We start from the raw sequence: 56,847 nt of genomic DNA, 5'->3' as shown, positions 1-56,847 counted from the left end.
GTCGTCTTCGTAGTCGCGCATGTCCAAGGGGGTCTGCGAGAACAGCGGCGTACGGTAAACCTGCTTTTGATTGCTGCGGTCAATGAAACGCAGGTAAGCCAGGTCATCGAAAGGCACCAGCCAACCACCAACCGGCACGTTTTCCATGAGATAACGGCCCGATTCGCTGACCACCCTGACTTCGCCTGGCCGGTCGATCAGTACCTGGATGTTGTGTCCCACCCAAAGTACCAATGCCCCAACCAGCGCCAGTGCAAAATAGTACCTACGTTTCAAGACTGTTCCTTATTGAACACTTTCAGCCGGCCCAACCCGTGGGCAATCATTATCGCCAGGAACGTCAGGCCACCGGCCAGGGGGCTGAAGAACATCGTGCGCACCGGGTGATCCGGCATCAGCCAGTAGATGATCAACGCCACCAGCGCGGTATTGAGCATGAGTTTGTGCTTGAGCCGCGGCACAAAGGCGATCACCAGGCTGAAGATCACCATCACGTCGAAGACCAGCCAGACAATGGCGCCAGACGCCACGCCGCGGGCGGTGAAACCGCCATAGTTCTGCTTGTAGTAATGAACCCCGATGTCGTTGAGCACCAGGAACAGGAAGCAGGCCAGCGCGTGCACAGCCAGAGCGATAAGCCAGCGTTTGATCATCGGGCGTTTCCTTGCAAGGCCTGGCACCAGCTGCGTACATCGTTCCTGTCGAACCCCGGGCAGTTGTTGTCGCGGGCGATATAGCGATAAGGGTGCGCGGCTTCGTAGGTGAAGTGGTAGTAGTTGTGCGTGTCCTGGCCGTACAGCCAATACGACGAGGAGCCCTGGGAAATCTGGTAGGGCTCGAAGGTCAGTATCGAGGACTCGGGGGGGATGAAGTTGTCAGGTTCCATCCATAGCAGCAGCGCGTTCCAGTACAACTGCGTAGTGACGCCCGGCAGCAGCAGAAGTACCAGCAACGCCAGGGTGAGCCACTTGCCTTTGCTCATGCTGGCGGCAAGTTCGCGTAGTAGGCGCCCACCAGCTCCATGACCACCACGGTGGTCAGGCAAATGAACGTCAGCAGGCGATGCCAGAGCAGGTCACGCCAGCGCCTGTGCAGACTGGTGAGGATCAATATCAGGCAGACAAAGGCCAGGCTGCCGAACAGGTCGCTGTCGGCGACACCCGCCAGGTAGTTGGGCAAGGTCAGGCCGTCATACATGGCGTTGCCCTGCGCTAGCGGTTACTGCGAATCCTTCGATCTTCATCACGGCCTTCCCTGGACACCTCCCCATCCTTGCGACGGGGGCCGCGTATGCTAGCCAGATGCCAGAGCGGCGGCAATAAAAAACGGGCACCTTGTGCGGTGCCCGTTTTTCACTGCAATCGATCTGTGCGAGGCATCACGGATTGACGCTGTCCTTCAGGGATTTACCTGGTTTGAATGCAACAGTGTTGCTGGCCTTGATCTTGACCGGTTCGCCGGTTTGCGGGTTTTTACCAGTGCGGGCACCACGGTGGCGCTGCAGGAAGGTACCGAAGCCGACCAGCGTCACGCTGTCCTTGCGATGCAGGGCGCCGGTGATTTCTTCGAGCACGGCGTTGAGCACGCGGTTAGCTTGCTCTTTGGTGAGATCAGCCTTTTCCGCAATGGCGGCGGCGAGTTCTGGTTTACGCATAGTGAAGCCTCTTTGACGGTTTTTTTGTTGTTATGCCGTGCTGCTCTTCAAGAACAGCGCCCAAGGCACCGCAGGCTCTAAACTGCGGCAGACGGGAGTGAGAATGGCATGCCCTCAGGGGCCGCGCCAGTCTCTGGGCGGCCATTGTTGGGGCAAAGGCAGGGGAAATCCGACAGAACGCCGGTTATTTACGCCATCAGCGCCGGAAGTTGCCGATTTAGAGCCAGCTTCTCCATGACTGCAGTGCCGGTCAGGGCATAGCCCAGCAGCTGGCCGTCAGCATCGTGGCAGAGCACCTTGAGGTCGGCGCCCTGCCCTTCGACACTCCAATGGCCTTCACGGCCATGGGGTACAGGCGAAACCACCAGCGGGCAGGCCGGGGTTTTCACCGTGACCGGCATCGGCCCATAGGCGACCGCTGTCGGATTTGCGGCCAGGGTTTGCGCCAGCGCACGGGCGCAGCTCATCAAGGGCATCACGTACAGCAGGTTGAGGCCGTCGACTTCGGCGCAGTCGCCCAGGGCGAAGATATTGGCGTGAGAGGTGCGCAGCTGGCGGTCGACCACCACACCGCGGTTGACCTGCAAACCGGCTGCCGAGGCCAGATCGATACGTGGCCGCAGGCCGACGGCCGAAACCACCAGGTCACAAGCGATCACGCTGCCATCGGACAAGTGCGCTTCCAGGCCCTGCTCCACCCGCTGCAGGCGGGTCAGCACCGGCCCCAGGTGGAAACGCACGCCCAGCCCTTGCAGGCCGGCCTGAACAGCGGCTGCCGCCATCGGGTGCAGCAAGGTCGGCATGACCTGTTCGCACGGTGCTACCAGCTCGACCTGATAGCCACCCAGGCTCATGTCATTGGCGAATTCACAGCCGATCAGGCCGGCGCCGAGGATCAGCACCCGCTGCTTGCCAGCGGCTGCGGCACGGAAACGGGCGTAGTCTTCGAGGTCGTTGATCGGGAAGATCAGGTCAGCAGCGTCGCCTTCGACCGGCACCCGCACGGTCTCGGCACCCCAGGCCAGGATCAGGTCGCGATAAGCCACCTGCTCTTCGCCGATCCACAGGCGCTTGTGGCCCGGGTCGATGCCGCTGATGCGGGTGTGGGTGCGCACTTCGGCCTTGAGTTGCTCGGCCATCGCGCCCGGCTCGGCCATGCTCAGACCGTCGGCATCCTTGTTCTTGGCAAACCCGGTGGAAAGCATCGGCTTGGAGTAGGAACGGCCGTCGTCGGCGGTGATCAGCAACAACGGCGTTTCGCCGTCGAGCTTGCGAAATTCGCGGGCCAGGTTGTAACCCGCCAGACCCGTACCGACAATCACCACTGGAGCCGTCATGCGCTGCTTTCCTTGAATCTGATTGAATGAGATCAGTTGATTTCGATCATCTCGAAATCCATTTTGCCAACACCGCAGTCCGGGCACAGCCAGTCTTCGGGTACGTCTTCCCACTTGGTGCCTGGAGCGATACCGTCATCCGGCCAACCGTCAGCTTCGTTGTAGATCAGGCCACAAACGATGCACTGCCACTTTTTCATAACGTATTTCCTCAAAAGACTCAGACTTTGGAGTGGCCGCTCTCGTGAACATTACAGTGGCGACCATCAAAGAAAGGCTTTGTACTGGAGCCAGGTGCCAGCATGCAAGCCGGATCGGGCAATCATGCTAAGCTCGGCGTCTCTCTGGCCTGTTATTCGATACCGCCGTGCCGTACGAAACATTGCAAGCGCCCGCTGCACACTGGCTGCAGCACCCTGACGTGGCAGACAGCACATCGCCCGCGACCCTCGACTGGTTGTACGACCAGGGCTCCCTGACCCGCCGCCTGATTCAATTATCTGCCGACCAGTTTTCCGTGACACCCCTTTACGAGGGCTGGCAGCGCCTGCGCGACGACGAATGCCAGGCCCTTGACCTGCCGCTGGGCAGCGAAGGCTGGGTGCGCGAAGTGTACTTGCGCGGCCATGGCCAGCCTTGGGTATTCGCTCGCAGCGTGGCCGCGCGCAGCTCGCTGGAAAGTGGCGGCCTGGACCTGGAAGCCCTGGGCAGCCGCTCATTGGGCGAGCTGTTGTTCTGCGAAAAGGGTTTTGTCCGCCGCCCCATCGAGGTCTGCCGCTATCCGCAAGCCTGGCTGCCGCTGGAGCAGGGCCATGAAGGGTTGTGGGGACGCCGCTCACGCTTTGATCGCGGCGCCTTGAGCGTGCTGGTGGCCGAGGTGTTCTTGCCTACACTGTGGACTGCCGCCGAAACACCTTCGGAGACCCGCTGATGTATCTGCAGTTGCTCAAGTCGTTCAATCGCCTGCACCCGAGGGCCTGGGACTTCATCCAGCTCAGCCGGATGGACCGCCCGATCGGCATCTACCTGTTGCTGTGGCCTACCCTCTCGGCCGTGTGGATTGCCGCCAAGGGCACGCCGACCCTGGCCAACGTGCTGATTTTCACCCTCGGTGTGGTGCTGATGCGCGCCGCTGGCTGCGCCATCAACGACTTCGCCGACCGCAAGGTCGATGGCCACGTCAAACGCACCGCCGACCGCCCGCTGGCCGCCGGGCGGATCAACGCCCGTGAGGCACTGACCCTGTTTGCCGTGCTGGTCGGAGTGAGTTTCCTGCTGGTGCTGTGCACCAACGCCACCACGGTGTGGCTGTCGTTCGGCGCGGTGGCGCTGGCGGCCTGTTACCCGTTCATGAAGCGCTACACCTACTACCCGCAGGTGGTACTGGGGGCGGCCTACTCCTGGGGCATACCCATGGCGTTTACCGCCGCCACCGGCGAGCTGCCGGCCATAGCCTGGCTGCTGTACATCGCCAATGTGCTGTGGACCGTGGGCTACGACACCTATTACGCCATGGTCGACCGCGATGACGACTTGAAGATCGGGGTCAAATCCACTGCCATCCTGTTCGGCGAAGCCGATCGGGTGATCATCCTGACCTTGCAGGTATTGTCACTGGGCTGCCTGCTGCTGGCCGGCAACCGCTTCGAGCTGGGTGGCTGGTTCCACCTGGGGCTGGTGGCCGCGGTGCTGTGCTTTGCCTGGGAGTTCTGGACGACGCGCAAGCTCGACCGCGAGTCGTGCTTCAAGGCCTTTTTGCACAACCACTGGGCGGGCTTGCTGGTGTTTGTGGGAATTGTGCTGGATTACAGCTTCTGATTCATCGCGGGGCAAGCCCGCTCCTACATGCAGGAGCGGGCTTGCCCCGCGATTGAAGGCACTATTACTTGATCACGTGCCAGACATCTTTCATGCCATCACCGGTCATGTCACCGGCTTTCTTGTCCTTGATGAAGGTGTACACCGGCTTGCCTTTGTAGGCCCACTGCATAGAACCGTCATTGCGCTTGATTTGTGTCCAGCCCTCTTCAGCCATGTCGCCAGCTTTGACCATCAGCGGCGGCCAGTTCTTGGCACACTCATCGTTGCACATGGACTTGCCGCCCGAATCCTTGTCAAAGGTGTAGAGCGTCATGCCAGCAGGATCGACCATCATGCCGCCTTTCATCATGGCATGATGGGCCGACGCTATCCCTGGCAACGCCAGTGCCACTGCAGCGAACAGACTCATCCAGTTCAGCGTATGTCGTGTCATTGGATTCACCGTTATTCTCGGGAGAGGGGTTTTTAAGCCTAGCCCAGTAACAGAATGTTGCTGCAACGGCCCACGAGCTGTCACACGACTGCAATAATTCCGTTATCTAATGCGGGCCAAGACACCTTTAATGGAAGAGGTTTAAGCATGGTTGGCAGAAACATTCTGATCGTTGACGACGAAGCGCCAATTCGCGAGATGATCGCCGTTGCATTGGAAATGGCCGGCTATGACTGCCTGGAAGCCGAAAACTCCCAGCAGGCCCACGCCATCATCGTCGACCGCAAGCCGGACCTGATCCTGCTCGACTGGATGCTTCCGGGCACCTCGGGCATCGAGCTGGCCCGGCGCCTCAAGCGCGACGAGCTGACCGGCGACATCCCGATCATCATGCTCACCGCCAAGGGTGAGGAAGACAACAAGATCCAGGGCCTGGAAGTCGGCGCCGACGACTACATCACCAAACCCTTCTCGCCGCGCGAGCTGGTGGCCCGGCTCAAGGCCGTGCTGCGCCGCGCAGGCCCGAGCGACGGCGAAGCACCGATCGAAGTCGGCGGCCTGCTGCTCGACCCGATCAGCCATCGGGTGACCATCGACGGCAAACCCGCCGAAATGGGCCCGACCGAATACCGCCTGCTGCAATTCTTCATGACCCACCAGGAGCGCGCCTACACCCGCGGCCAACTGCTGGATCAGGTCTGGGGCGGCAACGTCTATGTCGAGGAACGCACCGTCGACGTGCACATCCGCCGCCTGCGCAAGGCGCTGGGTGATGCCTACGAAAATCTGGTACAAACCGTCCGCGGCACCGGTTACCGCTTCTCTACCAAGAGCTGAACCGCTGCATATCGCCAAGGCAATGGAAAGGACGCGTCGTTAATTGAACCAGAACTGGCATGGCACCCTGATTCGCCACATGCTGTTGCTGATCACCGTCTGCCTGCTGGCAGGGCTGATCAGCGGCTACTATGGCTGGAGCCTGGCCCTGGGCCTGGCGATCTACCTGGGCTGGACCCTCAAGCAACTGCTGCGCCTGCACGAATGGCTGCGCCTGCACAAACCCGATGAAGCACCGCCCGATGGTTATGGCCTGTGGGGCGAGGTGTTCGACAGCATCTATCACCTGCAACGCCGCGACCAACGCGTGCGCGGGCGCCTGCAGGCGGTGATCGACCGGGTGCAGGAGTCCACCGCCGCGCTCAAGGACGCGGTGATCATGCTCGACAGCGATGGCAACCTGGAGTGGTGGAACCGTGCCGCGGAAACCCTGCTGGGCCTCAAGACCCCGCAGGACAGCGGCCAGCCGGTGACCAACCTGGTGCGTCATCCGCGCTTCAAGGAGTATTTCGAGCAGGAGAACTACCTCGAACCGCTGGAAATCCCCTCGCCGATCAACGATCGCATGCGTGTGCAGTTGCACATCACTCGCTACGGCAATAATGAACACCTGATGCTGGTGCGCGATGTCACTCGTATTCATCAGCTGGAGCAGATGCGCAAGGACTTCGTCGCCAACGTCTCCCACGAGTTGCGCACACCGCTGACAGTAATTGCCGGCTACCTGGAAACCCTGCTCGACAACGTCGAAGAGGTGAACCCGCGCTGGGTTCGCGCCCTGCAGCAGATGCAGCAGCAAGGCGGACGCATGCAGACCCTGCTCAACGACCTGCTGTTGCTGGCCAAACTGGAAGCCACCGATTACCCCTCGGACAACCAGCCGGTGGCCGTCGATACCCTGCTGCAATCGATCAAGGGCGACGCCCAGGCGCTGTCCGGGCAGCGCAACCAGCGTATCAGCCTGGAGGCCCAACCCGGCATCCGCCTCAAAGGCAGCGAGGCGGAACTGCGCAGCGCCTTCTCCAACCTGGTGTTCAACGCAGTCAAATACACCCAGGACGAAGGCCAGATTCGCATCCGCTGGTGGGCCGACGAGCAAGGCGCACACCTGAGCGTGCAGGACTCGGGCATCGGCATCGACCCCAAGCACCTGCCACGCCTGACCGAACGCTTCTACCGGGTCGACTCCAGCCGTGCGTCGAATACCGGCGGCACCGGCCTGGGCCTGGCGATCGTCAAGCACGTGCTGTTGCGCCACCGCGCCCGCCTGGAAATCAGCAGCGTACCGGGCCATGGCAGCACCTTTACCTGCCATTTCGCCCCGGTCCAGATAGCGGCGCGCCAAGCCTCCTGAGCCACCGCCCTTTAAATTTGCGCAGTCAGCCGCTACATTGGCTGACTCGCGCCAGTATGTGCTGGCATTGCTGTACTCCCTTTCTTAGATGACGGACCCCGTAAAACTCCATCATGGACCCTTCCCCTGGTTTCAACCTCGCTGCACTTTTCGCCGACTTCGGCATGATTCTTTTTGCTCTGCTGCTGGTTCTGCTCAACGGCTTTTTCGTTGCCGCCGAGTTCGCCATGGTCAAATTGCGCTCGACCCGGGTCGAGTCGATCGCCGAGCAGCATGGCTGGCGCGGGCAGATCCTGCGCACCGTACACAGCCAGCTGGACGCCTACCTGTCCGCCTGCCAACTGGGTATCACCCTCGCCTCGCTGGGCCTGGGCTGGGTGGGTGAGCCGGCTTTCGCCCATTTGCTCGAACCACTGCTGGGCGCGGTCGGCGTCGAATCGCCGGAAGTCATCAAGGGCATCTCGTTCTTCAGCGCCTTCTTCGTGATTTCCTACCTGCACATCGTCGTCGGTGAGCTGGCGCCCAAGTCCTGGGCGATCCGCAAGCCCGAGCTGCTGTCGCTGTGGACGGCGGTGCCGCTGTACCTGTTCTACTGGCTGATGTACCCGGCCATCTACCTGCTCAACGCCAGCGCCAACGCCATCCTGCGTATCGCCGGCCAAGGCGAGCCCGGGCCGCATCACGAACACCACTACAGCCGCGAAGAGCTCAAGCTGATCCTGCACTCCAGCCGTGGCCAGGACCCTAGCGACCAGGGCATGCGCGTACTGGCCTCGGCCGTGGAAATGGGCGAGCTGGAAGTGGTCGACTGGGCCAACTCCCGCGAAGACATGGTCTGCCTCGATGCCAACGCGCCGCTCAAGGAAATCCTCGCGATGTTCCGCCGGCACAAGTTCAGCCGCTACCCGGTGCTTGATGCCGAGCGCGGCGAGTTCATCGGCCTGCTGCACATCAAGGACCTGCTGCTGGAGCTGGCCGACCTCGACCATATCCCCGAGTCGTTCAACCTGGCAGAGCTGACCCGCCCACTGGAGCGCGTGTCGCGGCACATGCCGCTGGCGCACCTGCTGGAACAGTTCCGCAAAGGCGGCGCGCACTTTGCGTTGGTCGAGGAAGCCGACGGCAAGGTCATCGGTTACCTGACCATGGAAGACGTGCTGGAAGTGCTGGTTGGTGACATCCAGGACGAACACCGCAAGGCTGAACGCGGCATCCTCGCCTACCAGCCGGGCAAGCTGCTGGTACGCGGCGACACGCCATTGTTCAAGGTCGAACGCCTGCTTGGCGTGGACCTGGACCACATCGAGGCGGAAACCCTCGCCGGCCTGGTCTACGAGACCCTCAAGCGGGTTCCGGAAGAGGAAGAGTTGCTGGAAGTCGAAGGCCTGCGCATCATCATCAAGAAGATGAAAGGGCCGAAGATCGTCCTGGCCAAAGTGCTCAAGCTCGATTGAGCCGCCTCAGGGGTTGCCGGCGGTAAAGTTCGGCAAGCCACCGACGGGCTGGTTGAACTGGTAGGGTATCGACTCCAGCGCCAGCCCGACGTTGCGCTGCACCACAAAGTGCAGGTGCGGGCCGCTGCTGTTGCCGGTATTGCCGGATTTGGCCAGCGGCGTGCCGTACGCCACCCGCTGCCCCTCCCTGACCACCACCGAGCCGCGCATCAGGTGCAGATACACACCCATGGTGCCGTCTTCGTGGAGGATCCGCACAAAGTTGCCCGAAGGATGGCTACCGCGGCCGCTCTGGCTGTTTTCGGTCTTGATCACCACTCCCGCCCTTGCAGCAATGATCGGCGTGCCTTCGGGCATGGCAATGTCCATGGCATAGCGGCCCTTGGGCCCGAAGTGGCTATAGCGGCCATTGGGCCCCTGGCTCAGGCGAAAGGGCCCGCCACGCCAGGGCAAGGGGTAGCGGAAGGCCAGTTGGCGCTGGCCTGGGTTGCCCAGGGCGTAAGAGAATTTCTCCTTATAGCTCACCGGTCTTCCGGGCTGCCGCGCACTTAGCAGGGTCAACGGCATCGTCGTACGCGCCGGTATTACCCCCCGTACCAGCCGTGATGCCCCACCCTGCACATTGCCCATGCGCTCCAGGCGCAGCTCCACCTCGACCGGCGCATAGGTGTCGTTGCGTGCGCTGAAACGCACGCCACCGGCAAACCTGTTGACCTGCAACTGCACCTGGGTTTCCAGCTGTTCAACCATCCTGTCGCCAAAGACAAACGCCCGGCTGCCGGGGATCGGCCGATCGGAATAGGACACCACGCCATTGGCGTCGGTACTTTTGTAGAGGGTCATGGCCAGCACAGGGCCGCAAGCCATGAGCAAGGCGCAGAACAGCAGCGTGCGTGCGGGCATGAGTAGTGGCTTTTTGACAGTTAGTGGTCTGTCGAAGCCTAGCAGCGGATTTTGGCGGGGGTATGGCGAGAGTGTTTGCGGGATGTGCCAGGAGACGAACGGTGCATTCATCGCGGGGCAAGTCGGAGCGGCGGTGCGGCGATCCGACTTGCCCCGCGATGGGCTAATCAGGCCCCCGGCACGAAGTGCTTCTGCGCCGAGCCGCGAGCGATCAAGCGCGACAGGTAGTCGAGCTTCTGGGCATCCTGATCAACGAACTTGAAGGTCAGTTGCAACCAGTCGCTATCCGGCTTGGGCTCCAGTGCAGCAATCGCATGCAGGTAGCCATTGAGACGGGCGATCTCGGCGTTCTCGCCCTGCTCCAGGTCGAGCACCGCGCCTTCCAGTACCTGCGGCAGGGTTTCGCCACGGCGCACCACCAGCAGCGCTTCCTTGAGGCTCAACGCCTTGATCACGCATGGCTGAACGCCGCTGGGCAGGCGCAGTTGGCCCTGGCCACGCCCTGCCGGCGCCGCTGCTGCAGGCTTGGGAGCGCTCACCAGTGGTTTGGCCGCCGCCGGGGCCGCTGGCGCTGACGGCTTGACCGTTTCGGCACGGCCGCCGGTCAGGGCACTCAGCGAATCGTTGGCAAACGCCGACGTAGCGCGGGTTGGGGCGCTGGCCAGCAAGGTATCGAGCTTGCCGACCTTGGTCAGGGCCTTCTTCACCTTGGTCAGCAGTTGCTCGTTGGTGAACGGCTTGCCGACAAAATCCGAAACCCCGGCCTGAATCGCCTGGACCACGTTTTCCTTGTCGCCACGGCTGGTCACCATGATGAACGGCAGGGTCTTCATCGACTCTTGCTGACGGCACCAGGTCAGCAGCTCAAGGCCGGACATTTCCGGCATTTCCCAGTCGCACAGGACCAGATCGAAAGTCTCGCGGCTCAACATGGTCTGGGCCTTGCGGCCATTGACCGCATCTTCGATGACGATACCGGGGAAGTAGTTACGCAGGCATTTCTTGACCAGGTCGCGAATGAACGGCGCATCATCCACAACCAACACACTGACTTTACTCATCGCCACTCCTATTGAATCCCGACTAGCATAACGCTGACTGATGGCCATTTGCCAAACATTGGGTCACGCCGGGACTCGTTGTTTCGTTCGCGGCTGCCTCACCCGCAAACGAAAACGCCCGGCCAGGGCCGGGCGTTCATTCTCGGGGCAGTCTTAGTTATCGTCAGATTTGCCCGGAACATTAGCCTTTTCGCCACTGCGCTGAACCTCTTCCTGCATGCGCTTGAGGCCCAGGTGACGCACGTCGGTGCCGCGCACCAGATAGATCACCAGCTCGGAGATGTTGCGTGCGTGGTCGCCGATACGCTCCAGCGAACGCAAAGCCCAGATCACGCTGAGAACGCGCGAGATCGAGCGTGGATCTTCCATCATGTAGGTGACCAGCTCACGCAGGGCGGTCTTGTACTCGCGGTCGATGGTCTTGTCGTACTGGGCAACCGACAGCGCCAGGTCGGCGTCGAAACGGGCAAAGGCATCCAGCGCATCGCGGACCATGTTGCGCACCTGGTCGCCGATGTGGCGCACTTCGACGTAACCGCGCGGCGACTCGCCCTCCTCGCACAGCTGGATGGCACGGCGGGCGATCTTGGTCGACTCGTCGCCGATGCGCTCCAGGTCAATCACCGACTTGGAAATGCTGATGATCAGACGCAGGTCGGATGCCGCCGGCTGACGCCGGGCCAGGATGCGCACGCACTCTTCGTCGATGTTGCGCTCCATCTGGTTGATCTGCTCGTCGACTTCGCGCACCTGCTGGGCCAGGCCCGAATCGGCCTCGATCAGCGCGGTAACCGCGTCGTTGACCTGCTTCTCGACCAGGCCGCCCATCGCCAGGAGGTGGCTGCGAACCTCTTCGAGTTCGGCGTTGAACTGCTGGGAGATATGGTGGGTAAGGCTGTCTTTATCGATCATGAGAAATCCTTGGAGCGTCCGGTAGGTGCGATCAGGCGGCGTTCAATCATTGAAACCTAGCCATACCGGCCGGTGATGTAGTCTTCGGTCTGCTTCTTCGCCGGGTTGGTGAACAGCGTGTCGGTATCACCGAACTCCACCAGTTTGCCCATGTACATGAATGCGGTGTAGTCGGAAACCCGCGCCGCCTGCTGCATGTTATGGGTAACGATGACGATGGTGTACTTGGACTTGAGCTCGTAGATCAGCTCTTCGACCTTCAGCGTCGAAATCGGGTCGAGTGCCGAGCAAGGTTCGTCGAGCAGCAGTACTTCCGGCTCCACGGCAATGGTGCGGGCAATCACCAGACGCTGCTGCTGACCACCGGACAGGCCCAGCGCCGACTCGTGCAGGCGGTCCTTGACCTCATCCCACAGCGCCGCGCCCTTGAGCGCCCACTCCACGGCTTCGTCGAGCACGCGCTTCTTGTTGATGCCCTGGATGCGCAGGCCGTAGACCACGTTCTCATAGATGGTCTTGGGGAACGGGTTGGGCTTCTGGAACACCATGCCGACCCGGCGGCGCAGCTCGGCAACGTCTTCGCCCTTGCGGTAGATGTTGTTGCCATAGAGGTTGATCGCGCCTTCCACGCGGCAGCCGTCAACCAGGTCGTTCATGCGGTTGAAGGTACGCAGCAAGGTCGATTTACCGCAGCCGGACGGGCCGATGAAGGCAGTCACGCGCTGCTTGGGAATGTTCATGCTGACATCGAACAGGGCTTGCTTGTCGCCGTAGTACAGGCTCAGGCCAGGCACTTCGATGGCTACGGTTTCTTCAGCCAGGCGCAGGCTCTGTTTGTCGCGACCCAGGGCCGACATGTCTATACCGTGAGAATGGGTTTCATGTTGCATGATTTCACTCCGTTTGTAGCTGCTAGCTTCTCGCTGCAAGCTGCAAGTTTGAGCAAAAGCGGCTTGTAGCTTGCCGCTTATGGCTAATAGCTTTCAGTCAGCTGTCCAGCGCCTTGTACTTCTCGCGCAGGTGGTTACGAATCCATACCGCCGAGAGGTTCAGGGTGGCGATTACCAGCACCAGCAGCAGCGCGGTGGCGTACACCAGCGGCCGTGCGGCCTCGACGTTCGGGCTCTGGAAGCCGACGTCGTAGATGTGGAAGCCCAGGTGCATGATCTTCTGGTCCAGGTGCAGGTACGGGTAGTTGCCGTCCACCGGCAGCGAAGGCGCAAGCTTGACCACACCCACCAACATCAGCGGCGCTACTTCACCCGCAGCGCGGGCCACGGCGAGGATCATGCCGGTCATCATTGCCGGGCTTGCCATTGGCAGGACGATCTTCCACAGGGTCTCGGCCTTGGTCGCACCGAGCGCCAGCGATCCTTCGCGGACCGTACGCGGAATCCGTGCCAGGCCTTCTTCAGTGGCCACGATCACCACCGGCACCGCCAGCAACGCCAGGGTCAGCGAAGCCCAGAGCAGGCCCGGGGTACCCAGGGTCGGCGCCGGCAGCGCTTCGGGGAAGAACAGGCGGTCGAGCGAGCCACCCAGCACATAGACGAAGAAACCCAGGCCGAACACGCCGTAAACAATCGCCGGAACACCCGCCAGGTTGTTCACCGCAATACGAATCAGGCGGGTCACCGGCCCCTGACGCGCATATTCACGCAGGTACACCGCCGCCAGCACGCCAAACGGGGTGACGATCACGGCCATGATCAGGGTCATCATCACAGTACCGAAGATCGCCGGGAAGATCCCGCCTTCGGTGTTGGCTTCACGCGGGTCGTCGCTGAGGAATTCCCAGACCTTGGCGAAGTAAACGCCCAGCTTGGTGAAGATGCCCATGCCGTTCGGCTGGTAGGCATGCACCACCTTGCTCAGGTTGATTTCCACCTCACGACCATTACCGTCCTTGGCCACCAGGCTGTCGCGGCCGAAGTCCTGGTGCAGACCGCCCAGACGCTCTTCAATGGCCTTGTAGCGGTTGTTCAGCTCGGCACGCTCGGCTTCGATATCGGCCTGGGCAGCGGCGTCCAGCTTGCCGTCCAGCTCCAGCTTGCGGGTCTGCAGGCGCAGACGCTCAAGGCCGTAGTTGATCGCACCGATGTCTTTCTTCTCAAGCTTCTGCAGCTCGCCGGCCAGCTTGTCGGCACGCTTGAGACGGCTTTGCAGCTCGGTCCAGGCGGCCTGGCCTTCGGCGATCACCTTGCCGTTTTCCTTGACGCTGACCAGGTAGCCGTAGAAGTTGCCCCACTCGCGGCGTTCCAGGGCAATCAGGTCAACCGGCTTCTGCTGGTCGGTCAGCCATTCGCCGACCACCCAGGTGAAGTCGCTGCCATTGAGGTCGCGGTTACCGACCTTGATCAGCTCGCGGGTCATGAACTCCGGGCCTTCGTCAGGTACCGGCAAGCCGGCACCCTTCAGACGGGCACGAGGTACTTCTTCCTTCTGCACCACTTCGCCAACGACGATATGGTTGGCCTGGCCAGGCACGTTGTAGCTGGCTTGCAGCAGGTCGGCCGGCCAGAAGTGGCCAAGGCCGCGCACCGCGATCACGGCGAGCAGACCGATGGTCATGATCACCGCGATGGCGACCGCGCCACCGCTCATCCAGACGCCGGGGGCGCCGCTCTTGAACCAGCTTTTGAGGGAATCCTTTTTCACGGATCGCTACCTTTCTATCAAAGCGACGAGTATTTCTTGCGCAGACGCTGGCGAATCAGCTCGGCCAAGGTGTTCATCACGAAGGTGAACATCAGCAGCACCAGCGCGGCGAGGAACAGCACGCGATAATGACTGCCACCGACTTCCGACTCGGGCATCTCCACCGCAACGTTGGCCGCCAGGGTGCGCATACCTTCGAACAGGTTCATTTCCATGACCGGGGTGTTGCCGGTAGCCATCAGCACGATCATGGTTTCACCCACGGCGCGGCCCATGCCGATCATCAGCGCCGAGAAGATCCCCGGGCTGGCGGTCAGGATGACCACGCGGGTCAGGGTCTGCCACGGCGTGGCACCGAGCGCCAGCGAACCCAGGGTCAGGCTGCGCGGCACGCTGAACACGGCGTCTTCGGCGATCGAGTAGATGTTCGGGATCACCGCGAAGCCCATGGCGATACCGACCACCAGGGCGTTGCGCTGGTCGTAGGTAATCCCCAGGTCATTGGTGATCCACAGGCGCATGTCGCCATCGAAGAACCAGGTCTCGACGAACGGGCTCATGTACAGGGCGAACCAGCCGGTGAAGAGGATCACCGGAATCAGGATCGCCGCTTCCCAGCCATCCGGAACCCGCAGGCGCAGCGACTCGGGCAGGCGGCTCCAGGCAAAGCCGGCAACCAGGATGCCCAGTGGCATCAACAGGAACAGGCTGAACACACCCGGCAGGTGACCTTCAAGGAACGGCGCCAGGAACAGGCCGGCGAAGAAGCCGAGAATCACCGTCGGCATCGCCTCCATCAGCTCGATCACCGGCTTGACCTTGCGGCGCATGCCCGGGGCCATGAAGTAGGCGGTGTAGATGGCGGCGGCAATGGCCAGTGGTGCAGCGAGGATCATCGCGTAGAACGCAGCCTTCAGGGTACCGAAGGTCAGCGGCGACAGGCTCAGCTTGGGTTCGAAGTCGGTGTTCGAAGCAGTCGACTGCCAAACGTACTTGGGCTCGTCGTAGTTCTCGTACCAGACCTTGCTCCACAGCGCGCTCCAGGACACTTCCGGGTGCGGGTTCTTCAAGGTCAGCGGCAGCAGCTTGCCGCCTTCTTCGATGATGATGCGGTTGGCCCGTGGCGACAGCGCCAGGACGCCCGCGCCCCCAGCGGCCGGCTCGACCAACAGGGTACGGTGCGCGGTGCTGTGGAACACGCCGAGCTTGCCGTCGGCGTCGAGGGCGATAAAGCCCTTGCGGCGCTCTTCGGCATCGATCTGCACGATCGGCGCCTTGCCCATCTGGAACTCGCGAATACGCTTGAAGCGCTGCTCGCCATCCGGGTCGCGGGCCATGAACCACTGGGCCAGGCCGCCTTTGGAATCACCGATGATCAGCGAAATACCGCCCACCAGTTGGGTGCTGGCGGTGACTTCGGCATTGCCGTCGTCGAGCAGCTTGTAGCGGCCGTTGAGGCTCTTCTCGCGCAGGCTGAAGACGTCAGCCTGGGCACGCCCGTTGATTACATACAGCCATTGCTGGCGCGGGTCGATGAAGATCGCCTTCACCGCCTCGGTCATCTGCGGCAGCTCGATACGGCTCTGCTCGCTGGTGACTTCGCCAGTCATCATGTTCTCTTCGCGGCTCAGCGACACCACCTGCAGGTGCGCACCGGTAGAACCGGCCACCACCAGGGTTTCGCCATTGACGTTGAGGCTGACGTGCTCCAGCGCCCGGCCCTGGTCATCCAGGGCGAACGGCTCCTGGCCGTAAGGGAAGTCGATGCCCGGGGTGATGGTTTTCTGGTTGTCCGGGTAGGTGATCTTGTAGCTGTGGCTGAACACCAGCGCCTGGCCATTGGACAGGCCCAGCACCACCAGCGGGTTACCCGGCTGATCGGCACCGATCGAAGTCACCTGGGTACCGGCAGGTACTGGCAACTCGACACGCTTGAGCTCGGCACCGGACTTGGTGTCGAAGAACAGCGCCTGGCCCTTGTCGGAAACGCGCATACCGACCAGGTTCTGCTCTTCCAGGGCGATCATCAGCGGCTTGCCGGCGTCCTGTTGCAGCCAGGTCGGCTCCAGGGCCTTCTTGCTGGTCAGGGTAGCGCCCTGAAACAGCGGCACAACCACGTAGGCCAGGTAGAAGAAGATCAGGGTAATTGCTGCCAGCACGGCGAGCCCGCCCACCAGTACATACCAGCGGGTCAGGCGGTCCTTGAGCGCACGAATGCGCCGCTTGCGTTGCAGCTCGGGCGTATTGAAGTCAATCCGCACGGGGGGAGAATTTTGGGTCATGGTGGAGTTGGCCAGATCATTCATGCGCACACCCTAGCGGTCCCGTATGACAAAAACATGACAATGCAGTGACGCAAAAAAGCCCGCCGCGCAGATATCCCTGGCAGCGGACTCACAATGAGTGGCGAGACCGGGTCAAAACCCGCCCCCGCCGGTCCTTCAATTACTTCTTCGCAACGTTGCCGTTGTGATTCAGACCCAGGTCAGCCAGGGCTTTATCAACCACTTTGGCTGGCAGCGGGATGTAACCGTCTTTCACCACCACTTGCTGGCCGGCTTGCGACAGCACCAGCTTGACGAACTCAGCTTCCAGCGGAGCCAGAGGCTTGTTCGGCGCCTTGTTGACGTAGACGTAGAGGAAGCGCGACAGCGGGTAGGTGCCGTTCAGGGCGTTGGCTTCGTTGTCTTCAACGAAAGCACCGCCTTCTTTCTTGGCCAGAGGCACGGTTTTGACGCTGGCGGTCTTGTAGCCGATGCCCGAGTAACCGATGCCGTTCAGCGAGCTGCTGATCGACTGCACGACCGAAGCCGAGCCAGGTTGTTCGTTGACGTTAGGCTTGAAGTCGCCTTTGCACAGGGCCTCTTCCTTGAAGTAGCCGTAGGTGCCAGACACCGAGTTACGGCCGAACAGCTGCACTGGCTTGTTAGCCAGGTCGCCGGTCACGCCCAGGTCGCCCCAGGTTTTCACGTCGGCCTTGGCGCCGCACAGACGGGTCGAGGAGAAGATCGCATCGACCTGAGCCATGGTCAGGCCTTTGATCGGGTTGTCCTTGTGTACGAATACGGCCAGGGCGTCGACGGCAACCGGGATGGCGGTTGGCTTGTAGCCGTACTTCTGCTCGAAGGCCTGCAGCTCGACGTCCTTCATCTTGCGGCTCATCGGGCCGAGGTTGGCGGTACCTTCGGTCAGCGCGGGTGGCGCGGTGGAGGAGCCGGCAGCCTGAATCTGGATATTGACGTTCGGATATTCCTTTTTGTAAGCCTCAGCCCACAAGGTCATCAGGTTCGCCAGGGTATCGGAACCGACGCTGGAGAGGTTGCCCGACACACCGGTGGTCTTGGTGTAGGTCGGAATAGCAGGGTCAACAGCGGCAACCGCATTGGCGGTGGCAACGCCAGCGGCGACGAAAGTCAGGGCCGCCATCAAACGCTTCAGTTTCATGCCTTGCTCCTAGCAGGAATTGGGGTGAGATGGATCGGGCCCAAGTATCTGCAGGCCGTATGACTACTCTATGAAACGAATGTGACAATTAGATGAATGGCCAGCATCCCACCCCAAGTCATTAAACACCTATGCAGATGTTATCCAGATTGTAGCCTTCGCCCCCTTCTGCAAGAGCCTTCCTGTGCCGCAGCACCAGCCCTGCTTCACCGGTGATCGCAGAAACAACAGGCCCCAAGCCACTCTCCATTCGCTCGATATTTGTCGCATCGAATAGGCGAGCCAATTGCGGATCGGCTGCCACCGATTTCCAGACCGCTGACGCGAGTAAACCGAATCTCTTGAACACCTGCCCATGTAACTGCCTGGCGATCTGCTCGGGAACTGGTGCTCCTCCCGCCTGCAGGGTCTGTTCAAGCCACGCAGCCGATACCGCCCGCCCCTCGCCGCTCACCACCCCCGCAAACTCACGACGATCCTTTAGCATGAGGTAGAGCGGGTCCAGTCCGGTCCCTTCAGGGAACACCACCACATAGTCATCGAAACGGACATCCGCCAGTTGGCCAAAGGGCTCCAGCGGCGGCACGCGCGGCACATGGAACAACCCGACAGGCAAGGTTACGCCCCGCCCAGGGTTCTCGACGCGAGGACGTGGCGACCAGAACAGCGTGATAGGCGCCACTCCCTCACTGGTGAAGCGAAAGACTTTGGCTTGTTCGTCCCATTCAGCAGCCCTGACTCTCACCTCGGTTGGCAACTTGCCACCGTTCGTCGAAGTCAGCCGCACCTGAGCGAACTCGGTTACTTCCTGCAATCCCTTGAAGCGCTTATCCGCTGTTGCCGCAGCGGTACCCGAGCACAACCGCATCGGCAATTCGACGCTTGCCTGTGCTTGCGCGAGCTCGTGCCAGGGTTGGCCTTCGATGGGTAACAGCTCGACAAGCGGAAGGGTCAGAGCAAAGCGGTGGTCCACCGCAATACGGTTGAAAACAAACTGCAGCACATCGGCGTAGGTGCCTGGATGCACTTCCTGTGTCGAAGTCACCTGCCAGGTGAACTCTCCCACTGCAGAGCGAACAGCGCTTTGCAGGCTGATCATTTGCTCTTCGCTCGCTACAGTCCCACCTTCGCCAGCCAGCAAACAAGGTCGCAGTTGCGCCCCATGCACAGGCGCGTTGAAGGCACGGGCTACATTGCCTGGGCCAGTGCCAGTGGCAGCTACAAGGCGTACATGTTGCTCCTCCAGCCTGTCGAGCAACGACATAGCACGCGCGTGCAAAATAGTGTGGCGTTCACTTGCCTGTGACAACTGAACACCATAGTCATCGCTGATGCGGGTCATCTGCGCCAGCACGATTTCTTGCATTGCACGGTCATAGAACCCGTTACTCACATCGCGTACCGCTCTCTCTTTGGCAAAGCGCACACTCGACCGGTAGTACTGCAGACCGACCACAGCGCTGTCGGCTTCTTCTTGCGCCTGTTCCAGCCCAGCGATGTCATTCACGCAGGTGGAAAGCCGCTGCTCCACCGGCTCTTCAGCCGGCGCAACCTGAAGTGCCTGCAATTGCGTCAGCAAACGGTCGAGCTGATCCAGTGCACGCACGGCTGCCGGGGCGGTTTTGCTGATGCCTGCGTCGAGCTTGCGAACCTCTTCCTGCTGTCTCGATGAATTCGCCAGGGCCCGCTCTGTTGCATTCAAACTCCAAAACGATGGCTTCGGTGGCGGCGTGGGTTGTGCACCAGGTAGCGGGTCGCCCTTGAACGCCGCAGTACCTTGCTGTCGGTGCAAGCGCCTGAGAAAGCCAATGAACGATTGCGGGAGCGTGACGTTGCCGGTGATTACATCCTCGGTGTACAGAATCAAATCCGCCCCACCGGTGTGGTCGACAATGGTGTCGAAATGCTCAATGAGTCTGTCGTGATCCTCTTTGGAAACATCGACAGCCCAGATTTTTTTCACCAGGTTCAGAAACTCTGACTCGGTGTAGTCTTGTAAAGAAGATTTGAGATCCATCTCGAATACCTCAAGATTAAGCCACTGCTATGTGATAACTAAAGAATATAAACCCAAACACTCATCGAGCAAGGATCAATCTCGACCTTTGTCAAGCAAAGAAAACACCAAGCTACAAACTTCCAAGTTCACGTTGTACTTGAATATCACTCTAATATTTTCGTGCCCTTTAGAGCTAAGATGATACAAGTCCCACCCCCCTGTCTTACCTACTGGCAGGGGGAGCGTCATTGGTCCTTTTTGCTCGAAAGGAACACCAAAAAATTCATGCACGGCATCCCGCGTTTTAAGCGAACCGTAGGGCGCTGACAGTTCTCCTGCATAGTCAATTTGTGAAGGCGCTATTTTCTGCAGTGTGATACAAATCGCTTCGAGTTTTTTTGTTTCAGCAAAAAAACCAAAGTCGACACCTCGCTCAGGTTCGATGTGCAAATAATCTGTGCCAGGATACAGCTCTATAAAAGGAGTATCCGAGATAATTTTTTTCCTCACCAAATCTTGGTAGGTCTGCCCAACACTGCTCAGCCAAGTATCAATGTTACTTAAGTTCATTTGTACCACCCTTTTGCTTGATGCAATTCATGCAACTGGTGACGGGTCCTTTCGACTTCTTGATCGGTAAAGCCATATTCAAGAAGTCCTGATTTCAAGGCATCCATATTACTATCAACTGCCGCCCGCAGATCGGCGGCATCTTTCTTTTGCTTAGCCTTTGTGTTTCTACCGCCATAAGTTTCACTGAATCTCCTATGCACACTTGAAGGGATAACGATGCTGGGGGCTTGTTCAAGAAAGCTTTTCTTCAGACGCACATCAATTTCAAGGTAGTTATTATCTATAAAAAGCTCCAACGCCTTCCGAGAAACGATATGATCTGCATCCATATCATCATTGATACTCCGCCGCCGTATATCAATATAATCTCCCGTTTCCAGCGGCTTCGCCGGCTCAAGAGCAAAAACCAGTCCCGGAGACGGCAGTTCCGTTCCCGCACCGAAACCAGGAATATTGGCATTGATGTCCTCAATGTTCTCGCCCGGAAGTATTTCGATTTGCGGCCGGGCGGGTGCCAGGGGAGTACCAGGCAACACCGCTGGTATCGAAGGTCCAGGCGGCAACGCCGTCGGGCCGAGGGCTTCACGTCCGGGCGGCACCAGTGGCGTCCAGGTTCGATTGCCCGAAACTGAATGTGCTTGTGTTGTAACAAGGTCTAGCGATCCCTGGAGCTCAAGGCTCAGCCAAGGTGCGAACGGCTGGGTAACAGGTCGCAAGCCCTGGGCAGCAGTAGGCTTGTGGATGCTTATACGGTCGAGGTTGTAGGAGTCCGTGCCGTACACCGCAGCCCGGGCGTAGCGGATTTCGAACTCATGCCGCTCACCCAGCCAGTCGCTTTTGCGCGCATAGGGAGCATAACCATTAGCCAACCGTTTCCTGTTGATCTCATCGAGCTGTGAAATCAACAAGCCTTCTTCGGTGACAGCACGCCAGAGGGCGCACTCGAAGCTTGCGAAAGAAGTAAATTCACGACCACGAAAGCGCTCGCCTACCGCCATGGGCACCGGCGCCCCTGCATCCTTTTCAACCGCTTCCCACCAGTCATGGGTAACGGCTTGCCCTGTGCCATTGACCACACCGCTACCAACGGGGCGCACAGCAAAAGTGAAGTACAACGGCGACTGCCCGGGGATACAGACAATGCAGTCGTCTATGCGCAGGTCGGCTCCCAGGGGAATGCTGTCCGCTGGCGCACCTAGCGCCAGCAGACCGGGAAGATCACCAGCAGTACCTTGTGCGGTGGCGCCATGGGCGGCTGGATCAGGGTCTGCAACAAAACGCAGGCTTTTATCGCCAGGCGTCTCGCCGTCGAGGACGTAGGTGTTGCTCAGCGGGTCCAGAACGGCATTGCGCACCGGCACTTCAGCGGCAATCGTGCCCCCCGTGGCAGCTACATGGATGGCTGTGCCACCCGCCACCTGCTCGGTCTTGAGCCGATGGTCGATGATCGCCATACCACCAGCGTCTGCAAGCGCCTGCAGGTTTTGCCCCGGACGTAAGCCCAGAACTTCAGCTCGCACCCCAAGCCCCTGAAGTCTGCGATTGCGTTGTTCCGGGGTGAGCTCACCGTTGATAGAACAACGCAGTCGCTGTCAGGCTGACCGTCTGCCCGGTGCGGATCAGCAGGATACGACCGATTTCCTTGATGGTGTCCAGGATCGCCAGTTCGATCGTCGCGGCTGCCGTTTGGGCTACCAGAGCACCGCCACGGGTCAGCAACATGCCACCGGCAGCTGTCGCCGACATGGGTGCTTTCAGGGTGTTGGCTTGCCTGAGACGCTCATGACGCAGGTCGGCATCAGCGTGCCGTTTGAAGCGGATGCGCGCCTCGCGCTGCAACGCGTAAAGACGCTGGCGCTCCCACTCTTGCTCGCGCTCACGCCAGACGGCTTGCAGTTGTACGTACCGCTGGGTCAGGGCATTCGACTTTTCACCCAGTTGCCTGATGGCCTCAGAAAGCAGCTTTGCTTCCTGGCCCGCGGCATAGGAAGCTTCCCATGCTTGATGAGCTTGGGCAGCCGCTTGGGCAGAACCCAGGGCAGCCAGGTGTGAGACGTAGTCTTGGGTCGTGCGCTGTAAAGGATCCTGGCCGTCAAAGGCCAGGGCTTGACCTTGTTTACCGGACAGTTCAACGGTCTTTGCAGCGATCAGACCATTGATCTCATCCGGTTGCTTGCTGATGAGATACAAATCCCAACGCTCGCTTCCACTACTTTGTGGAGGCCTTCTGGCCGCGTCGATCTCAGCTTGAAGGACCTGCTCCAGGCGCGAAACCTGAGCAACGAACAGTTGTTCCAGCGCCAACTTCCTTGCATCGCGGACCTGGCTGTAGCCCTCGACCAACTGGCGATAGGCGTGCGCCTGGGCGATGGCCTGCGCTTCAGCCTGGGCCCTGGCCAGCGCTGCGGCACGTGCTTTTGCCCGTTTCTTGCGGCGCTTGCTGCTTGACCCACCGAAGCCGCCACCAAAGCCACCACCGCCACCGATACTGAAAAAGCCGCCACCGCCACTGCTGGATCCGGAGGAACCCGGTGTGATGACGACTTCACCTGTGCTTCTGTCCTGAAAGTTTCTGGTGTCCATACAGAGTCTCCTTGTCTGTATGGCGCAGGGTGGCGATTGGGGCTTGGCGAAAGTGGTACATCTTTATCGACGGGGCACGGTGCACCGGTCAATCTGTATCAAGACGAGTCATAGGAGGTCGTTGCAGGGTTGCCCTGCAACGACTGATGCGAGCTGTCAGCGACCTTTGAGCCAAAGGTAGATTCCCACCAACAGACCAATGGCGCAGATACCAGCAACGTAATAGGCCGGCGCCATCGGGCTGACCTTAAGCAGCGCGGTGACCACCATTGGCGTCAGGCCACCGAAGATCGCGTAAGCCAGGTTGTAGGAAAACGACAGGCCGCTGAAACGTACGACTGGCGGGAAGGCCTTGACCATGACGTAGGGCACAGCGCCGACGATGCCGACACACAGGCCGGTCAGGGCATACAGCGGGAACAGCCACTCGGGATGGCTGGGCAAGGTGTGATAGAAAGTCCAGGAAGTCACCAGCAACGCCAGGCTGCCAACAATGAACACCCGCCCGGCGCCAAAGCGGTCGGCCAAAGCCCCGGTACCGATGCAGCCCAGGCTGAGCAGGACAATGGCCAGGCTGTTGGCCTTCAGCGAATCGGTCGGGCTGACCTGATAAAAGCTCTGCAGCAGCGCCGGGGTCATCAGGATCACCACGACGATGCCAGCCGACAGCAGCCAGGTCAGCAGCATAGACAGCGCGATGGCACCGCGGTGGTCACGCAGCACCGCACGCAGCGGCACCTCTTCGGCCAGCGCCTTGCGCGCCTGCATCTCGGCAAACACCGGGGTTTCATGCAGCCAGCGACGCAGGTACACGGCGAACAAACCGAACACCCCGCCAAGCAGGAACGGGATACGCCAGGCGTAATCGGCGACTTCCTGCGGGCTGTAAACCGTGTTGATCAGCGTTGCCACCAACGAGCCAAGCAGGATCCCGGCCGTCAGGCCCGCCGTCAGCGTACCGCAGGCGTAGCCGGTGTTGCGGGCCGGCACGTGCTCGGAGACGAACACCCAGGCGCCCGGCACTTCACCGCCAATTGCCGCGCCCTGGATCACACGCATCACCAGCAGCAGGATCGGTGCCCACAGGCCGATCTGCGCGTAGGTTGGCAACAGGCCCATGATCAGGGTCGGCACGGCCATCATGAAAATGCTCAGGGTGAACATCTTCTTGCGCCCCAGCAGGTCGCCAAAGTGGGCCATGACGATGCCGCCCAGCGGCCGCGCCAGGTAGCCGGCGGCGAAGATACCAAACGTTTGCATCAAACGCAGCCATTCAGGCATTTCGGCGGGAAAGAACAGCTTGCCGACCACCGTGGCGAAGAACACGAAGATGATGAAATCGTAGAACTCCAGCGCACCGCCCAGGGCGGAAAGCGACAAAGTCTTGTAGTCACTGCGGGTCAGCGGCCTCGAAGGCTGCGCGATGGTGCCGGGCACGGAGGTCATAGGTCTCTCTTGTTGGCATTTCTTATTGGGGTGCAGGCCGCCTGGCGCGCGGGTTTGGGCCTGGGAAGCCTGGAACGATAGCAAATTGGCAGAAAAAGCACATAGCAGTACAAATTCAATACAAGTATTCATGACTGCATGGTCGTCGCTGCGCTTTCGTCTCTATATACTGGCCGCTTGTAGGAAGGGGTTGCGTCTTCTGAAGGATGTTGTGCGAAAACGCCGCTAGATATGCTTAGTCGGTTTCGCAGAGTTTCCCTTCGCCGCCTGGCAAAGCGAAAGCAGCGTAGAATAGTTGTGCTGAATCGTTTTTCGAGGCGTCTGTCATAGCGCCAACCAACGAAGCGTCATGGGTCAGAGGCACCCCCGGCATGATTGAACTCGAACAAGAAGATCCTATCCCGCAAGGCGACCTGGCCTTGCAAATCACTGCATTGCCCCGTGAAACCAACGGTTTCGGCGATATCTTTGGCGGCTGGCTAGTCGCCCAGATGGACCTGGCCGGTACCGCCATGGCCAGCCGCGTTGCCGGTGGCAGAGTGGCTACCGTGGCCATTGATCGCATGGCATTCCTGGTGCCGGTGGCTGTCGGCGCGCAGCTGTCCTTCTATACCCAGACCCTGGAAATCGGCCGTAGCTCGATTCAGATGATGGTTGAGGTGTGGAGCGACGATCCGTTGTCCAGCGAGTGGCGCAAGGTTACCGAAGCGGTATTCGTGTTTGTCGCCATCGACGGCAGCGGTCGCACCCGCTCGGTTCCTCCTCGTCGCTGAGACCACTGCGCGGTAAACTCGAAGGTATGCAAGCGGTCCAAGGCCGTACGGCAAACCAACGAGATAAAGCGCATGTCCACACCCAAGGTCGAATCCGAAAAGCACGGCGAACTCAATTGCTGGCGCATCACCAGCGACACGGCTGAACTGCTGGTCGCCCAGCAAGGCGCGCAGGTGCTCAGCTATCAACGGCTCGGCGAGCCGCCTTTGCTGTGGCTCAGCGAACAGGCCATTTTCAAGCAGGGCAAATCCGTGCGCGCCGGGATTCCGGTGTGCTGGCCCTGGTTTGGCATTTTCAAGCGCAACCCCGAGGCCGTGCAGGCCATGTATCACGCTGACGACGGCCCGGCCCATGGCCTGGTGCGCGGCCGTGACTGGCAATTGCTGGGCATCGACAGCAGTGGCGACGGCATCTGCATTGAATTCTCCCTTCCCGACACCCAGGGCGACCTTCCCGGCTGGCCGCACCTTGTCGAGCTCAAGCTGACTATCGTCATGGGCGAACAGCTGAGCATCACCCTCTCCAGCTACAACCTCGACAACGTCCCGGTCACTCTCAGCCAGGCGCTGCACAGCTATTTCGCCGTCAGCGATGTGCGCCAGGTGCAAGTCGAAGGGGTCGATGGCCTGAACTACATCGAAACCCTGGCTAACTGGGAGCAGCGCCAGCAGCAAGGCAACCTTGGTTTTGCCGGGGAAACCGACCGTATCTACCTGCAGGCACCTGAGCAACTGAGCATTGTCGATCCGGCCTGGAACCGGCGCGTGGTCATAACGGCCAAGGGCTCGCGTACGGCAGTGATCTGGAACCCCTGGACCGAGCGCGCCCTTGAGCTGCCGGACATGGCCGACGATGGCTGGCAGCGCATGCTCTGCATCGAGACCGCCAACGTGGTGGATGACCTGGTCACCTTGGCGCCGGGCGCGACCCATTCGCTGAGCCTTACCATCGCTAGCAAAGCGCTCTAGATCGTTATCGCGAGTCAAGCCCACTCCTACAGGAGCAGGCTTGACCCGCGATCATTCACAGATCCGCGTCTTCCACCACCCGCACCTTGGCCGCATCCATTGCATAGGCTGCATCAGCCAGATCATTGCTGACCTTCTCGACCTTCAGGGTTCCGTTGACCCACAGCGGCGTGTAGATGTCGTCGAGCTTCAGGCCCTTGGGATAGCGAACCAGCACCAGCTGGTTTGGAGGCGGTGGCGGCACGTGGATGCAGGCGCCCGGGTAAGGCACCAGGAAAAACAGGGTGCTGTTGCCCTTGGCGTCGGTTTCCAGCGGCACCGGATAACCACCCAGGCGGATCTGCTTGCCGTTCATGGCGGCCACGGTCTTGCTCGAATACATCACCGCCGGCAGGCCTTTGCTCTGCTTCAGGCCACCCTTGTCGGTGAAGGTGCCCATGGCTTCCGGAGAGTTGTGGTCGATTTCGGGCATCTGCTCGAGAGCTTTCTGGTCCGACTTGGGCATCAGTTCCAGCCAGTCGGTTTCCGGCAGTTCCGCCCGGGCCAGGCCGCTCAGCAGCAACAGGGAAAGGAGTAATACTCGGCGCATGAAAAAGCTCGGCAACGAAGGAGTTCGGTGCCGAGCATTCTAGCCTGCCATCAGCTCTTTTTGACGACCAGACCGTAGACCACCAGCAGGATAATCGCGCCCACCAGCGCGCCGAGGAAACCTGCACCTTCTCCAGCATGATAGATGCCCAACGCCTGGCCGCCGTAGGTCGCGGCAAGCGAACCGGCAATACCCAGTAGAATGGTCATGATCCAGCCCATGCTGTCGTCGCCCGGCTTTAGAAAGCGTGCCAACAGACCGACGATCAGGCCGATGAAGATGGTTCCGATGATACCCATGGCAATCCCTCTGAGTTAAATGGCGCATGCCAAAGCCTAGTCAGCGCTTTGGCATCCTGCCATCAGAGGGACAGCGGGGCGGGAAGGTTCCCTTCAGCCCTTGATCAGGGCTTCGACTTGCTGGATTTTCTGCTCCAGGGTCGTCAGGTCGTCGCAGCGCAGGGTGGCGTGGCCAACCTTGCGGCCGACCTTGAAGGCCTTGCCGTAGTGGTGCAGGTGGCATTCGTCGATGGCGATCACCTGGTCGACTGCCGGCACTTCACCGATGAAGTTGAGCATGGCGCTTTCACCGACCTTGGCGGTCGAGCCCAGCGGCAGGCCGGCGACGGCGCGCAGGTGGTTCTCAAACTGGCTGCACTCGGCGCCTTCAATGGTCCAGTGCCCGGAGTTATGCACCCGCGGGGCGATCTCGTTGGCCTTGAGGCCGCCATCGACTTCAAAGAACTCGAAAGCCAGCACGCCGACATAGTCGAGCTGCTTGAGCACGCGGCCGGCGTAGTCTTCGGCCAGGCTCTGGAGCAAGTGGTCTTCGCTGGCCACCGACAGGCGCAGGATGCCGTTCTCGTGGGTGTTGTGCACCAACGGGTAGAAACGGGTTTCGCCATCACGGGCGCGCACGGCGATCAGCGACACTTCGCCAGTGAACGGCACGAAGCCTTCGAGCAGGCACGGAACACTGCCCAGTTCGGCGAAGGTACCCACAACATCCTCGGCAGTTCGCAGCACTTTCTGACCTTTGCCGTCATAACCCAGGGTACGGGTCTTGAGCACGGCAGGCAGGCCAATGCTGGCGACGGCAGCATCCAGGTCGGCTTGCGACTGGATATCGGCGAAGGCCGGGGTGGGAATGCCCAGGTCCTTGAACATGCTCTTTTCGAACCAACGGTCGCGGGCGATGCGCAGGGATTCGGCACTCGGGTAGACCGGCACGAATTGCGAGAGGAAGGCCACGGTTTCAGCCGGGACGCTTTCGAACTCGAAGGTCACCAGGTCAACTTCGTCGGCCAACTGCCGCAGGTGGTCCTGGTCACCGTAATCGGCGCGCAGGTGCTCGCCCAGGGGCGCCGCGCAGGCGTCCGGAGCCGGATCGAGGAAAGCGAAGTTCATGCCCAGCGGCGTACCTGCCAGGGCCAACATGCGGCCCAGCTGGCCGCCACCGATTACACCGATTTTCATGCTTTTGACCTCAAGCCTGGCGCGGATCTGGATGGTCCAGAACGTTGTCTGTCTGCTCAGCGCGGAACTGTTTGAGCACAGTGTGGAACTGCGGGTGCTTGGCGCCGAGGATGCTCGCCGAGAGCAGCGCGGCGTTGATCGCACCGGCCTTGCCGATGGCCAGGGTGGCAACCGGAATGCCAGCTGGCATCTGCACGATCGACAGCAGCGAATCGACACCCGAGAGCATCGACGACTGCACCGGCACGCCCAGCACCGGCAGGTGAGTCTTGGCGGCGCACATGCCTGGCAGGTGGGCAGCACCACCGGCTCCGGCGATGATCACCTCGATGCCACGGCCTTCGGCCTCTTCGGCATACTGGAACAGCAGGTCCGGGGTACGGTGGGCAGAGACCACTTTGACCTCGTAGGGAATGCCGAGTTTTTCCAGCATATCGGCGGTGTGGCTAAGGGTGGACCAATCGGACTTGGAGCCCATGATCACGCCAACCAGTGCACTCATCGTCGAGCCTCTTCTCTTGGGCGCCCGCAGGCGCGTCAAAAAACAACAAGCCACGCGGGACGACCGGCGTGGCTTGTTATACGAATTAGGGCCGGGTGAAACCGACCGAAGGCCGCGCAGTATATCGCAAAGCGGTGCGTTTAATGCACTCCGACGACCAACTGTCGGCCTTATTTTTCGGGGCTTTGGCTGACTTTCGAGTCAAGCCCCGGCAGGCGAACCACCCTCCAGCTTGCGCCACAGCAGGCGCACGTTGGCCTTGCGCACCAGGGCGCAGCGATACAGGCGGATTTCCAGCGGTACGTGCCATTGGCTACCACCGCAAATCACCAGCTCGCCGCGCTCAAGCTCGGCCCGCGCCGACAGCCGCGGTACCCAGGCGATGCCCAGTCCTTCGAGGGCCATACTCTTGAGGCTGTCGGCCATCGCCGTTTCATAGACAGTGGTAAAGCGCAGGTTGCGCTGGCGCAGCAGCAGATTGACCGAACGGCCGAGGAACGCCCCGGCACTGTAGGCCAGCAACGGCACACTGCCCTCGCCTTCCAGGTCGAACAGCGGCTTGCCGTCGGCATCGGCGGCGCACACCGGGAGCATCTCGGTGTGGCCAAGGTGCAGCGAGGGGAAGATTTCCGCATCCATCTGCAAAGCCGCATCGGGGTCGTAGAAGGCCAGCATCAGGTCGCAGCCGCCTTCGCGCAGCGCATGCACGGCGTCGCCGACGTTGGTCGCCACCAGGCGCGTGGCGATGTTCAGGCCGTCGTTGCGCAGCTGCGCGATCCAGCGCGGGAAGAACCCCAGCGCCAGCGAGTGCGCCGCCGACACCTGGATCACCTCACCCTGCCCGCCTTCCAGGTGATGCAGATGGCGCAACACTTCGCCCAACTGGTCAACCACCGTCCGCGCCGTCACCAGGAACAATTGCCCCGCCGCCGTCAGTTCGATCGGCGTACGCGAGCGGTTGACCAGGGTCAGCCCCAATGCTGCTTCCAGGCTGCGAATACGCCGGCTGAAGGCCGGCTGGGTGACGAAGCGGCGCTCGGCGGCCTGGGAAAAGCTGCGGGTCGCGGCCAGGGCACTGAAATCTTCCAGCCATTTGCTCTCAAGGTTCATGGGCTCTCCAGGCATGCACCAAAATTGAACACGCTCGATCGGCAGTTGGCGTCACATCAACCCGTATGCCGTTTGTGCATAGGTTAGCGTGCAACAGCATTGGCCGCAAAATCGGCGCGGGCCTAGGATTGGCGCCATTCCGGCATGTGCCGGGTCAAAATCGAGATGATATCCATCATGTCCGCTGCTGCATCGTTCCGTGTCGAAAAAGATCTGCTTGGCACCCTCGAAGTTCCTGCTGATGCCTACTACGGTATCCAGACTCTGCGTGCTGCCAACAACTTCCACCTCTCCGGCGTTCCGCTGTCGCACTACCCTAAACTGGTTGTGGCCCTGGCCATGGTCAAACAGGCTGCTGCTGACGCGAACCGCGAGCTGGGTCACCTGAGCGATGCCAAGCACGCTGCCATCAGCGAGGCTTGCGCCCGTCTGATCCGCGGCGACTACCACGAGCAGTTCGTGGTCGACATGATTCAAGGCGGTGCTGGTACTTCTACCAACATGAACGCCAACGAAGTGATCGCCAACATCGCGCTGGAGGCCATGGGCCACCAGAAAGGCGAGTACAAGTACCTGCACCCGAACAACGACGTGAACATGGCGCAGTCGACCAACGACGCCTACCCGACCGCGATCCGTCTGGGTCTGCTGCTGGGTCACGACGCCCTGCTGGCCAGCCTTGACAGCCTGATCCAGGCCTTCGCCGCCAAAGGTCAGGAATTCGACCACGTACTGAAGATGGGCCGTACCCAGCTGCAGGACGCCGTGCCGATGACCCTGGGCCAGGAATTCCGCGCCTTCGCCACCACCATGACCGAAGACCTCAACCGTCTGCGTTCGCTGGCGCCAGAGCTGCTGACCGAAATCAACCTGGGCGGTACCGCCATCGGTACTGGCATCAACGCCGACCCGGGCTACCAGGCCCTCGCCGTTCAGCGTCTGGCCACCATCAGCGGCCAGCCGCTGGTACCGGCAGCCGACCTGATCGAAGCCACCTCGGACATGGGCGCCTTCGTCCTGTTCTCGGGCATGCTCAAGCGCACTGCGGTCAAGCTGTCGAAGATCTGCAACGACCTGCGTCTGCTGTCCAGCGGCCCACGTACCGGCATCAACGAAATCAACCTGCCAGCGCGTCAGCCAGGCAGCTCGATCATGCCAGGCAAGGTCAACCCGGTAATCCCGGAAGCGGTCAACCAGGTGGCCTTCGCCATCATGGGCAACGACCTGGCCCTGACTGTCGCGGCCGAAGGTGGCCAGCTGCAGTTGAACGTCATGGAGCCGCTGATTGCCTACAAGATCTTCGACTCGATCCGCCTGTTGCAACGCGCCATGGACATGCTGCGCGAGCACTGCATCGTCGGCATCACCGCCAACGAACAGCGCTGCCGTGAACTGGTCGAGCACTCGATCGGCCTGGTCACCGCCCTGAACCCGTACATCGGCTACGAAAACGCCACCCGTATCGCTGCCATCGCCCTGGAAAGCGGCCGTGGTGTGCTGGAACTGGTCCGTGAGGAAGGCCTGCTGGACGAAGAGATGCTCAACGACATCCTGCGTCCGGAAAACATGATTGCTCCGCGTCTGGTGCCGCTCAAGGCGTAACCGATGCTGTAACACGCTCACCAGGTCGAGGGACTAGACACCTCTCACCTTTTGAGGGCCCAGGGATCATTCCCCGGGCCCTTTTTTTATGCCCCTTCAGATGGCATATCCGCCACGCCAAGGCAGACGCGCGGCGCTCGCATCGGTATAGTGCCCGCCCTCTTGCGTGCCAGCCCCCTGGCGCTACACGCAGTAAAAGTCATCAAAAGCGAGGAACACTCCATGCTTGAAGTCATCAACGACTTCCTCTCGGGCAAGGTACTGATCGTGCTCATTGTCGGTCTGGGCAGTTACTTCACGATCCGCTCGCGTTTCGTTCAGTTGCGTTACTTCACCCACATGTTCGCGGTGTTTCGCGACAGCCTGCGCAGCAGCAGCGAACAGCTCAGCTCGTTCCAGGCGCTGATGCTCAGCCTGGCCGGGCGCGTCGGTGCCGGCAACATTGCCGGGGTCGGCATCGCCGTGACCCTCGGCGGCCCCGGTGCGGTGTTCTGGATGTGGGTGACCGCGCTGGTCGGCATGTCCAGCAGCTTCATCGAATGCACCCTTGGCCAGCTGTACAAGCGTTGCGACAGCGAAGGCCAGTACCGCGGCGGCCCGTCGTACTACATCGAACACGGCCTGGGCAAACGCTGGCTGGGCATGGTCATGGCCTTCCTGCTGCTGGTGACCTTCGGCTTCGCCTTCAACGGCCTGCAAGCCCACGCCGTGACTCACTCGCTGAACAACGCCTTCCAGTTCGACACCACCTACACCGGCATCGCCCTGGCCGTGCTGCTGGGCCTGGTGTTCATCGGCGGCATCAAGCGCATCGCCGCTGTCGCCGACCTGCTGGTGCCGGTCAAGACCCTGGCCTACATCGCCGTGACCCTGTACGTGATCGTGCTGCAGTTCGACCAGGTACCGGACATGCTGATGACCATCGTCAAGAGCGCGTTCGGCCTGGACCAGGCCTTCGGTGGCCTGGTCGGCAGCGCCATCATCATGGGCGTCAAACGCGGCGTGTTCGCCAACGAAGCCGGTCTTGGCAGCGCGCCCAACGTCGCCGCCGTAGCCGAAGTCGACCATCCGATTGCCCAGGGCGTGGTCCAGGCGTTTTCGGTGTTCCTCGACACCTTCATCATCTGCACCTGCACCGCCTTGCTGATCCTGCTTTCGGGCTTCTATACCCCGGGCTTCGAAGGTGACGGCATCGCCCTGACCCAGAACTCGCTGGCAGCGGTGGTCGGTGACTGGGGGCGAATCTTCATCAGCGTTGCCCTGGCGCTGTTCGTGTTCACCTCGATCCTCTACAACTATTACCTGGGCGAGAGCAACCTGCGCTTTCTGGTCGGCGACAACCGCAAGGCCCTGATCGGTTACCGCGCACTGGTGTTGCTGCTGATCTTCTGGGGCGCGGTGCAAAACCTGGGCACGGTGTTCGCGTTCGCCGACATCACCATGACGTGCCTGGCCTTCGTCAACCTGATCGCCCTGGCCCTGCTGTTCAAGGTGGCCATGCGCGTACTGCGCGACTACGACGACCAGCGCGCCGCCGGGATAAAAACGCCGGTGTTCGATTCGGCCAAGTTCGCCGACCTGGACCTCGACACCAAAGCCTGGCCAGCCAAGGTCGAAGACGCCAAGCGCTGACAGCCAGCCGACTGATGGCGTACTGTGGTCGGCTTATCCCAAGCCGACCACGGAGACAGGCGTATGGCAACTGCGCAACCGGCCCGCAACATCATGGTGCTGTACACCGGCGGCACCATCGGCATGCAAGCCAGCGCCAACGGCCTGGCCCCGGCCTCGGGCTTCGAGCAACGGATGCGCGAACAACTCGCCGGCCAGGCCGACATTCCCTCCTGGCAGTTCCGTGAACTGCTGCCGCTGATCGATAGCGCCAACATGACCCCGCAGTACTGGCAGCGCTTGCGTGCGGCGATCATCGAGGCGGTCGACGCAGGCGGCGATGCCGTACTGGTCTTGCACGGCACCGACACCCTGGCCTACAGCGCCGCGGCCATGAGCTTCCAGTTGCTTGGCTTGCAGGCCCCGGTGCTGTTCACCGGCTCCATGCTGCCGGCCGGCGTGGCCGACAGCGATGCCTGGGAAAACCTCACCGAAGCACTACAAGCCCTGGCCGCAGGCGTCACGCCGGGTGTGCAACTGTACTTTCACGGTGAACTGCTGGCCCCGCACCGTACCGCCAAGGTACGCAGCTTTGGCCGGCACCCGTTCGTTACCCTCAAGCGCTTTTCAGGCGCTGGCGCAACACAGCCCGTGCCTGCGGCGCTCGACTATCGCCAGCCGAAACAGCTTGCCAACATCGCAGTGCTGCCGCTGGTACCGGGGTTTGGCGCACCCCTGTTGCAGGCTGCGCTTGCCAGCGGTGTACAGGGCTTGATTCTCGAATGCTTTGGCAGTGGCACCGGCCCGTCCGACAACCCCGACTTTCTCGCCGCCCTGGCCGAAGCTCAGGCACGTGACATCGTTGTGGTCGCCATCACCCAGTGCCATGAAGGCGGGGTCGAGCTGGATGTCTACGAGGCTGGCAGTCGGCTGCGTCAGGTCGGCGTGCTGTCGGGCGGCGGCATGACCCGTGAAGCGCTGTTCGGCAAGTTGCAGTTGCTGCTGGGCAGTGGCTTGCCAGTTGCCGAAGTACGGCGCCTGGTCGAGCAGGATCTTTGCGGGGAGTTGCGGTAAGCGGCTCAAGGCATACAAATTGCTCGACTTGTTCGGCCAACCTGCCGAAAGAAGCCGAGCATGCTCCATTCACACCTCACCACCCTCAACGCCGTGTCCCTGGTTCTACAAGCCTTTCAAGGCCAGGGCCCCGGCGATCAAGTGCTGCTTGCGGGCAGCGGTATCAGCCCGGCAGACCTGGGCCGCGCCGACTCACGCATCACCACCCGCCAAGAGATGCTGGTGTGTGCCAATGCCGTGGCCCAGCGCCGCGAGGTGGGCCTGGAGCTAGGCCGGCGCATGCATGTTTCCTGCTACGGCATGCTGGGTTACGCCCTGCTCTCCAGTGCCACCTTAGGTGACGCTTTGCGCCTGGCGATGCAGTACCCGGCGCTACTGGGAACACTTTTCCAGCTGCGCCTGGTCGACGACGGCGAGCGGGTATGGTTCAGCGCCAGCGATTATCGCGAAGAACCTCAACTGGCGGCATTCAATGCCGAGTTCTGCCTGACCTCGCTGAAAGTCATCTGCGACGACCTGCTCGGCCAACCGCTGCCGTTGCTGGCTGCACGCTTCGCCCACCCGACTCCGGATTACCATGCGCTTTATGGCGAAAGTTTCGCCTGCCCGTTGCGCTTCGACGCTGCGGACAATGCCTTCGCCTTCGCCCGTTCATGGCTGGACCATCCTCTGCCGCTGGCCGACCAGATTACCCACCGGGCCATGAGCGAGCGCTGCCGGCGGCTTAACCTGGAGTTCACCGGCCGCCAGGCCTGGCTCGGCCGAATCCGCCAACTGCTACTGGACCAACTCGATGCGGCCCCCGGCCTGGAAGGCCTGGCGCGGCAGATGAACTGCTCGTCGCGCACCTTGCGCCGGCATTTGCAGGAACTGGGCAGCAGTTATCAACAGCTGCTCGATGAATTGCGCTTCGAACGCGCCAAGCAGCTGTTGGCTGAAGACCAGTTGCCCATTTACCGCATCGCCGAACTGCTCGGCTTCAGTGAAACCGCCAGTTTTCGCCACGCCTTCATGCGTTGGAGCGGGGTTGCGCCGAGTCACTTTCGCGCCTGAACACGGCGGTTGCTCCGCCAGGGGGCGAAATCCGGACAACCAGGTTGGCCATATCGATCCCCTTTTGGCCGTTTCCGTCGTTCTGCACCGGGCCCGCGCCACCAACAATGGAGCGACGCCAGTGACCCGGAGAACAACAAAATGCTGACGATCTATTCCGATGACCACCGCCTGCACCACGGCCGCTGCGAGCTGATCGACGGGCAACTGATGCCCTGCTTCGAAATGCCCTCGCGCGCCGACCATGTTCTGGAGCGAGTAAAAACCCGCGAGCTGGGAGCAATCAAAGGCCCTGCCGATTTCGGCCGCGCGCCCTTGCTGCGCGTGCACAGCGCCGATTACCTGAACTTCTTCGAAGGCGCCTGGCAACGCTGGACCCAACTGGGCCATGAAGGCGACCTGCTGCCCTTCACCTGGCCGGCGCGCACCTTGCGCAGCGTCAAACCCACCGGCCTGCATGGCGAGCTCGGTTACTACAGCTTCGACGCCGGCGCACCAATCACCGCAGGCACCTGGCAAGCCGCTTACAGCGCCGCGCAAGTGGCCCTCACCGCCCAGGCTGCGATCCAGACCGGCGCCCATAGCGCCTTCGCCCTCTGCCGGCCACCGGGACACCACGCCGCCAGCGACGTCATGGGCGGCTACTGCTACCTCAACAACGCCGCCATCGCCGCCCAGGCATTCCTCGACCAGGGCCGACGCAAGGTAGCGATCCTCGATGTCGACTATCACCACGGCAACGGTACCCAGGAAATCTTCTACCAACGCAGCGATGTGTTCTTCGCCTCGATTCATGGTGATCCGCAGGCCGAGTTCCCGTTTTTCCTCGGCTATGCCGACGAGCAAGGCGAAGGTGAAGGCCTGGGCTACAACGTCAACTACCCGCTACCGGCTGGCAGTGACTGGCCGACCTGGAGCAAGGCCCTGGATGAAGCCTGTGAACGCATCGCCGCCTATGGCCCGGACGTGCTGGTGATTTCCCTGGGGGTCGACACTTTCAAGGACGACCCGATTTCCCAGTTCAAGCTCGACAGCCCCGACTACCTGAAGATGGGCGAACGCATTGCCCGGCTCGGCAAGCCGACGCTGTTCGTCATGGAAGGAGGTTATGCGGTCGAGGAAATCGGCACCAACGCGGTGAACGTACTCGAAGGTTTCGAACGCGCCCAACAGGAAGCTCAAGCATGACCCGACTCAAGCGCCTGCTCGCCCCCCTGCTCTGCAGCACCCTGCTCGCCGGTAGCCTGGAAGCTGCCGAACAACGCACCCTGCGGGTCTACAACTGGTTCGACTACATCACCCCGCAAACCCTGGTGGACTTCCAGAAAGACAGCCAGGTAAAACTCATCTACGACATCTTCGACACCAACGAAGCGCTGGAAGCCAAGCTACTGACCGGCAACTCCGGCTACGACGTGGTGGTGCCGTCCAACGTGTTCCTGGCCAAGCAGATCGAAGCCGGGGTGTTCCAGCCGCTGGACCGCAGCAAGCTGCCGAACTGGCAGCACCTGGACCCGAAACTGATGAAGCTGATCGAGGCCAACGACCCCGGCAACAAGTTCGCCGTGCCCTACATGTACGGCACCGTGCTGATCGGCTTCAACCCGGCCAAGGTCAAGGCGGCGCTGGGCGACAATGCCCCGGTGGACAGCTGGGACCTGATCTTCAAGGAGGAGAACATCGCCAAGCTCAAGCAGTGCGGCGTGGCCTTGCTCGACTCGCCGTCGGAGATCTAGCCGCTGGCCCTGCAGTACCTCGGCTTGCCACCGAACAGCACGAAACCGGCGGACTACAAAAAGGCTGAAGAGCTGCTGCTGAAGATCCGCCCGCACGTCACCTACTTCCACTCCTCCAAATACATGGCCGATATCGCCAATGGCGACATCTGCGTGGCGGTCGGCTACTCGGGCAGCTTCTCCCAGGCGGCCAACCGCGCCACCGAGGCGAAAAACGGCGTGGTCGTCGACATGCGCCTACCCAAGGAAGGTGCGCCGATCTGGTTCGACATGCTGGCTATCCCCAAAGGTGCCGCCAACCCGGAAGATGCCTACACCTTCATCAACTACCTGCTGCAGCCCAAGGTGATCGCCCCCATCAGCGACTTTGTCGGTTACCCGAACCCGAACAAGGACGCCACCGAACGGGTTGCGCCGGCGATTCGCAACAACCCCAACCTTTACCCGACCGAAGAAGCCATGGCCAAGCTCTACACCCTGCAGCCACTGCCGCGGGATGCCGAGCGGGCGCGCACCCGCGCCTGGACCAAGATCAAGGCCGGCACCTGACCCTCACTGGCGCCAGGCCCGCCGCAAGCGGGCCAGGGCGTCGGCAGTGGCGGCTTCGTCCACAGCGGCGAAGCCCAGCACCAGGCCGGCGCGCTTATCCACAGGGACCGTCGAGTCTGGCAACCAGTAATCGCTCAGGGCATTGAGCTCAACGCCCACCGCTTCAGCGCGAGCGATCAAATCCTGCTCGCGGGCATAGCTGTCGACGTCGACTTTCACATGCAATCCGGCCGCTACCTCAGGCATCGGCCCGACACCTGCAACGTCCGTGGGCCAGCCCGCTTTCAACGCATTGCGTCGATTCAAGGCGGCTCGGCGCATGCGCCGGATATGCCGCTGGAAATGCCCCTGGGCCATGAACTGCGCCATTACCGCCTGGGTGCCCACCTCCGAATGCCGTACGGCCAGCGCCCGACAGCGGGAAAAGGCCTGCACCAGTTGCTTGGGCAACACCAGGTAGCCCAGGCGCAGCGCCGGAAAGGCGATCTTGCCGAAGGTGCCGACATACAGCACCCGCCCGCTACGATCCAGCGCCGCCAGAGGCGCGAGCGGGTCACCGCTGTAGCGGTACTCGCCGTCATAGTCGTCCTCGATGATCCAGCCGTCCTTGCGCTCGGCCCAGGCCAGCAGTTGCAGGCGCCGGGCCAGGCTCATGGTGACGCCGGTGGGGTACTGGTGCGACGGCGTCACGTAGCTGAGGCGGCAATGTTCCACGGCATTGAGCGCTGTGCAGTCCAGGCCTTCGTGATCCACCGCCACCCCTTGCACCTTTGCCCCGGTCAGCGCGAAGGCGTTGCCGGCAGCCCGGTAACCGGGGTTTTCCACAGCCACTACTTCGCCGGGCTCCAGCAGCAGCTGTGCACAAAGGCTGATGGCTTGCTGTGCGCCGCTGGTGATCACAATTTGTTCAGCCATGCAGGAAAGCCCACGAGACAGGCGCAAATAGGTCGCAATCAGTTCGCGAAGTTGTGGCTCGCCGGCCGGGTCGCCGTAACCCAGCGCCGTCGGATCAGGATTGCGCCAGAAACCCGCCTGCAGCTTGGCCCAGACGTCGAACGGGAACAGGTCGAACGCCGGTAAACCGACGCGGAATGCCCGCGGCGGACCGCTTTTCGGCGGCGGTAAATGGTGGTTTTCCAGGCGACTTAGAGGCGTTCTGTGGATAACTTTACTGGATGAATCCTCAGTATTTTCCACCGATTTTGTGGATAACCCTGTGGAAAAACCCAGGGATAACCCTGTGGATACTTTTGTGGATAGTTTTGGCAGCTGGCTGACATAGGTGCCATCGCCGACCCGGCTTTCGATATAGCCTTCGGCGTACAACTGGTCATAGGCACGTACCACGCTGTTGCGTGAAAGCGCCAGCACCGCAGCCATGTCGCGGCTGGCCGGCAGGCGCGTGCCACTGCTCAGGCGGCCGTCCAGCACCCGCATGCGCAGGGCCTGGTAAAGCTGGCGGCTGAGTCCCTGGCGGCGATCAAGAACGATGCCCGTCGGGTCGAACGGCAAAGTGAAGGGACGCTCGCTCATGATAATGGACCTATTAAATTAGCTGGAAATGGCTCTTACCTTAGTCCAATAGCCTGCCTAGGATTGAGCCATTCGCCAAGGACAATCCACATGTTCACACCTTCGAGCTACAAGGAAACCGACCTCGAGCACCTGCATCAGCAGATCGAGCAAACGCGCCTGGCCGTACTGGTCACCCACGGCGAACAGGGTTTGCAAGCCAGCCACCTGCCCCTGCTGCTGGATCGCCGCCAGGGCAGCAACGGCACCCTTTACGGCCACTTCGCCCGCGCCAACAAGCAGTGGCAGGCGTTGAGCAACGACGCCGAGGCACTGGTGGTGTTTGCCGGGCCGGATGCTTATGTCAGCGCCGGCTACTACCCCAGCAAGGTCGACGACCCGCGCACGGTTCCGACCTGGAATTATGTGGCCGTGCACGCCTGGGGCAAGGCCGAGGTTTTCCATGATGCCGAGCGCCTGCTGGCTATCGTCCGGCGCCTGAGTGATCAGCATGAACAAAGCCAGGCCAAACCCTGGTCGGTGGATGAGGCCCCGGCCGACTACATGGCCGGCATGCTCAAGGCGATCGTCGGCTTCGCCCTGCCCATCGAGCGCCTGCAAGGCACACGCAAACTCAGCCAGAACCGTTCGACCATCGACATCGAAGGCGTGCGCACCGGCCTGGCCAACAGCAGCGACCCTCTGGACAACCAACTGGCCGCCCTCATGGGCCAACCTTGAAGGAACACATCGATGCCTCACGTAACCATCCGCCCCGTCACTAGCGATGATCACAGTGCCTGGCTGCCGTTGTGGCAGGCGTATCAGCGCTTCTACGAAACCCGTATTGCCTACGAGGTCAGCGCCGTGGCCTGGGAACGCATGCTCGACCCGGCCGAGCCGACCAACGCCGCCCTGGCCTGGGTCGACGGCAAGGCGCTGGGCATGGTCCACTGGATCTACCACCGCTCCAACTGGAGCATCGAGAACTCCTGCTACCTGCAGGACCTGTACGTGCAAAGTGAGCAACGTGGCCTGGGTATCGGCCGCCAGTTGATCGAATACGTCTACGCTACGGCAAAGGTGGCAGGTTGCGCCAAGGTGCACTGGCTGACCCACGAAACCAATGCCACGGCCATCAGCCTGTACGAACAGGTCGCCGAGCGGCCCGGCTTCATTCAGTTCCGCAAACCGCTGTAAGCCAGAGGAGCCACCCCATGAGCAGTCCATTGCACTGGCATCCGGCCAAGCGCCCGCAACCTGCAACCTTGACCGGGCGCTTCGTGCGCCTGGAAAAACTCGACCCCAAGCGCGACACCGAAGACCTCTGGGAAGTGCTCCAGGGTCCCCAGGCCGACGGCAAACTGTGGGATTACCTGGCCTATGGTCCGTTCAGTGAGCGGGAAGACTTCGATCACTGGCTCGACATCAACGCCGCCAGCAGCGATCCGCTGTTCTACAGCGTGATCGACCTGGCCAGCGGCCAGACCCAAGGCATCCTCAGCCTGATGTCGATCGTGCCCGACCAGGGCCGCATCGAGATTGGCCACATCGCCTTTGGCGCCGCCATGCAGCGCACCCCAAAGGGCACCGAGGCCGTGTACCTGCTCGGCAAGCTGGCGTTCGAACTGGGTAACCGCCGCCTGGAATGGAAGTGCAACAACGACAACGCCCGCTCCAAGCGCGCTGCACTGCGCTTTGGCTTCACCTTCGAAGGGGTGTTTCGCAAGCATATGGTGATCAAGGACCGTAACCGCGACACAGCGTGGTTCTCGATTACCGATGATGAATGGCCGGCGATTGCGGCGGGGTTTGAGCGCTGGTTGGCGGAAGATAACCAACGCCCTGAAGGGCAGGTGCGAACACTGCAAGCGTGTCGGTAGGTGCGTGCAAAAAAAAGGGGAGCATACGCCCCCCAGAGGTTAACCGCGTGTAGATGAGGGCCTGAACATCAGCCCTCGATCTCGATCAGGATCTCGCCCGGGTTGACCCGGTCGCCCTTGGCCACATGAATGGCGGTGACCTTGCCGGCAATCGCCGCCTGCACTTCGGTCTCCATCTTCATTGCCTCGGTGATCAGCACTGGCTGGCCGGCCTTGACCATGTCGCCTTCCTTGACCAGCACATCGACGATGTTGCCGGGCATGGTGGTGCTGACATGGCCCGGAGCACTGGCCTGCTTGCGTTTGCTGCTGCCGCCGCCGACGAACTCGTTGAGCGGCTCGAACACCACTTCTTCCGGCATGCCGTCGATGGACAGGTAGAAGTGGCGCTTGCCTTCAGCCTTGACGCCAACGCCGGTGATATCCACCCGGTAGGTCTCGCCGTGCACGTCGATGACGAACTCGGTCGGCACGCCTTCGCCACCGGCCGAAGCCACGGCGCCAGCCTCGGGAATAGGCAGCAGCACTTCAGGGGTCAGGGTGCCGGCCTCACGCTCTTCGAGGAACTTGCGCCCGATGTCCGGGAACATGGCGTAGGTCAGCACGTCTTCTTCCGACTTGGCCAAAGCGCCAATGTCATTGCGCAACTTGGCCATTTCCGGCTTGAGCAAGTCGGCCGGGCGAACGTCGATGACCTCTTCGCTGCCGATGGCCTGACGCCGCAGTTTTTCGTCGACCACACCCGGGGCCTTGCCGTAGCCGCCTTGCAGGTACAGCTTCACCTCGTTGGTGATGGTCTTGTAGCGCTCGCCGGCGAGTACGTTGAAGAACGCCTGGGTGCCGACGATCTGCGAGGTCGGGGTCACCAGTGGCGGGAAGCCGAGGTCTTCGCGGACCCGTGGAATTTCCGCCAGCACTTCGTTCATGCGGTTGAGCGCGCCCTGCTCCTTGAGCTGGTTGGCCAGGTTGGAAATCATCCCGCCCGGTACCTGGTTGACTTGCACGCGGGTGTCGACGGCGGTGAATTCACTTTCGAACTGGTGGTACTTCTTGCGCACGGCATAGAAGTACAGGCCGATCTCTTGCAGCAGCTCCAGGCTCAGGCCGGTGTCGAATTCGCTGCCCTTGAGGGCGGCGACCATCGACTCGGTGCCTGGGTGGCTGGTGCCCCAGGCGAAGCTGGAGATCGCTGTGTCGATATGATCGGCGCCGTTCTCGATCGCCTTGAGCTGGCACATGGCAGCCAGGCCGGCGGTGTCATGGGAATGGACGAACACCGGCAGCGACTGCTCGGCCTTCAGTGCCTTGACCAGCTCGCCGGTAGCGTATGGAGTCAGCAGGCCAGCCATGTCCTTGATTGCCACCGAGTCGCAACCCATGGCTTCCATCTGCTTGGCCTGGGCGACGAAGGCTTCGATGGTGTGCACGGGGCTGGTGGTGTAGGCGATGGTGCCCTGGGCATGTTTGCCGGCAGCCTTGACCGCTTCGATGGCCACGCGCAGGTTACGCACATCGTTCATGGCGTCGAAGATGCGGAACACGTCGATACCGTTGACCGCCGCTTTGGCGACGAAGGCTTTGACCACATCATCGCTGTAGTGGCGGTAGCCGAGCAGGTTCTGCCCGCGCAGGAGCATCTGCAGGCGGGTGTTGGGCAGTGCCGCGCGCAGTTTGCGCAGGCGCTCCCACGGGTCCTCCTTGAGGAAGCGCACGCAGGCGTCGAAGGTAGCGCCGCCCCAGACTTCCAGCGACCAGTAGCCGACCTTGTCGAGCTTGTCGCAGATCGGCAGCATGTCGTCGGTACGCATGCGGGTGGCCAGCAGGGACTGGTGGGCGTCGCGCAGGATTGTGTCGGTTACAAAGATTTTCTTGGACATTATGGGTTCCTCACAGGCCTGCGTGGGCGGCGATGGCGGCGGCGATGGCCAGGGCCAGCTCTTCGGGTTTGCGCTTGATCGAGTAGTTGGTCAGTTCCGGATGGCTTTCAACGAAGCTGGTATTGAACTGACCGCTGCGAAATTCCGGATTGCGCAGGATTTCCTGGTAATAGGCGGCAGTGGTCTTCACCCCTTGCACACGCATGTCGTCCAGGGCCCGCAGGCCGCGGTCCATGGCTTCTTCCCAGGTCAGCGCCCAGACCACCAGTTTCAGGCACATCGAATCGTAGAACGGTGGAATGGTGTAGCCGGTATAGATTGCCGTGTCGGTGCGCACACCCGGGCCGCCGGGCGCGTAGTAGCGGGTGATCTTGCCGAAGCTGGGCAGGAAGTTGTTCTTCGGGTCTTCGGCGTTGATCCGGAACTGCAAGGCAAAGCCGCGGTGCTGGATGTCTTCCTGCTTGACCGACAGCGGCAGGCCGGAGGCAATGCGGATCTGCTCGCGGACGATATCGATGCCTGTGATTTCTTCGGTGATGGTGTGTTCCACCTGCACCCGGGTGTTCATCTCCATGAAGTACACCTCGCCATCGGCGAGCAGGAACTCCACGGTGCCGGCGTTCTCGTAACCCACGGCCTTGGCTGCGCGCACCGACAGGTCGCCGATATAGGCGCGCTGTTCGGGGGTCAGTTGCGGGCTCGGGGCGATTTCGATGAGCTTCTGGTTACGCCGCTGGATCGAGCAGTCGCGCTCGAACAGGTGTACGACATTGCCGAAGCTGTCGCCGAGGATTTGCGCCTCGATGTGTTTCGGGTTGACGATGCATTTTTCCAGGAACACTTGCGCCGAGCCAAAAGCCTTGGTCGCTTCGGAAATCACCCGTGGGAAAGCTTGTTCCAGCTCTTCACGGCTGTTGCAGCGACGAATGCCACGGCCGCCGCCGCCGGAGGTGGCCTTGAGCATCACCGGATAACCGATGCGGTCGCCTTCAAGCAGGGCTTCGTGGATGTCGGCGACGTTGCCTTCGGTGCCCGGGGTGACCGGTACACCGGCCTTGATCATGCTGCGGCGGGCTTCGGTCTTGTCGCCCATGCGACGAATGACTTCGGCCGACGGGCCGATGAATTTGATACCGCGTTCGGTGCAGATGTCCGCAAGTTCAGCGTTCTCAGACAGAAAACCATAACCGGGATGCAGCGCATCACAACCGGTTTCCACAGCCAGGTTCACCAGCTTGCGCGGGTTCAGGTAGCCGGCCAGGGGCTCGGCACCAATGCTGTGGGCCTCATCGGCACGTTTGACGTGCAAGGCATGGCGGTCGGCGTCGGAGTAGATCGCCACGGAACGGATGCCCATCTCGGCACAGGCGCGCACGATTCGGACAGCAATTTCACCGCGGTTGGCGATCAGGATCTTTTTTATCACTGGAGTATTCCCAAGGCCGCTAGAACAAACGAGCCGGCAATGCCGGTCGGCGCGTGACCAATCGTCGCTGGTCAGTCGCATCTTTACCCTAGCGCTGTCTCTGGATAAACAAAAATCAATATTTATTAGGGTGTGCATAAGCAAAAGCTTATAGTGCTGTTACAAGGTTTTTCCGGGGTTTGAGACAAATGCGTAAGTCATTGATGCGTATGACATTGCGTCAACTGCAGATCTTCAATGAGGTCTGTGACTTGCGTTCCTACAGCCGGGCGGCCGAGGAGATGAACCTGACGCAACCCGCCGTTAGTCTACAGATCCGCCAGCTCGAAGAACTGGTCGGCCAACCGCTGTTCGAGTACGTCGGCAAAAAGCTCTACCTGACCGAAGCCGCCGAAGCGCTGCAACGCGCCAGCCGCGATATCTTCGGGCGCCTGGAGAGCCTCGACATGCAGCTCTCGGACATGCAGGGCTCGCTTCAAGGGCAACTGAAGCTGGCGGTCGAATCCAGCGCCAAGTACTTCGTCCCGCACCTGTTCGCCGCCTTCAAACGCCTGCACCCCGAAGTCAATCTTACCCTCACCGTGGTCAACCGGGCCCAGGCCATCCGTCGCCTCTCGGACAACCGCGACGACCTGATCATCATGTCCATGGTGCCTCAGGACATGGGCTTGGAGTTCTTGCCGTTCCTCAACAATCCGATTGTCGCAGTGGCACCGCCCGATCACCCGCTGTGCAAGCTCGACAGCCTGCGCCTGCAGGATCTGGAACCGCATACCTTGCTGGTCCGCGAACAGGGCTCGGGCACGCGCAAGGCCTGCGAAGAATACTTCAAGGAGAAGCGTGTGCACTTCACCCAGACGCTGGAGGTGGCTTCCGCCGATGCCCAGCGCGAGTGCGTGATTGCCGGCCTGGGCATCGCCCTGCTGACCCGCCACGCGTTGAACCTGGAACTGGCCACTGGCGTGCTGCGAGAATTGCCGGTTGAAGAGCTACCCCTGTACCGCAGTTGGTGCGTGGTGCAGTCCAAGGCCAAACGGCAGTCACCGGTGGCCCTGGCCTTTTTAGCGTTCATTCGCAGCGAACGTGCACAGATCAGCGGGCTTGTTGAGCGTTTCTCGGGGATTCTGCCGCCGATACCTGCCACACGCTGAGGGTCTGCAAGTCGGCGTAGTCGGTGATTTCCTGCAGCAGGCGGCGCTGCTCGGAATAGCTTTCGATCGCGCGGCGAAACTCCATGCGGCGCTGGTCTTTTTCCTGCTGCTTGCGGGATTTGGCGTTGGGTTGGTACGAGCCATCGAATTCACGAGCCATTGCATATCTCCCTTATCGAGTGCGGGAGCTTCAGACTGACGTCGCAGCATTACGGTTTGGCGGCGTACCAATGACAAATCAATGAACCTGCCGGGTCGCTCAGTCGTCCATCGCCTTGATCGACTTGGGCGACAGGCGCAGGCTGCGCAAGCTGCGCTTGACGCTCTTGAGGTGGTTGACCAGGCTCGGGCCGCGGGCCATGGCCACGCCCATGGCCAGCACGTCGATCACCACCAGGTGAGCGATGCGCGAGGTCAGCGGGGTGTAGATCTCGGTGTCTTCGTGCACATCGATGGCCAGGTTGACGGTCGACAGCTCTGCCAACGGCGTCTGGCTCGGACACAGGGTGATCAGCGTGGCGCCGCTTTCACGCACCAGGTTGGCGGTGATCAGCAGGTCTTTGGAGCGCCCCGACTGGGAAATGCAGATGGCAACGTCGCCAGGCTTGAGGGTGACCGCCGACATTGCCTGCATGTGCGGGTCGGAGTACGCCGCTGCGGTCAGCAACAGGCGGAAGAACTTGTGCTGGGCATCGGCCGCTACCGCGCCGGAGGCACCAAAACCGTAGAACTCGACGCGCTGGGCCTGGGCCATGGCGGTTACCGCCCGCTGCAAGGCCTGTGGGTCGAGGTGCTCGCGCACTTCCATCAGGGTATGCAGGGTGGTGTCGAAGATCTTCAGGCTGTAGTCGGCAACCGAGTCGTCTTCATGAATGGCGAACTGGCCGAAACTCGCACCCGCCGCCAGGCTCTGGGCCAGCTTGAGCTTGAGATCCTGGAAGCCGGAACAACCGATCGCACGGCAGAAACGCACGATGGTCGGCTCGCTGATGCCGACGCTGTGGGCAAGGTCGGCCATGGAGCTATGCATGACGGCCGCTGGATCAAGCAGCACGTGATCGGCAACCTTGAGTTCCGATTTGCGTAGCAGATGGCGCGACTGGGCGATGTGTTGCAACAGATTCAAGGGCAGGACTCGGTTATGATCGACTGACCGGGTTGTAGCTTTCTTGTAGTTATACTACATGACCGGCGACCCGCCCAGCTAAACGAACTAGGAGAGTGGTGGTATTGACTATCCCTTGCGACATCATGGTGTTCGGCGGCACCGGTGATCTGGCCCTGCACAAACTGCTTCCGGCGCTCTACCACCTGTATCGCGAGGCTCGTCTGCACCCCGCCGTGCGCATCATCGCCCTGGCCCGCAGCAATCTGCCACGCAACGAATTCCTCAAGCTCACCGAACGCCGTTGCCGGGCGCAGATTGCCCGTGCCGACTTTGACGAGGATGTCTGGGCGCGCTTCTCGGCGCGCCTGGACTACTTCCCCATGGACGCTTCGCAAAGCGCCGATTTCGTCCGCCTGGCGCGGTTTCTCGGGGAAGCCGGCGGCCTGACCCGGATTTACTACCTGGCCACCGCACCGAACCTGTTCGTGCCGATTGCCAACCACCTGAAAACCGCCGGACTCGCCGACCACGACGCACGCATCGTGCTGGAAAAACCCATTGGCCATTCGCTGGAATCGGCCACGGCAATCAACGAGGCCTTCGGCGCCGTTTTCGCCGAGTCGCAGGTGTTTCGTATCGATCACTACCTGGGCAAGGAAACAGTGCAGAACCTCATGGCCCTGCGCTTTGCCAATGCCCTGCTTGAGCCCGTGTGGCGCAACAACCAGGTCGACCATGTACAGATCAGCGTCTGTGAAACCCTCGGTGTAGAGAATCGCGGCGCCTACTACGACCGTGCCGGCGCCACTCGCGACATGCTGCAGAACCACCTGTTGCAGTTGCTCTGCCTGGTGGCCATGGAGCCGCCAGCGCAATTCGAGGCCGAAGCGGTGCGCGACGAGAAGGTGAAGATCCTCAAGGCCCTGCAACCGATCACTGGCCAGGACGTGCAGGACAAGACCGTGCGCGGCCAGTACAGCGCCGGCAAGATCGGCGGCCAGGAAGTGCCGGCCTACTACTTCGAGAAAGATGTCGACAACGACAGCGATACCGAGACCTTCGTCGCCGTAGAAGCGCATATCAACAACTGGCGCTGGGCCGGCGTGCCCTTCTACTTGCGTACCGGCAAACGCCTGGCCAAGCGCTCGTCGCAGATCGTCATCCAGTTCAAGCCAGTGCCCCATCGCCTGTTCGAAGGTGATCAGGCCAATCAGCTGCTGATTCAGCTCCAACCCGATGAACGCATCAGCCTGCAAATGATGACCAAGACCCCCGGCAAAGGCATGCGCCTGGAGCCGGTGGAACTGAACCTCAACCTGGCCCAGGTATTCGGCCAGACTCGCCGCTGGGATGCCTATGAGCGGCTATTGCTGGATGTGCTCGAAGGCGACTCGACGCTGTTCATGCGCCGCGACGAGGTCGAAGCGGCCTGGGCCTGGATCGACCCGATCCTCACCGGCTGGCAAGAGCACTTCCAGGCACCGCGGCCCTATCACGCCGGCAGCAACGGCCCGGACCAGGCCCACAGCCTGCTGGCCCACCAGGGCCGCGCCTGGCACCTTTAGAAGCTGTAGCGGCTGGCCAGTAAGCCGGCCAGCTCCTGCGCCGGCACCGGCCGGCTGATCAGGTAGCCCTGCACTTCATTGCAGCCTTGCTTGCGCAGGAAATCCAGCTGCTCATGGGTTTCGACGCCCTCGGCCACCACCTGCAGGTCCAGGCTCTGGGCCATGGCAATGATCGCTCGGGTGATGGCCGCGTCCTCGCTACCCTCGCTCAGGCCACGGATAAAGGCCTGATCGATCTTCACGTAATCCACCGGGAAGCGCTTGAGGTAGCTGAGCGATGAATAACCGGTGCCAAAATCGTCGATCGCCAGCTTCACCCCCAGCTCGTGCAACTGGCGGAAGGTGGCAATGATGTGTTCGACGCTGTCGAGCAACTGGCTCTCGGTCAGCTCAAGCTCCAGCAGATGCGGGGCCAGGCCGCTTTCATCCAGTACCTGACGCACCAGGCTGACCAGCTTGCCCTGACGCAACTGATAAACCGACAGGTTCACCGACACGCGGATCGGCGCAAGCCCCATGCGCTGCCACTCACAGGCCTGCCAGCAAGCCTGGCGCAGGACGAATTCGCCCATCGGCGCAATCAGCCCGGTTTCTTCGGCCAGGCCGATAAAGTCCGACGGCGGCACCATGCCCCACTGCGGATGCTGCCAGCGCACCAACGCCTCGGCAGCATGCAGACGGCCAGTGGCCAGGCACAACTTGGGCTGGTAATAGACCTGCAGTTGCCGCTCTTCGATGGCCTTGCGCAGGTGGTTCTCCAACTGCAGGCGCTGCAGGGTACTGGCCTGCAGGCTTTCGGTGTAGAACTGGAAATTATCGCCCCCCAGGTGCTTGGCATGCTGCATGGCGGTATTGGCCTGGCTGACCAGCACCGTGACATCCCGCGAGGTGTCGGCCAGCAGGCTGATGCCCACCGAAGCGCTGATCACCAGTTCGTGACCTTCGACCCGCAGTGGCACGCGCAGCTTGTCGAGCAGGCGACTGGCTACCCGCACCAGGCTCGAGAGGTTGCTATAGGCATCGAACAGCACAGCAAACTCGTCACCGGAAAGCCGCGCCACCGTGTCGGCCTCGGGCATCGCGTTACTGATGCGCTGGGCCATCTGCTTGAGCAAATGGTCGGCCACTTCGTGGCCAAGGCTGTCGTTGAGCAGCTTGAAGCGGTCCAGGTCGATATGCAGCAAGGCCAGCCCACGCCCGCTCTGGCGCAAGCGCTCGCCGGCATCATGCAGACGCAGGCGGAACAGAGCGCGGTTGGCCAGCCCCGTCAGCTCGTCATAATGAGCCAGGTAGCGCAGACGCTCCTCGGACTCGCGACGCGCCGACAGATCGGTGAAGAAGCCGACGATGCTGGTCAGGTTGCCGCGGGCATCGCGCACGCCGTTGAGCTGCAACCACTGCGGATAAAGCTCACCATTCTTGCGCGCCTCGACCAGCTCGCCCTGCCAACTGCCCTGCTGCTCCAGCGCCAGTTCGATGGCCTGGGAATGCCGGCGTGCATCCCGGCTGCATGGCAGTTCCAGCAAGCGGCCCTGCAGCAGTTCTTCGCGGCTGTAGCCGGTCACCCGGCAGAAGGCCTGGTTCACCGCCAGCAACACATATTCAGGGTCGAGAATCACGATCCCTTCGCTGGCCGCTTCGAATACCGTGGCAGCCAGGCGCTGTTGTTCTTCCTGGGCTTTTTGCGCGCTGATGTCCCGGCGGGTGCCGAGCATGCGCAACACCCGCCCGCTGGCATCGCGCTCCACCGCCCGGCCACGGTCTTCGATCCAGCACCAATGGCCCTGGCGATGACGCACTCGGTAGTCGATACGGTAATCCTCGCTACGGCCCTTGAGGTGCTCTACCAGCGTGCGTTTGAGCAACGGCACGTCATCAGGATGCAGGCGAGGTTTCAAGTGCGCGAGCATTTCCTGGACCTGGTCAGGCTCCAGGCCAAACAACTCACGCAATTGGGTGTGGTGGATCTCGTCGGTTTCCAGGTTCCAGTCCCACAGCCCCAGTTCGCTGGCCTCAAGCGCCAGGGCCAGGCGCTGTTCGCTCTTGCTCAGGGCCTGGTTGGCGACATCGAGCTCCTGGCTGCGCTGGGCAACGCGCGACTCAAGCCCCACTTGCGCCTCACGCAGCTGCTCCTCGATCAACCGACGCTGCCCGACCTCCTCGGCCAATGCCTGGTTAAGCCGTTCGCTGCGACTTTGCGCAGCTTGCAGGTGCTCGATCAACTCCTGATTCTGAAAGCGCCGCAACAGCCCCCGCTCGATCAACCGGTTGACCTGCCACGCCACCACTGACAAGGCGATCAATAGAATCAGCCCAAGCCAGCCCCAGCCGCGCTGTTGTTCGTCGCCATTCCAGAATAGAAAGGCAATCGGTGGCAGCAGGCAGGGCAAGGTAAAACTGAGGAAGGCCGGCAGGCTGACGGCATAGGCAACACTGGCCGATAGCGTCGCCGCCCCCAGCAGGCCAAACACCCAGGCCTGCTGCACGAAGTTGTCCACAGGCACCAGGGCTATCGCCGCACTGGCCAGGGTCAGGCCACTGAAGGCCGAACCGAGCAGGAACATTCGCCACCAGGAAGGCTGGGCCTGTCGATCGGGCATCGCGGCATCGAAAGCGGCGACCTGAATCACCCGCAGCGCCACCAGGGCCATCAGCCAGACGACCCAGATACTGACCAACAGGTAGCGCGCCGGGCTCCACAGCAACCAGGCACAGACCAGACCGTTGAGCAGCATGAACAGGGTCGGCAGCAACGAGCCTTGGTACAGCAGGCGGGTGCGCTCGACAGCCAGTTGGGTGGCGAAGTGTTTGCGAATACTCCGGCGCGCTTCGGAAGGGGCGCTCATGGAGTCGGAACCGAGTGTCATAGGCAGTGTTCTTGTAATGGTTAGCCTTAAACGTGCACGGAGCATACACAAGCAAGCCCCTGGGCCAAACTGCTCTGGATCATAATTATTTCATCGCGTTTCCCGACGGCAGGCGCTCAAGCACGCAGGCCTTGGGCTGCAGGCGGTGACCGGCCGGTCGTCAGCGGCAAGTTTTTCTACTGTATATTTGCCCAAGGGTCGCCTGCGCCCCTAAAATGGCCGGATGCGCGATGATCTCTCTCTCCTGTTGAACTCTCTCAACGACGCCCAACGCCAGGCTGTAGCTGCGCCGGTCGGTCGTCAGTTGGTCCTGGCCGGTGCCGGCTCCGGCAAGACCCGTGTGCTGGTGCACCGCATCGCCTGGTTGATCCAGGTGGTGCAGGCCTCGCCGCACTCGATCCTGTCGGTGACCTTCACCAACAAGGCCGCTGCCGAGATGCGCCAGCGTATCGAACAGCTGATGGGCATCAACCCGGCCGGTATGTGGGTAGGCACCTTCCACGGCCTGGCGCACCGCTTGTTGCGCGCGCACTGGCAAGAGGCCGGGCTGAACCAGAACTTCCAGATCCTCGACAGCGACGACCAGCAGCGCCTGGTCAAGCGGGTAATCCGCGAGCTGGGTCTGGATGAACAGCGCTGGCCGGCGCGCCAGGCGCAATGGTTCATCAATGGCCAGAAAGACGAAGGCCTGCGTCCGCAACACATTCAGGCCAGTGGCGACCTGTTCCTGGGCACCATGCGCAGCATCTATGAAGCCTACGAGGCAGCCTGCCAGCGCGCCGGCGTCATCGACTTCTCCGAGCTGCTGCTGCGCGCCCTCGACCTGTGGCGTGACCACCCGGGCCTGCTCGAACACTACCAGCGGCGCTTCCGCCATGTACTGGTCGACGAATTCCAGGATACCAACGCCGTGCAGTACGCCTGGCTGCGGCTGCTGGCCAAGGGCGGTGACAGCCTGATGGTGGTCGGCGACGACGACCAGTCGATTTACGGCTGGCGCGGCGCCAAGATCGAGAACATCCACCAGTACACCGCCGACTTCCCCGACGCCGAGCTGATCCGCCTGGAGCAGAACTACCGCTCTACCGCCGGTATCCTCAAAGCGGCCAACGCCCTGATTGCCAACAACAGCGGGCGCCTGGGCAAAGAGCTGTGGACCGACGGTGGCGAAGGCGAACCGCTGAGCCTGTACGCCGCCTTCAACGAACACGACGAAGCCCGTTACGTGGTCGAGAGCATCGAAAGCGCGATCAAGACCGGCCTGGCGCGCAGCGACATTGCCATTCTTTACCGCTCCAACGCCCAATCGCGGGTGCTTGAAGAGGCGCTGCTGCGCGAACGTATTCCTTACCGCATCTATGGCGGCCAGCGCTTCTTCGAACGCGCTGAAATCAAGAACGCCATGGCCTACCTGCGCCTGCTCGAAGGCCGTGGCAACGACGCCGCCCTTGAGCGGGTAATCAACGTGCCGCCGCGCGGCATCGGCGAGAAAACCGTCGAAGCGATTCGCGAGCACGCGCGCCACGCCCAGGTCTCGATGTGGGAATCGATGAGCCTGCTGATCGCCAACAAGGCGCTCAAAGGCCGCGCCGCCAGTGCCTTGGGCGCGTTCATGGAAATGATCGAGAACCTCACCGCCAAGGTCCTGGAGATGCCCCTGCACCTGATGACCCAGACGGTTATCGAACAGTCCGGGCTGATCGTCTATCACCAGGAAGAAAAAGGCGAAAAGGGCCAGGCCCGGGTAGAAAACCTTGAGGAACTGGTCAGCGCCGCGCGCAACTTCGAAAACAGCGAAGAAGACGCCGAACTGTCGCCATTGGCCGCCTTCCTCGGCCACGCCTCGCTGGAGGCCGGCGACGCTCAGGCCGACGAGCACGAAGACAGCATCCAGCTGATGACCTTGCACAGCGCCAAGGGCCTGGAGTTCCCCCATGTGTTCCTGGTCGGCATGGAAGAAGGCCTGTTCCCGCACAAGATGAGCCTGGAAGAACCCGGCCGTCTGGAAGAAGAACGCCGCCTGGCCTATGTTGGTATCACCCGCGCCATGCAACAGCTGGTGATGACCTACGCCGAAACCCGCAGGCTGTATGGCAGCGAGACCTACAACAAGGTCTCGCGCTTCGTACGCGAGATTCCGGCTGGTCTGGTGCAGGAAGTGCGCTTGTCCAACAGCGTCAGCCGCCCGTTCGGCTCGGGCCAGCAGCAAAACTCGAGCAGCCTGTTCGCCAACGCCAACATCCCGCAGACCGCCTTCAACCTCGGTCAGCGGGTGCAGCATGCGGTATTCGGCGAAGGCGTGATCCTCAACTTCGAGGGTTCCGGTGCCCAGGCCCGGGTCCAGGTCAACTTCGCCGAAGGCAGCAAGTGGCTGATGCTGGGTTACGCCAAGCTCGAAGCGCTGTAACGCAGAGAAATCCTGTAGGAGCGGGCTTACCCCGCGATGCACTGTGACTTCCAAGCAGCAGATCGCGGGGCAAGCCCGCTCCTACAGCGTATACAGACAATTCAGGCAAAAGCTGGAAACATTATGGCGCTGGTCATGTGTCCTACAACCTGTGCACCATGACGCGCGTGCAATCCACAAAACGGGAATACCCTTCTATGCAACGTTTTCTTAGCATCGCTTTGGCGCTGTGCATCGGCCTGACGATGAGTCTCGACGCTAACGCCAAACGCTTCGGCGGCGGCAAGAGCTCGGGCGCCGCACCGACCCACCAGACCCGTCAGGCGGCCCCGGCGACTCCGGCTGCCTCGCCAACCGCGCCAGGTCGTGCACCTGCCGCCGCCAGCGGTGCTTCGCGCTGGCTCGGCCCTCTGGCCGGCCTCGCCGCCGGTGGCCTGCTGGCCTCCATGTTCATGGGCGACGGCTTCCAGGGCATGCAGATCTTCGACATCCTGATCATGGCGCTGATCGCCTTCCTGGTGTTCCGCTTCATTGCTGCCCGTCGCCGCAAGCAGCAGCCACAAATGGCCGCCGCCGGTCACGCGCCATTCCAGCGTGAAGCGCACCAGCCAGCTGCCCAGCCGTCGATCTTCGGTGGTTCGGCTGCACCTGCCGCCGCCCGTCCGGTGATCAACGCGCCGGCCTGGTTCAACGAGCAAAGCTTCCTGGCCGCTGCGCGCAACCACTTCCAGTCGCTGCAGCAGCACTGGGACGCCAACGAAATGGACAAGATCGCCGAGTTCGTCACGCCGCAGATGCTGCAGTTCCTCAAGCAGGAGCGTGCTGACCTGGGTGATGCCTTCCAGTCCACCTACATCGACGACCTGAACGTGCAGCTCGAAGGCGTCGACGATCGCGCCGACAAGACCATCGCTACTCTGACCTTCAGCGGTGTGTCGAAGACCTCGCGCTTCGACCAGGGCGAACCGTTCAGCGAAAGCTGGAACATGGAACGCGCACCGGGCGAAAACCAGCCTTGGCTGGTCGCCGGGATCCGTCAGAACGGCTGATCTTGAGGCATTGCACAAAAAAACCCCGGGCTTGTCCCGGGGTTTTGCTTTTAGCGCAGCGGGCTACTAGGGTATAACGCGCAGCGTGTCGTAAAGGTTAGAGGATAGAACCGTGGAAGAAGTCATCGAACAGCTCCGAGAAGCCAATGAACCGGTACCGGTGCCGCTGGAGTTGCCGGACGAAGACCAACTGGTCGAAATCGAAGAAGAGTTGTTCATCAACATTCCGTTCGTCTTCAAGGAATTTCTGCTGACGGTCAGCGACGTGGTTTACGGCAGTCTGGAGCCAGTCACCGTCACCGACCCGCAATCGCATACCTACTTGCCGGAAGTGGCGGCCAATGCCTGGGACGCCGGCGTGCCGCGCGACCTGATCCCGATCTGCCAGGACGGCGACGACTACTACTGCGTAGAAGAAGACGGCACCGTGGTGCTGTGGTCCGGTGAAGAAGAGATCGTTACCGAAGAGAGCTGGGAATCGGTTTGGCACTGGGCGCGGGACGTCTGGCTGGAAAGCTGAATGAGAAATAGCCGCATAAAGTAATGGCTCTTGGCTATTAATGTTCGTAGAATCGCCACGCCTTCCTGCGCGTGGCGCTTCGCTACCGCTCCATCCCCTCGGACATTCGAACCGCCCCGCGCAGGAAGCGCCTCTCAGTGGTGGTTCTCCTGGTTGTTTTCCAGGGTCTCCAGCAAGGCGATCTGCATGCGTGTGTGCACACGGATGAACCAGCGCCACAGCACCGCCACCACCACCGCCGCAACCACCACAATCAGCAACAGCAGCTCGCTGGTGGGCAGAATGCTCGCCGACAGCGCCGACAGCAGCAGGAAAATCACCAGCAGCGATAGCAGTGGGATTACCTCGGCAATCACCCGTCGGACCCGCTGGGTGTGCCGCCCGGCCATCTCCGGCTTGACCCCCATCTCCGCCAGCAGCATCGACAGTGCCTTGAGCTTGCGGTACGCGGCGATCAGGAACGGCAACGACAGCATCAGCGCCGCCCCCCAGATCAACGCCTTCTGCTGGCCCGCATCAGTGATCCATTCGCTCAGGTAGTCAGCAATGCGCGCGGCGAAGTAACCCCCGCTGAAAAAGATTGCCACCACCAGCGCCAGGTTCACCCCCACTTGCAGCAGAATCCGCCGGATCATCGACGCCAGCAAGGCCCCTTCGCCCTGGGGCTGGATGCTGCGCAGCCACTCGCCATACAGCGACAGCACCCGCGACAGGCGCCCCGGCACGACCTTGGCCAGCTTCAGCGACAAGGGGTCGGCGGCGCGAATCAGGTATGGCGTGAGCAGCGTGGTGATGGCCGAAACGGCTACCGCCACCGGGTACAAGAAGTCGCTGGTGACCTGCAGGGTCATGCCCAGCGCCGCGATGATGAAAGAGAATTCGCCAATCTGTGAAAGCCCCATCCCTACCCGCAGCGAGGTACGTCCATCGTTACCGGCGATAAAGGCGCCCATGCCGCAGGACAGCATTTTGCCCAGTACCACCGCAATGGTGATGACCACGATCGGCCAGGCGTACTCGACCAGGATCGACGGGTCGATCATCAAGCCGATGGCGACAAAGAAGATGGCACTGAACAGGTCGCGAACCGGCTCGATGAGTTGCTCGATCTTCAGCAATTGACGCGACTCGGCCATGATCGCGCCGATCAGGAAGGCGCCCAGGACCATGCTGTATTCAAGCTTGACCACCAGCAGGCAGAAGCCGAAACACAGGCCCAGAACGGTGATCAGCAGCATCTCGTTGCTTTCGAAACGGGCCACGTAAGCCAACAGGCGCGGCACCAGCAAAATGCCGATAACCAGGGCGACGATCATGAACAGCGACAGTTTGCCAACTGTGGAGAACACTTCGCCGGAGCTCACCGTGCCACTGACGGCGATGCCCGAGAGCAAGGCAATGATGCCGATGCCAAGGATGTCCTCGACGATCAGCACGCCAAAGATCAGCTGGGCAAAGCGCTCGTTCTTCATCTTCAGGTCGTTGAGTGCCTTGACGATGATGGTGGTCGAGGAGATTGCCAGGATGGCACCAAGGAACAGTGAATCCATGGTGTTCCAGCCAAACCAGCGGCCGATCTCGAAGCCGATCCAGATCATCAGGACGATTTCCAGGAACGCGGCGATGAACGCCGTTGCCCCGACCTTGAACAGTTTGCGCAGGCTGAACTCAAGCCCCAGGCAGAACATCAGGAAGATCACCCCGAGCTCGGCCAGTGTCTTGATCGTGTCTTCGTCGTGAATAAGTCCAAACGGCGGGGTGTGCGGACCGATGATAAAGCCGGCAACGATGTAGCCGAGCACTACCGGCTGTTTGAAGCGGTGGAACAGGATAGTGACCACCCCGGCAACCAGCATGATCACTGCCAAATCCTGAATAAAGCTGATGGCATGCACGGCGTGGGACTCCTTACCTGGTATCCAGAGACAAGCCGCAACTCACCAGATGAATTGTCTGATTGAGTTGCGGGT

The 56,847-nt window shown here is 61.5% G+C and carries 52 protein-coding genes and 1 pseudogene (1 of these 53 only partly in view); 21 read left to right on the top strand and 32 right to left on the bottom strand.

Features of this window, described 5'->3' with window-relative positions:
• From F8N82_RS25235 to F8N82_RS25205, 7 genes are all read right to left on the bottom strand, one after another.
• Positions 1–276, bottom strand: partial view of a hypothetical protein gene (locus F8N82_RS25235; protein WP_052251608.1) — the 5' portion only. It extends 255 nt beyond the left edge of the window; 276 of the gene's 531 nt are visible here — the first part of the coding sequence; the start codon lies at positions 274–276; its stop codon lies beyond the left edge, outside the window.
• On the bottom strand, positions 273–653 hold the full coding sequence (locus F8N82_RS25230; protein WP_038998001.1) for a hypothetical protein: 381 nt from the start codon (positions 651–653) through the stop codon (positions 273–275). The genes F8N82_RS25235 and F8N82_RS25230 overlap by 4 nt, the downstream gene beginning before the upstream one ends.
• The gene (locus F8N82_RS25225) at positions 650–982 is read right to left on the bottom strand and encodes a hypothetical protein (RefSeq protein ID WP_038998000.1); all 333 of its coding nucleotides are present in this window, start codon (positions 980–982) and stop codon (positions 650–652) included. The genes F8N82_RS25230 and F8N82_RS25225 overlap by 4 nt, the downstream gene beginning before the upstream one ends.
• The gene (locus tag F8N82_RS25220; RefSeq protein WP_038997999.1) at positions 979–1,197 is read right to left on the bottom strand and encodes a hypothetical protein; all 219 of its coding nucleotides are present in this window, start codon (positions 1,195–1,197) and stop codon (positions 979–981) included. The genes F8N82_RS25225 and F8N82_RS25220 overlap by 4 nt, the downstream gene beginning before the upstream one ends.
• A 181-nt stretch (positions 1,198–1,378) precedes the next feature.
• Positions 1,379–1,654 (bottom strand): HU family DNA-binding protein, encoded by a 276-nt coding sequence (locus F8N82_RS25215; protein WP_003213368.1) that lies wholly within the window; start codon positions 1,652–1,654, stop codon positions 1,379–1,381.
• 188 nt (positions 1,655–1,842) lie between these two features.
• Positions 1,843–2,991, bottom strand: coding sequence for an NAD(P)/FAD-dependent oxidoreductase (locus tag F8N82_RS25210; RefSeq protein ID WP_038997998.1), 1,149 nt, complete (start codon positions 2,989–2,991; stop codon positions 1,843–1,845).
• A gap of 32 nt (positions 2,992–3,023) precedes the next feature.
• Complete coding sequence (locus tag F8N82_RS25205; RefSeq protein ID WP_038997996.1) at positions 3,024–3,191, bottom strand: rubredoxin; 168 nt, start codon at positions 3,189–3,191, stop codon at positions 3,024–3,026.
• Positions 3,192–3,358: 167 nt separating this feature from the next.
• Here F8N82_RS25205 and F8N82_RS25200 point away from each other — a divergent pair, with 167 nt between their 5' ends.
• The gene (locus F8N82_RS25200; protein ID WP_038997995.1) at positions 3,359–3,922 is read left to right on the top strand and encodes a chorismate--pyruvate lyase family protein; all 564 of its coding nucleotides are present in this window, start codon (positions 3,359–3,361) and stop codon (positions 3,920–3,922) included.
• Positions 3,922–4,809, top strand: a complete 888-nt coding sequence (ubiA, locus tag F8N82_RS25195; RefSeq protein ID WP_038997993.1) for a 4-hydroxybenzoate octaprenyltransferase — start codon at positions 3,922–3,924, stop codon at positions 4,807–4,809. The genes F8N82_RS25200 and ubiA overlap by 1 nt, the downstream gene beginning before the upstream one ends.
• Positions 4,810–4,873: 64 nt before the next feature.
• Here the strand turns inward: ubiA and F8N82_RS25190 are convergent, their stop codons facing one another.
• The gene (locus F8N82_RS25190; RefSeq protein WP_038997992.1) at positions 4,874–5,245 is read right to left on the bottom strand and encodes a COG4315 family predicted lipoprotein; all 372 of its coding nucleotides are present in this window, start codon (positions 5,243–5,245) and stop codon (positions 4,874–4,876) included.
• A 147-nt stretch (positions 5,246–5,392) separates the two neighbouring features.
• Between F8N82_RS25190 and phoB the strand changes: the two genes are divergently transcribed.
• From phoB to F8N82_RS25175, 3 genes are all read left to right on the top strand, one after another.
• Complete coding sequence (gene phoB, locus F8N82_RS25185; RefSeq protein WP_010225936.1) at positions 5,393–6,082, top strand: phosphate regulon transcriptional regulator PhoB; 690 nt, start codon at positions 5,393–5,395, stop codon at positions 6,080–6,082.
• A gap of 79 nt (positions 6,083–6,161) precedes the next feature.
• Complete coding sequence (phoR, locus tag F8N82_RS25180) at positions 6,162–7,436, top strand: phosphate regulon sensor histidine kinase PhoR (protein ID WP_235376888.1); 1,275 nt, start codon at positions 6,162–6,164, stop codon at positions 7,434–7,436.
• Positions 7,437–7,549: 113 nt separating this feature from the next.
• Entirely contained in the window at positions 7,550–8,890 is a 1,341-nt protein-coding gene (locus F8N82_RS25175; RefSeq protein WP_038997990.1) for a hemolysin family protein, read from the top strand.
• Positions 8,891–8,896: 6 nt separating this feature from the next.
• Here F8N82_RS25175 and F8N82_RS25170 read toward each other — a convergent pair whose 3' ends face one another.
• The 12 genes from F8N82_RS25170 to F8N82_RS25115 all read right to left on the bottom strand — a co-directional run bounded on the left by F8N82_RS25170 (position 8,897) and on the right by F8N82_RS25115 (position 24,469).
• Complete coding sequence (locus F8N82_RS25170; protein WP_038997989.1) at positions 8,897–9,793, bottom strand: peptidoglycan DD-metalloendopeptidase family protein; 897 nt, start codon at positions 9,791–9,793, stop codon at positions 8,897–8,899.
• Positions 9,794–9,960: 167 nt separating this feature from the next.
• Positions 9,961–10,854: a response regulator gene (locus tag F8N82_RS25165; RefSeq protein WP_038997987.1), complete on the bottom strand. Its 894-nt coding sequence runs from the start codon at positions 10,852–10,854 to the stop codon at positions 9,961–9,963.
• Positions 10,855–11,007: 153 nt separating this feature from the next.
• Complete coding sequence (phoU, locus tag F8N82_RS25160; RefSeq protein WP_038997986.1) at positions 11,008–11,766, bottom strand: phosphate signaling complex protein PhoU; 759 nt, start codon at positions 11,764–11,766, stop codon at positions 11,008–11,010.
• Between the two features lie 56 nt (positions 11,767–11,822).
• Entirely contained in the window at positions 11,823–12,656 is an 834-nt protein-coding gene (pstB, locus tag F8N82_RS25155) for a phosphate ABC transporter ATP-binding protein PstB (RefSeq protein WP_038997984.1), read from the bottom strand.
• Between the two features lie 97 nt (positions 12,657–12,753).
• Positions 12,754–14,370, bottom strand: coding sequence for a phosphate ABC transporter permease PstA (gene pstA / locus F8N82_RS25150; protein WP_176470453.1), 1,617 nt, complete (start codon positions 14,368–14,370; stop codon positions 12,754–12,756).
• A gap of 71 nt (positions 14,371–14,441) precedes the next feature.
• Positions 14,442–16,730: an ABC transporter permease subunit gene (locus F8N82_RS25145; protein ID WP_038997981.1), complete on the bottom strand. Its 2,289-nt coding sequence runs from the start codon at positions 16,728–16,730 to the stop codon at positions 14,442–14,444.
• A gap of 139 nt (positions 16,731–16,869) precedes the next feature.
• Positions 16,870–17,868, bottom strand: a complete 999-nt coding sequence (locus tag F8N82_RS25140; protein ID WP_010225946.1) for a phosphate ABC transporter substrate-binding protein PstS — start codon at positions 17,866–17,868, stop codon at positions 16,870–16,872.
• 121 nt (positions 17,869–17,989) lie between these two features.
• Entirely contained in the window at positions 17,990–19,885 is a 1,896-nt protein-coding gene (locus tag F8N82_RS25135) for an S-type pyocin domain-containing protein (RefSeq protein ID WP_052251607.1), read from the bottom strand.
• Between the two features lie 75 nt (positions 19,886–19,960).
• The gene (locus F8N82_RS25130) at positions 19,961–20,437 is read right to left on the bottom strand and encodes a DUF6392 family protein (RefSeq protein ID WP_038997978.1); all 477 of its coding nucleotides are present in this window, start codon (positions 20,435–20,437) and stop codon (positions 19,961–19,963) included.
• Positions 20,434–21,960, bottom strand: a complete 1,527-nt coding sequence (locus F8N82_RS25125) for an S-type pyocin domain-containing protein (RefSeq protein WP_224793788.1) — start codon at positions 21,958–21,960, stop codon at positions 20,434–20,436. Before F8N82_RS25125 ends, F8N82_RS25130 begins: the two co-directional genes overlap by 4 nt.
• 43 nt (positions 21,961–22,003) lie before the next feature.
• Positions 22,004–23,023 (bottom strand): hypothetical protein, encoded by a 1,020-nt coding sequence (locus tag F8N82_RS25120; RefSeq protein WP_224793789.1) that lies wholly within the window; start codon positions 23,021–23,023, stop codon positions 22,004–22,006.
• Positions 23,024–23,179: 156 nt separating this feature from the next.
• The gene (locus F8N82_RS25115; protein WP_038997976.1) at positions 23,180–24,469 is read right to left on the bottom strand and encodes an MFS transporter; all 1,290 of its coding nucleotides are present in this window, start codon (positions 24,467–24,469) and stop codon (positions 23,180–23,182) included.
• A 371-nt stretch (positions 24,470–24,840) separates the two neighbouring features.
• Between F8N82_RS25115 and F8N82_RS25110 the strand changes: the two genes are divergently transcribed.
• Both F8N82_RS25110 and F8N82_RS25105 read left to right on the top strand, forming a co-directional pair.
• Positions 24,841–25,242 carry an acyl-CoA thioesterase gene (locus tag F8N82_RS25110; RefSeq protein ID WP_009402429.1) on the top strand — a complete coding sequence of 134 codons (402 nt, stop codon included), beginning with the start codon at positions 24,841–24,843 and terminating at the stop codon, positions 25,240–25,242.
• Between the two features lie 72 nt (positions 25,243–25,314).
• Complete coding sequence (locus F8N82_RS25105) at positions 25,315–26,211, top strand: D-hexose-6-phosphate mutarotase (RefSeq protein WP_038997975.1); 897 nt, start codon at positions 25,315–25,317, stop codon at positions 26,209–26,211.
• A 55-nt stretch (positions 26,212–26,266) separates the two neighbouring features.
• On the opposite strand, the gene F8N82_RS25100 is transcribed toward F8N82_RS25105, so the two are convergent.
• The 5 genes from F8N82_RS25100 to F8N82_RS25080 form a co-directional block, all read right to left on the bottom strand.
• Positions 26,267–26,800 carry a DUF3299 domain-containing protein gene (locus tag F8N82_RS25100; RefSeq protein WP_038999676.1) on the bottom strand — a complete coding sequence of 178 codons (534 nt, stop codon included), beginning with the start codon at positions 26,798–26,800 and terminating at the stop codon, positions 26,267–26,269.
• Positions 26,801–26,850: 50 nt separating this feature from the next.
• Positions 26,851–27,099 carry a GlsB/YeaQ/YmgE family stress response membrane protein gene (locus F8N82_RS25095; protein ID WP_038997974.1) on the bottom strand — a complete coding sequence of 83 codons (249 nt, stop codon included), beginning with the start codon at positions 27,097–27,099 and terminating at the stop codon, positions 26,851–26,853.
• Between the two features lie 93 nt (positions 27,100–27,192).
• Positions 27,193–28,275, bottom strand: coding sequence for a 5-(carboxyamino)imidazole ribonucleotide synthase (locus F8N82_RS25090; protein ID WP_038997972.1), 1,083 nt, complete (start codon positions 28,273–28,275; stop codon positions 27,193–27,195).
• 10 nt (positions 28,276–28,285) lie between these two features.
• Positions 28,286–28,777, bottom strand: coding sequence for a 5-(carboxyamino)imidazole ribonucleotide mutase (purE, locus tag F8N82_RS25085; protein WP_010222805.1), 492 nt, complete (start codon positions 28,775–28,777; stop codon positions 28,286–28,288).
• Positions 28,778–28,978: 201 nt separating this feature from the next.
• The gene (locus tag F8N82_RS25080) at positions 28,979–29,887 is read right to left on the bottom strand and encodes a LysR substrate-binding domain-containing protein (protein ID WP_038997971.1); all 909 of its coding nucleotides are present in this window, start codon (positions 29,885–29,887) and stop codon (positions 28,979–28,981) included.
• A gap of 177 nt (positions 29,888–30,064) precedes the next feature.
• Between F8N82_RS25080 and aspA the strand changes: the two genes are divergently transcribed.
• The 6 genes and pseudogenes from aspA (at position 30,065) to F8N82_RS25050 (ending at position 37,512) form a co-directional block, all read left to right on the top strand.
• Positions 30,065–31,489, top strand: coding sequence for an aspartate ammonia-lyase (gene aspA / locus F8N82_RS25075; RefSeq protein WP_010222803.1), 1,425 nt, complete (start codon positions 30,065–30,067; stop codon positions 31,487–31,489).
• Positions 31,490–31,711: 222 nt separating this feature from the next.
• On the top strand, positions 31,712–33,121 hold the full coding sequence (locus tag F8N82_RS25070) for an alanine/glycine:cation symporter family protein (protein WP_038997970.1): 1,410 nt from the start codon (positions 31,712–31,714) through the stop codon (positions 33,119–33,121).
• A 63-nt stretch (positions 33,122–33,184) separates the two neighbouring features.
• Positions 33,185–34,174: an asparaginase gene (locus F8N82_RS25065; protein ID WP_038997969.1), complete on the top strand. Its 990-nt coding sequence runs from the start codon at positions 33,185–33,187 to the stop codon at positions 34,172–34,174.
• A gap of 60 nt (positions 34,175–34,234) precedes the next feature.
• Positions 34,235–35,227 carry an AraC family transcriptional regulator gene (locus F8N82_RS25060; protein WP_038997968.1) on the top strand — a complete coding sequence of 331 codons (993 nt, stop codon included), beginning with the start codon at positions 34,235–34,237 and terminating at the stop codon, positions 35,225–35,227.
• 141 nt (positions 35,228–35,368) lie between these two features.
• Positions 35,369–36,415, top strand: coding sequence for a histone deacetylase family protein (locus F8N82_RS25055; RefSeq protein WP_038997967.1), 1,047 nt, complete (start codon positions 35,369–35,371; stop codon positions 36,413–36,415).
• Positions 36,412–37,512 (top strand): annotated as a pseudogene (locus tag F8N82_RS25050) (polyamine ABC transporter substrate-binding protein). Before F8N82_RS25055 ends, F8N82_RS25050 begins: the two are co-directional and overlap by 4 nt.
• 3 nt (positions 37,513–37,515) lie before the next feature.
• Here the strand turns inward: F8N82_RS25050 and F8N82_RS25045 are convergent.
• A complete protein-coding gene (locus F8N82_RS25045; RefSeq protein ID WP_038997965.1) occupies positions 37,516–39,045 on the bottom strand; it encodes a PLP-dependent aminotransferase family protein in 1,530 nt (509 codons plus the stop codon).
• Between the two features lie 90 nt (positions 39,046–39,135).
• On the opposite strand from F8N82_RS25045, the gene F8N82_RS25040 reads away from it, so the two are divergent.
• Genes F8N82_RS25040 through F8N82_RS25030 form a run of 3 tightly spaced genes read left to right on the top strand, consistent with a single transcriptional unit; the run spans position 39,136 to position 40,907 of the window.
• A complete protein-coding gene (locus F8N82_RS25040; RefSeq protein WP_038997964.1) occupies positions 39,136–39,765 on the top strand; it encodes an FMN-binding negative transcriptional regulator in 630 nt (209 codons plus the stop codon).
• A gap of 12 nt (positions 39,766–39,777) precedes the next feature.
• Complete coding sequence (locus tag F8N82_RS25035; RefSeq protein ID WP_038997963.1) at positions 39,778–40,224, top strand: GNAT family N-acetyltransferase; 447 nt, start codon at positions 39,778–39,780, stop codon at positions 40,222–40,224.
• A gap of 17 nt (positions 40,225–40,241) precedes the next feature.
• Positions 40,242–40,907, top strand: coding sequence for a GNAT family N-acetyltransferase (locus F8N82_RS25030; protein ID WP_038997962.1), 666 nt, complete (start codon positions 40,242–40,244; stop codon positions 40,905–40,907).
• Between the two features lie 68 nt (positions 40,908–40,975).
• Here the strand turns inward: F8N82_RS25030 and oadA are convergent, their stop codons facing one another.
• The gene (gene oadA, locus F8N82_RS25025) at positions 40,976–42,784 is read right to left on the bottom strand and encodes a sodium-extruding oxaloacetate decarboxylase subunit alpha (protein ID WP_038997961.1); all 1,809 of its coding nucleotides are present in this window, start codon (positions 42,782–42,784) and stop codon (positions 40,976–40,978) included.
• 10 nt (positions 42,785–42,794) lie between these two features.
• Positions 42,795–44,210 carry an acetyl-CoA carboxylase biotin carboxylase subunit gene (locus F8N82_RS25020; RefSeq protein WP_038997960.1) on the bottom strand — a complete coding sequence of 472 codons (1,416 nt, stop codon included), beginning with the start codon at positions 44,208–44,210 and terminating at the stop codon, positions 42,795–42,797.
• A gap of 203 nt (positions 44,211–44,413) precedes the next feature.
• On the opposite strand from F8N82_RS25020, the gene F8N82_RS25015 reads away from it, so the two are divergent.
• A complete protein-coding gene (locus tag F8N82_RS25015; protein ID WP_162195917.1) occupies positions 44,414–45,361 on the top strand; it encodes a LysR family transcriptional regulator in 948 nt (315 codons plus the stop codon).
• Here F8N82_RS25015 and F8N82_RS25010 read toward each other — a convergent pair.
• Positions 45,303–45,521: a PA3496 family putative envelope integrity protein gene (locus F8N82_RS25010; RefSeq protein WP_026001293.1), complete on the bottom strand. Its 219-nt coding sequence runs from the start codon at positions 45,519–45,521 to the stop codon at positions 45,303–45,305. The genes F8N82_RS25015 and F8N82_RS25010 overlap by 59 nt on opposite strands.
• Before the next feature lie 99 nt (positions 45,522–45,620).
• Entirely contained in the window at positions 45,621–46,487 is an 867-nt protein-coding gene (gene hexR / locus F8N82_RS25005) for a transcriptional regulator HexR (RefSeq protein WP_010222789.1), read from the bottom strand.
• A 104-nt stretch (positions 46,488–46,591) separates the two neighbouring features.
• Here hexR and zwf point away from each other — a divergent pair, with 104 nt between their 5' ends.
• A complete protein-coding gene (zwf, locus tag F8N82_RS25000; protein WP_038999675.1) occupies positions 46,592–48,034 on the top strand; it encodes a glucose-6-phosphate dehydrogenase in 1,443 nt (480 codons plus the stop codon).
• Here zwf and F8N82_RS24995 read toward each other — a convergent pair.
• The gene (locus F8N82_RS24995) at positions 48,031–50,901 is read right to left on the bottom strand and encodes an EAL domain-containing protein (protein ID WP_038997957.1); all 2,871 of its coding nucleotides are present in this window, start codon (positions 50,899–50,901) and stop codon (positions 48,031–48,033) included. The genes zwf and F8N82_RS24995 overlap by 4 nt on opposite strands.
• A gap of 223 nt (positions 50,902–51,124) precedes the next feature.
• Here F8N82_RS24995 and uvrD point away from each other — a divergent pair, with 223 nt between their 5' ends.
• The 3 genes from uvrD (at position 51,125) to F8N82_RS24980 (ending at position 54,877) form a co-directional block, all read left to right on the top strand.
• On the top strand, positions 51,125–53,308 hold the full coding sequence (uvrD, locus tag F8N82_RS24990) for a DNA helicase II (RefSeq protein WP_038997956.1): 2,184 nt from the start codon (positions 51,125–51,127) through the stop codon (positions 53,306–53,308).
• Between the two features lie 197 nt (positions 53,309–53,505).
• Positions 53,506–54,357, top strand: coding sequence for a Tim44 domain-containing protein (locus F8N82_RS24985; protein WP_038997955.1), 852 nt, complete (start codon positions 53,506–53,508; stop codon positions 54,355–54,357).
• Between the two features lie 112 nt (positions 54,358–54,469).
• Positions 54,470–54,877 (top strand): SMI1/KNR4 family protein, encoded by a 408-nt coding sequence (locus tag F8N82_RS24980; RefSeq protein WP_038616029.1) that lies wholly within the window; start codon positions 54,470–54,472, stop codon positions 54,875–54,877.
• 134 nt (positions 54,878–55,011) lie between these two features.
• Here F8N82_RS24980 and F8N82_RS24975 read toward each other — a convergent pair whose 3' ends face one another.
• On the bottom strand, positions 55,012–56,772 hold the full coding sequence (locus tag F8N82_RS24975; RefSeq protein ID WP_038997954.1) for a cation:proton antiporter: 1,761 nt from the start codon (positions 56,770–56,772) through the stop codon (positions 55,012–55,014).
• Positions 56,773–56,847: the final 75 nt, after the last annotated feature.

It is taken from the genome of Pseudomonas fluorescens (assembly GCF_902497775.2).
Lineage (GTDB): Bacteria > Pseudomonadota > Gammaproteobacteria > Pseudomonadales > Pseudomonadaceae > Aquipseudomonas > Aquipseudomonas putida_F.
This window is presented reverse-complemented; position numbering and strand designations above follow the sequence as displayed.

Excerpts from the sequence above, each read along its gene's own strand:
- F8N82_RS25230 (WP_038998001.1), bottom strand. The coding sequence starts at position 653 with ATGATCAAACGCTGGCTTATCGCTCTGGCTGTGCACGCGCTGGCCTGC.
- F8N82_RS25225 (WP_038998000.1), bottom strand. The coding sequence starts at position 982 with ATGAGCAAAGGCAAGTGGCTCACCCTGGCGTTGCTGGTACTTCTGCTG.
- F8N82_RS25220 (WP_038997999.1), bottom strand. The coding sequence starts at position 1,197 with ATGTATGACGGCCTGACCTTGCCCAACTACCTGGCGGGTGTCGCCGAC.
- F8N82_RS25215 (WP_003213368.1), bottom strand. The coding sequence starts at position 1,654 with ATGCGTAAACCAGAACTCGCCGCCGCCATTGCGGAAAAGGCTGATCTC.
- F8N82_RS25210 (WP_038997998.1), bottom strand. The coding sequence starts at position 2,991 with ATGACGGCTCCAGTGGTGATTGTCGGTACGGGTCTGGCGGGTTACAAC.
- F8N82_RS25205 (WP_038997996.1), bottom strand. The coding sequence starts at position 3,191 with ATGAAAAAGTGGCAGTGCATCGTTTGTGGCCTGATCTACAACGAAGCT.
- ubiA (WP_038997993.1), top strand. The coding sequence starts at position 3,922 with ATGTATCTGCAGTTGCTCAAGTCGTTCAATCGCCTGCACCCGAGGGCC.
- F8N82_RS25190 (WP_038997992.1), bottom strand. The coding sequence starts at position 5,245 with ATGACACGACATACGCTGAACTGGATGAGTCTGTTCGCTGCAGTGGCA.
- phoB (WP_010225936.1), top strand. The coding sequence starts at position 5,393 with ATGGTTGGCAGAAACATTCTGATCGTTGACGACGAAGCGCCAATTCGC.
- phoR (WP_235376888.1), top strand. The coding sequence starts at position 6,162 with ATGCTGTTGCTGATCACCGTCTGCCTGCTGGCAGGGCTGATCAGCGGC.
- F8N82_RS25175 (WP_038997990.1), top strand. The coding sequence starts at position 7,550 with ATGGACCCTTCCCCTGGTTTCAACCTCGCTGCACTTTTCGCCGACTTC.
- F8N82_RS25170 (WP_038997989.1), bottom strand. The coding sequence starts at position 9,793 with ATGCCCGCACGCACGCTGCTGTTCTGCGCCTTGCTCATGGCTTGCGGC.
- F8N82_RS25165 (WP_038997987.1), bottom strand. The coding sequence starts at position 10,854 with ATGAGTAAAGTCAGTGTGTTGGTTGTGGATGATGCGCCGTTCATTCGC.
- phoU (WP_038997986.1), bottom strand. The coding sequence starts at position 11,766 with ATGATCGATAAAGACAGCCTTACCCACCATATCTCCCAGCAGTTCAAC.
- pstB (WP_038997984.1), bottom strand. The coding sequence starts at position 12,656 with ATGCAACATGAAACCCATTCTCACGGTATAGACATGTCGGCCCTGGGT.
- pstA (WP_176470453.1), bottom strand. The coding sequence starts at position 14,370 with ATGAGCGGTGGCGCGGTCGCCATCGCGGTGATCATGACCATCGGTCTG.
- F8N82_RS25145 (WP_038997981.1), bottom strand. The coding sequence starts at position 16,730 with ATGAATGATCTGGCCAACTCCACCATGACCCAAAATTCTCCCCCCGTG.
- F8N82_RS25140 (WP_010225946.1), bottom strand. The coding sequence starts at position 17,868 with ATGAAACTGAAGCGTTTGATGGCGGCCCTGACTTTCGTCGCCGCTGGC.
- F8N82_RS25135 (WP_052251607.1), bottom strand. The coding sequence starts at position 19,885 with ATGGATCTCAAATCTTCTTTACAAGACTACACCGAGTCAGAGTTTCTG.
- F8N82_RS25130 (WP_038997978.1), bottom strand. The coding sequence starts at position 20,437 with ATGAACTTAAGTAACATTGATACTTGGCTGAGCAGTGTTGGGCAGACC.
- F8N82_RS25120 (WP_224793789.1), bottom strand. The coding sequence starts at position 23,023 with ATGGACACCAGAAACTTTCAGGACAGAAGCACAGGTGAAGTCGTCATC.
- F8N82_RS25115 (WP_038997976.1), bottom strand. The coding sequence starts at position 24,469 with ATGACCTCCGTGCCCGGCACCATCGCGCAGCCTTCGAGGCCGCTGACC.
- F8N82_RS25110 (WP_009402429.1), top strand. The coding sequence starts at position 24,841 with ATGATTGAACTCGAACAAGAAGATCCTATCCCGCAAGGCGACCTGGCC.
- F8N82_RS25105 (WP_038997975.1), top strand. The coding sequence starts at position 25,315 with ATGTCCACACCCAAGGTCGAATCCGAAAAGCACGGCGAACTCAATTGC.
- F8N82_RS25100 (WP_038999676.1), bottom strand. The coding sequence starts at position 26,800 with ATGCGCCGAGTATTACTCCTTTCCCTGTTGCTGCTGAGCGGCCTGGCC.
- F8N82_RS25095 (WP_038997974.1), bottom strand. The coding sequence starts at position 27,099 with ATGGGTATCATCGGAACCATCTTCATCGGCCTGATCGTCGGTCTGTTG.
- F8N82_RS25090 (WP_038997972.1), bottom strand. The coding sequence starts at position 28,275 with ATGAAAATCGGTGTAATCGGTGGCGGCCAGCTGGGCCGCATGTTGGCC.
- purE (WP_010222805.1), bottom strand. The coding sequence starts at position 28,777 with ATGAGTGCACTGGTTGGCGTGATCATGGGCTCCAAGTCCGATTGGTCC.
- F8N82_RS25080 (WP_038997971.1), bottom strand. The coding sequence starts at position 29,887 with ATGAACCTTGAGAGCAAATGGCTGGAAGATTTCAGTGCCCTGGCCGCG.
- aspA (WP_010222803.1), top strand. The coding sequence starts at position 30,065 with ATGTCCGCTGCTGCATCGTTCCGTGTCGAAAAAGATCTGCTTGGCACC.
- F8N82_RS25070 (WP_038997970.1), top strand. The coding sequence starts at position 31,712 with ATGCTTGAAGTCATCAACGACTTCCTCTCGGGCAAGGTACTGATCGTG.
- F8N82_RS25065 (WP_038997969.1), top strand. The coding sequence starts at position 33,185 with ATGGCAACTGCGCAACCGGCCCGCAACATCATGGTGCTGTACACCGGC.
- F8N82_RS25060 (WP_038997968.1), top strand. The coding sequence starts at position 34,235 with ATGCTCCATTCACACCTCACCACCCTCAACGCCGTGTCCCTGGTTCTA.
- F8N82_RS25055 (WP_038997967.1), top strand. The coding sequence starts at position 35,369 with ATGCTGACGATCTATTCCGATGACCACCGCCTGCACCACGGCCGCTGC.
- F8N82_RS25045 (WP_038997965.1), bottom strand. The coding sequence starts at position 39,045 with ATGAGCGAGCGTCCCTTCACTTTGCCGTTCGACCCGACGGGCATCGTT.
- F8N82_RS25040 (WP_038997964.1), top strand. The coding sequence starts at position 39,136 with ATGTTCACACCTTCGAGCTACAAGGAAACCGACCTCGAGCACCTGCAT.
- F8N82_RS25035 (WP_038997963.1), top strand. The coding sequence starts at position 39,778 with ATGCCTCACGTAACCATCCGCCCCGTCACTAGCGATGATCACAGTGCC.
- F8N82_RS25030 (WP_038997962.1), top strand. The coding sequence starts at position 40,242 with ATGAGCAGTCCATTGCACTGGCATCCGGCCAAGCGCCCGCAACCTGCA.
- oadA (WP_038997961.1), bottom strand. The coding sequence starts at position 42,784 with ATGTCCAAGAAAATCTTTGTAACCGACACAATCCTGCGCGACGCCCAC.
- F8N82_RS25015 (WP_162195917.1), top strand. The coding sequence starts at position 44,414 with ATGCGTATGACATTGCGTCAACTGCAGATCTTCAATGAGGTCTGTGAC.
- F8N82_RS25010 (WP_026001293.1), bottom strand. The coding sequence starts at position 45,521 with ATGGCTCGTGAATTCGATGGCTCGTACCAACCCAACGCCAAATCCCGC.
- F8N82_RS24995 (WP_038997957.1), bottom strand. The coding sequence starts at position 50,901 with ATGACACTCGGTTCCGACTCCATGAGCGCCCCTTCCGAAGCGCGCCGG.
- uvrD (WP_038997956.1), top strand. The coding sequence starts at position 51,125 with ATGCGCGATGATCTCTCTCTCCTGTTGAACTCTCTCAACGACGCCCAA.
- F8N82_RS24985 (WP_038997955.1), top strand. The coding sequence starts at position 53,506 with ATGCAACGTTTTCTTAGCATCGCTTTGGCGCTGTGCATCGGCCTGACG.